Annotated in this window: 50 protein-coding genes and 8 tRNA genes (2 of these 58 only partly in view); 41 read left to right on the top strand and 17 right to left on the bottom strand. The window is 60.9% G+C overall.

Translation table 11 applies throughout. From position 1 onward, the window contains the following. Nucleotides 1–20 carry the end of a L,D-transpeptidase family protein gene (locus tag PPUTUW4_RS17710; RefSeq protein WP_015095923.1) on the top strand. Its footprint begins 1,735 nt before the window's first position, so only the last 20 of its 1,755 coding nucleotides appear in the window; the start codon falls outside the window, past its left edge; its stop codon occupies nt 18–20. Nucleotides 21–710: 690 nt separating this feature from the next. Here PPUTUW4_RS17710 and PPUTUW4_RS17700 read toward each other — a convergent pair. Beyond that, the gene (locus PPUTUW4_RS17700) at nt 711–1,178 is read right to left on the bottom strand and encodes a hypothetical protein (RefSeq protein ID WP_015095921.1); all 468 of its coding nucleotides are present in this window, start codon (nt 1,176–1,178) and stop codon (nt 711–713) included. A gap of 191 nt (nt 1,179–1,369) precedes the next feature. On the opposite strand from PPUTUW4_RS17700, the gene PPUTUW4_RS17695 reads away from it, so the two are divergent. Both PPUTUW4_RS17695 and PPUTUW4_RS17690 read left to right on the top strand, forming a co-directional pair. Beyond that, nucleotides 1,370–2,941 carry a GGDEF domain-containing protein gene (locus PPUTUW4_RS17695; protein WP_015095920.1) on the top strand — a complete coding sequence of 524 codons (1,572 nt, stop codon included), beginning with the start codon at nt 1,370–1,372 and terminating at the stop codon, nt 2,939–2,941. A 111-nt stretch (nt 2,942–3,052) separates the two neighbouring features. After that, nucleotides 3,053–4,459, top strand: coding sequence for a DUF1254 domain-containing protein (locus tag PPUTUW4_RS17690; protein WP_015095919.1), 1,407 nt, complete (start codon nt 3,053–3,055; stop codon nt 4,457–4,459). A 34-nt stretch (nt 4,460–4,493) separates the two neighbouring features. On the opposite strand, the gene PPUTUW4_RS30365 is transcribed toward PPUTUW4_RS17690, so the two are convergent. Beyond that, complete coding sequence (locus PPUTUW4_RS30365; protein WP_015095918.1) at nt 4,494–4,820, bottom strand: hypothetical protein; 327 nt, start codon at nt 4,818–4,820, stop codon at nt 4,494–4,496. Between the two features lie 274 nt (nt 4,821–5,094). On the opposite strand from PPUTUW4_RS30365, the gene PPUTUW4_RS17685 reads away from it, so the two are divergent. Continuing rightward, nucleotides 5,095–5,889 (top strand): exodeoxyribonuclease III, encoded by a 795-nt coding sequence (locus PPUTUW4_RS17685; protein ID WP_015095917.1) that lies wholly within the window; start codon nt 5,095–5,097, stop codon nt 5,887–5,889. Between the two features lie 113 nt (nt 5,890–6,002). Continuing rightward, complete coding sequence (locus PPUTUW4_RS17680; protein ID WP_015095916.1) at nt 6,003–6,833, top strand: arylamine N-acetyltransferase; 831 nt, start codon at nt 6,003–6,005, stop codon at nt 6,831–6,833. A gap of 55 nt (nt 6,834–6,888) precedes the next feature. Here PPUTUW4_RS17680 and PPUTUW4_RS17675 read toward each other — a convergent pair whose 3' ends face one another. Then, a complete protein-coding gene (locus tag PPUTUW4_RS17675; RefSeq protein WP_015095915.1) occupies nt 6,889–7,194 on the bottom strand; it encodes a BrnA antitoxin family protein in 306 nt (101 codons plus the stop codon). A gap of 3 nt (nt 7,195–7,197) precedes the next feature. Beyond that, nucleotides 7,198–7,479, bottom strand: coding sequence for a BrnT family toxin (locus tag PPUTUW4_RS17670; RefSeq protein ID WP_015095914.1), 282 nt, complete (start codon nt 7,477–7,479; stop codon nt 7,198–7,200). Between the two features lie 255 nt (nt 7,480–7,734). Between PPUTUW4_RS17670 and PPUTUW4_RS17665 the strand changes: the two genes are divergently transcribed. After that, nucleotides 7,735–9,252: a nucleobase:cation symporter-2 family protein gene (locus PPUTUW4_RS17665; protein WP_015095913.1), complete on the top strand. Its 1,518-nt coding sequence runs from the start codon at nt 7,735–7,737 to the stop codon at nt 9,250–9,252. Nucleotides 9,253–9,387: 135 nt separating this feature from the next. On the opposite strand, the gene PPUTUW4_RS17660 is transcribed toward PPUTUW4_RS17665, so the two are convergent. After that, nucleotides 9,388–9,463, bottom strand: a tRNA-Asn gene (locus PPUTUW4_RS17660). Nucleotides 9,464–9,690: 227 nt separating this feature from the next. Here PPUTUW4_RS17660 and PPUTUW4_RS17655 point away from each other — a divergent pair. Then, nucleotides 9,691–9,921: a hypothetical protein gene (locus PPUTUW4_RS17655; RefSeq protein ID WP_015095912.1), complete on the top strand. Its 231-nt coding sequence runs from the start codon at nt 9,691–9,693 to the stop codon at nt 9,919–9,921. Here PPUTUW4_RS17655 and PPUTUW4_RS17650 read toward each other — a convergent pair. Together PPUTUW4_RS17650 and PPUTUW4_RS17645 are read right to left on the bottom strand one after the other, a co-directional pair. Then, nucleotides 9,918–10,127, bottom strand: a complete 210-nt coding sequence (locus tag PPUTUW4_RS17650; RefSeq protein WP_007986927.1) for a hypothetical protein — start codon at nt 10,125–10,127, stop codon at nt 9,918–9,920. The genes PPUTUW4_RS17655 and PPUTUW4_RS17650 overlap by 4 nt on opposite strands. A gap of 212 nt (nt 10,128–10,339) precedes the next feature. Then, complete coding sequence (locus PPUTUW4_RS17645) at nt 10,340–11,536, bottom strand: amino acid aminotransferase (protein WP_015095910.1); 1,197 nt, start codon at nt 11,534–11,536, stop codon at nt 10,340–10,342. A gap of 335 nt (nt 11,537–11,871) precedes the next feature. Here PPUTUW4_RS17645 and uvrB point away from each other — a divergent pair, with 335 nt between their 5' ends. Further along, nucleotides 11,872–13,887 (top strand): excinuclease ABC subunit UvrB, encoded by a 2,016-nt coding sequence (gene uvrB / locus PPUTUW4_RS17640; protein ID WP_015095909.1) that lies wholly within the window; start codon nt 11,872–11,874, stop codon nt 13,885–13,887. A 117-nt stretch (nt 13,888–14,004) separates the two neighbouring features. Here uvrB and PPUTUW4_RS17635 read toward each other — a convergent pair whose 3' ends face one another. Together PPUTUW4_RS17635 and PPUTUW4_RS17630 are read right to left on the bottom strand one after the other, a co-directional pair. Then, complete coding sequence (locus PPUTUW4_RS17635) at nt 14,005–15,495, bottom strand: MDR family MFS transporter (RefSeq protein ID WP_177325117.1); 1,491 nt, start codon at nt 15,493–15,495, stop codon at nt 14,005–14,007. Nucleotides 15,496–15,544: 49 nt separating this feature from the next. Further along, nucleotides 15,545–16,633 carry an HlyD family secretion protein gene (locus tag PPUTUW4_RS17630; protein ID WP_015095907.1) on the bottom strand — a complete coding sequence of 363 codons (1,089 nt, stop codon included), beginning with the start codon at nt 16,631–16,633 and terminating at the stop codon, nt 15,545–15,547. Between the two features lie 231 nt (nt 16,634–16,864). Between PPUTUW4_RS17630 and gltX the strand changes: the two genes are divergently transcribed. The 10 genes from gltX (at nt 16,865) to PPUTUW4_RS17580 (ending at nt 22,841) form a co-directional block, all read left to right on the top strand. Beyond that, entirely contained in the window at nt 16,865–18,346 is a 1,482-nt protein-coding gene (gene gltX / locus PPUTUW4_RS17625) for a glutamate--tRNA ligase (protein WP_015095906.1), read from the top strand. A 202-nt stretch (nt 18,347–18,548) separates the two neighbouring features. Beyond that, a tRNA-Ala gene (locus tag PPUTUW4_RS17620) sits at nt 18,549–18,624 on the top strand. A gap of 79 nt (nt 18,625–18,703) precedes the next feature. Next, nucleotides 18,704–18,779, top strand: a tRNA-Glu gene (locus tag PPUTUW4_RS17615). A 53-nt stretch (nt 18,780–18,832) separates the two neighbouring features. Then, nucleotides 18,833–18,908 (top strand) — tRNA-Ala (locus tag PPUTUW4_RS17610). 80 nt (nt 18,909–18,988) lie between these two features. Then, a tRNA-Glu gene (locus PPUTUW4_RS17605) sits at nt 18,989–19,064 on the top strand. Between the two features lie 185 nt (nt 19,065–19,249). Further along, complete coding sequence (locus tag PPUTUW4_RS17600; RefSeq protein WP_015095905.1) at nt 19,250–19,789, top strand: TetR/AcrR family transcriptional regulator; 540 nt, start codon at nt 19,250–19,252, stop codon at nt 19,787–19,789. Between the two features lie 30 nt (nt 19,790–19,819). Further along, a complete protein-coding gene (locus PPUTUW4_RS17595; RefSeq protein WP_015095904.1) occupies nt 19,820–20,653 on the top strand; it encodes an alpha/beta fold hydrolase in 834 nt (277 codons plus the stop codon). A 48-nt stretch (nt 20,654–20,701) separates the two neighbouring features. Beyond that, nucleotides 20,702–21,151: a thioesterase family protein gene (locus PPUTUW4_RS17590; RefSeq protein ID WP_007978676.1), complete on the top strand. Its 450-nt coding sequence runs from the start codon at nt 20,702–20,704 to the stop codon at nt 21,149–21,151. A gap of 154 nt (nt 21,152–21,305) precedes the next feature. Then, on the top strand, nt 21,306–22,265 hold the full coding sequence (locus PPUTUW4_RS17585) for a tRNA-dihydrouridine synthase (protein ID WP_007997541.1): 960 nt from the start codon (nt 21,306–21,308) through the stop codon (nt 22,263–22,265). A gap of 129 nt (nt 22,266–22,394) precedes the next feature. Then, entirely contained in the window at nt 22,395–22,841 is a 447-nt protein-coding gene (locus PPUTUW4_RS17580; RefSeq protein WP_007978681.1) for an Hsp20 family protein, read from the top strand. 86 nt (nt 22,842–22,927) lie between these two features. Here PPUTUW4_RS17580 and PPUTUW4_RS17575 read toward each other — a convergent pair whose 3' ends face one another. From PPUTUW4_RS17575 to PPUTUW4_RS17540, 8 genes are all read right to left on the bottom strand, one after another. Next, complete coding sequence (locus tag PPUTUW4_RS17575; protein WP_015095903.1) at nt 22,928–23,860, bottom strand: phosphatidate cytidylyltransferase; 933 nt, start codon at nt 23,858–23,860, stop codon at nt 22,928–22,930. Nucleotide 23,861: 1 nt separating this feature from the next. Further along, nucleotides 23,862–24,482 (bottom strand): lysophospholipid acyltransferase family protein, encoded by a 621-nt coding sequence (locus tag PPUTUW4_RS17570; protein ID WP_015095902.1) that lies wholly within the window; start codon nt 24,480–24,482, stop codon nt 23,862–23,864. A gap of 9 nt (nt 24,483–24,491) precedes the next feature. Beyond that, entirely contained in the window at nt 24,492–24,947 is a 456-nt protein-coding gene (locus PPUTUW4_RS17565; RefSeq protein WP_041474919.1) for a hypothetical protein, read from the bottom strand. Then, nucleotides 24,937–26,280, bottom strand: a complete 1,344-nt coding sequence (locus tag PPUTUW4_RS17560; RefSeq protein WP_015095900.1) for a phosphatase PAP2/dual specificity phosphatase family protein — start codon at nt 26,278–26,280, stop codon at nt 24,937–24,939. Before PPUTUW4_RS17560 ends, PPUTUW4_RS17565 begins: the two co-directional genes overlap by 11 nt. Beyond that, nucleotides 26,280–28,034: a bifunctional alpha/beta hydrolase/class I SAM-dependent methyltransferase gene (locus PPUTUW4_RS17555; protein WP_015095899.1), complete on the bottom strand. Its 1,755-nt coding sequence runs from the start codon at nt 28,032–28,034 to the stop codon at nt 26,280–26,282. Before PPUTUW4_RS17555 ends, PPUTUW4_RS17560 begins: the two co-directional genes overlap by 1 nt. 10 nt (nt 28,035–28,044) lie before the next feature. Then, the gene (locus tag PPUTUW4_RS17550) at nt 28,045–28,668 is read right to left on the bottom strand and encodes a CDP-alcohol phosphatidyltransferase family protein (RefSeq protein ID WP_015095898.1); all 624 of its coding nucleotides are present in this window, start codon (nt 28,666–28,668) and stop codon (nt 28,045–28,047) included. 270 nt (nt 28,669–28,938) lie between these two features. After that, nucleotides 28,939–32,217 (bottom strand): PAS domain S-box protein, encoded by a 3,279-nt coding sequence (locus PPUTUW4_RS17545; protein ID WP_015095897.1) that lies wholly within the window; start codon nt 32,215–32,217, stop codon nt 28,939–28,941. A gap of 67 nt (nt 32,218–32,284) precedes the next feature. Continuing rightward, nucleotides 32,285–33,175, bottom strand: a complete 891-nt coding sequence (locus PPUTUW4_RS17540; protein WP_015095896.1) for a LysR family transcriptional regulator — start codon at nt 33,173–33,175, stop codon at nt 32,285–32,287. A 148-nt stretch (nt 33,176–33,323) separates the two neighbouring features. Between PPUTUW4_RS17540 and leuC the strand changes: the two genes are divergently transcribed. The 23 genes from leuC to PPUTUW4_RS17425 all read left to right on the top strand — a co-directional run. Next, nucleotides 33,324–34,742 carry a 3-isopropylmalate dehydratase large subunit gene (leuC, locus tag PPUTUW4_RS17535; RefSeq protein WP_008047334.1) on the top strand — a complete coding sequence of 473 codons (1,419 nt, stop codon included), beginning with the start codon at nt 33,324–33,326 and terminating at the stop codon, nt 34,740–34,742. A gap of 10 nt (nt 34,743–34,752) precedes the next feature. Continuing rightward, on the top strand, nt 34,753–35,397 hold the full coding sequence (gene leuD / locus PPUTUW4_RS17530; RefSeq protein WP_015095895.1) for a 3-isopropylmalate dehydratase small subunit: 645 nt from the start codon (nt 34,753–34,755) through the stop codon (nt 35,395–35,397). A gap of 144 nt (nt 35,398–35,541) precedes the next feature. Then, a complete protein-coding gene (locus PPUTUW4_RS17525; RefSeq protein WP_015095894.1) occupies nt 35,542–36,309 on the top strand; it encodes a class I SAM-dependent methyltransferase in 768 nt (255 codons plus the stop codon). Nucleotides 36,310–36,374: 65 nt separating this feature from the next. Further along, the gene (gene leuB, locus PPUTUW4_RS17520) at nt 36,375–37,457 is read left to right on the top strand and encodes a 3-isopropylmalate dehydrogenase (protein WP_007975659.1); all 1,083 of its coding nucleotides are present in this window, start codon (nt 36,375–36,377) and stop codon (nt 37,455–37,457) included. A 66-nt stretch (nt 37,458–37,523) separates the two neighbouring features. Then, a complete protein-coding gene (asd, locus tag PPUTUW4_RS17515; RefSeq protein ID WP_015095893.1) occupies nt 37,524–38,636 on the top strand; it encodes an aspartate-semialdehyde dehydrogenase in 1,113 nt (370 codons plus the stop codon). A 128-nt stretch (nt 38,637–38,764) separates the two neighbouring features. Then, nucleotides 38,765–39,787 carry an IS110 family transposase gene (locus PPUTUW4_RS17510; protein ID WP_015095892.1) on the top strand — a complete coding sequence of 341 codons (1,023 nt, stop codon included), beginning with the start codon at nt 38,765–38,767 and terminating at the stop codon, nt 39,785–39,787. A 438-nt stretch (nt 39,788–40,225) separates the two neighbouring features. Then, the gene (locus PPUTUW4_RS17505; RefSeq protein WP_015095891.1) at nt 40,226–41,236 is read left to right on the top strand and encodes an aspartate-semialdehyde dehydrogenase; all 1,011 of its coding nucleotides are present in this window, start codon (nt 40,226–40,228) and stop codon (nt 41,234–41,236) included. Nucleotides 41,237–41,441: 205 nt separating this feature from the next. Beyond that, nucleotides 41,442–44,051 carry a FimV/HubP family polar landmark protein gene (locus PPUTUW4_RS17500; RefSeq protein WP_015095890.1) on the top strand — a complete coding sequence of 870 codons (2,610 nt, stop codon included), beginning with the start codon at nt 41,442–41,444 and terminating at the stop codon, nt 44,049–44,051. 281 nt (nt 44,052–44,332) lie between these two features. Continuing rightward, nucleotides 44,333–45,157 (top strand): tRNA pseudouridine(38-40) synthase TruA, encoded by an 825-nt coding sequence (gene truA / locus PPUTUW4_RS17495; RefSeq protein WP_041474918.1) that lies wholly within the window; start codon nt 44,333–44,335, stop codon nt 45,155–45,157. Nucleotides 45,158–45,220: 63 nt separating this feature from the next. Further along, nucleotides 45,221–45,847 (top strand): phosphoribosylanthranilate isomerase, encoded by a 627-nt coding sequence (locus PPUTUW4_RS17490; protein ID WP_015095888.1) that lies wholly within the window; start codon nt 45,221–45,223, stop codon nt 45,845–45,847. Between the two features lie 191 nt (nt 45,848–46,038). Then, nucleotides 46,039–46,959 (top strand): acetyl-CoA carboxylase, carboxyltransferase subunit beta, encoded by a 921-nt coding sequence (gene accD, locus PPUTUW4_RS17485; RefSeq protein WP_015095887.1) that lies wholly within the window; start codon nt 46,039–46,041, stop codon nt 46,957–46,959. Continuing rightward, nucleotides 46,956–48,263, top strand: coding sequence for a bifunctional tetrahydrofolate synthase/dihydrofolate synthase (folC, locus tag PPUTUW4_RS17480; protein ID WP_015095886.1), 1,308 nt, complete (start codon nt 46,956–46,958; stop codon nt 48,261–48,263). The genes accD and folC overlap by 4 nt, the downstream gene beginning before the upstream one ends. Continuing rightward, the gene (locus PPUTUW4_RS17475) at nt 48,247–48,912 is read left to right on the top strand and encodes an SPOR domain-containing protein (protein WP_015095885.1); all 666 of its coding nucleotides are present in this window, start codon (nt 48,247–48,249) and stop codon (nt 48,910–48,912) included. The genes folC and PPUTUW4_RS17475 overlap by 17 nt, the downstream gene beginning before the upstream one ends. 98 nt (nt 48,913–49,010) lie before the next feature. Then, nucleotides 49,011–49,571 (top strand): CvpA family protein, encoded by a 561-nt coding sequence (locus PPUTUW4_RS17470; protein ID WP_015095884.1) that lies wholly within the window; start codon nt 49,011–49,013, stop codon nt 49,569–49,571. Nucleotides 49,572–49,612: 41 nt separating this feature from the next. Then, nucleotides 49,613–51,118, top strand: coding sequence for an amidophosphoribosyltransferase (gene purF / locus PPUTUW4_RS17465; protein WP_007975670.1), 1,506 nt, complete (start codon nt 49,613–49,615; stop codon nt 51,116–51,118). Between the two features lie 73 nt (nt 51,119–51,191). Further along, a complete protein-coding gene (locus PPUTUW4_RS17460) occupies nt 51,192–52,403 on the top strand; it encodes an O-succinylhomoserine sulfhydrylase (RefSeq protein WP_015095883.1) in 1,212 nt (403 codons plus the stop codon). Next, a complete protein-coding gene (locus PPUTUW4_RS17455; RefSeq protein WP_015095882.1) occupies nt 52,400–53,176 on the top strand; it encodes an SDR family oxidoreductase in 777 nt (258 codons plus the stop codon). The genes PPUTUW4_RS17460 and PPUTUW4_RS17455 overlap by 4 nt, the downstream gene beginning before the upstream one ends. A 206-nt stretch (nt 53,177–53,382) precedes the next feature. Further along, nucleotides 53,383–53,458 (top strand) — tRNA-Val (locus PPUTUW4_RS17450). A gap of 53 nt (nt 53,459–53,511) precedes the next feature. Continuing rightward, nucleotides 53,512–53,588, top strand: a tRNA-Asp gene (locus PPUTUW4_RS17445). Nucleotides 53,589–53,680: 92 nt separating this feature from the next. Next, nucleotides 53,681–53,757: transfer RNA gene (locus tag PPUTUW4_RS17440), tRNA-Asp, on the top strand. Nucleotides 53,758–54,125: 368 nt separating this feature from the next. Beyond that, complete coding sequence (locus PPUTUW4_RS17435) at nt 54,126–54,635, top strand: sigma-70 family RNA polymerase sigma factor (protein WP_041474917.1); 510 nt, start codon at nt 54,126–54,128, stop codon at nt 54,633–54,635. Beyond that, nucleotides 54,632–55,585, top strand: a complete 954-nt coding sequence (locus PPUTUW4_RS17430) for a FecR domain-containing protein (RefSeq protein WP_015095880.1) — start codon at nt 54,632–54,634, stop codon at nt 55,583–55,585. The genes PPUTUW4_RS17435 and PPUTUW4_RS17430 overlap by 4 nt, the downstream gene beginning before the upstream one ends. A 67-nt stretch (nt 55,586–55,652) precedes the next feature. Beyond that, on the top strand, nt 55,653–56,995 hold the 5' portion of the coding sequence (locus PPUTUW4_RS17425; RefSeq protein ID WP_015095879.1) for a TonB-dependent receptor. The gene runs 1,081 nt beyond the window's last position; 1,343 of the gene's 2,424 nt are visible here — the first part of the coding sequence; the start codon lies at nt 55,653–55,655; its stop codon lies beyond the right edge, outside the window.

Below are 56,995 nucleotides of genomic sequence, written 5' to 3'. Positions count from 1 at the left end.
CGGGGCAGGGCCAACAGTAACCAAAGACTGAAAAGACGCCTCGGGAGCGCCATTTTTGGGGGGGGGTACTGGTTTGGAGCGTGGGCACGGTCCCCTGTAGGAGCCGGCCAGCGATGGTCGTTAACGATAACGCGTGTGAGCCGGATGAACGCGGCGCATTCGAGTCCATCGCCAGCAGGCTGGCTCCTACAGGTTTCAGCGTGGGCATGGCCCCTTGGGGGAGCTGGCTTGCCAGCGATGGTCGTTAACGATAACGCGTGTGAACTGGATAAACGCGGCGCACTGAAGTCCATCGCCAGCAGGCTGGCTCCTACAGTTTCAGCGTGGGCACGGTCCTTTGTGGGAGCTGGCTTGCCAGCGATGGTCGTTAACGATAACGCGTGTGAACTGGATAAACGCGGCGTATTTGAGTCCATCGCCAGCAGGCTGGCTCCTACAGTTTCAGCGTGGGCATGGCCCCTTGTGGGAGCCGGCTTGCCAGCGATGGTCATTAACGATAACGCGTGTGAACTGGATAAACGCGGCGCATTCGAGTCCATCGCCAGCAAGCTGGCTCCTACAGTTTCAGCGTGGGCATGGCCCCTTGTGGGAGCCGGCTTGCCAGCGATGGTCGTTAACGATAACGCGTGTGAGCCGGATAAACGCGGCGCATTTGAGTCCATCGCCAGCAGGCTGGCTCCTACAGTTTCCCATGCCCTTTAGCAACCGTCCTAAAGCGCCAGCCCTTGTTGCACCACTACAAGCAGATCGTTTTCTGTCAGCGCCACCGCATCCTGTTGTGCTGTGGCTTGCTCGATCGTTTGTAGCCACCAGTGTGTTTCGCCGTGTTCGTCCACGGTGCGCAACAGGGCGAACTCGTTGCCCGGGGAGTGAATCTCGACGCGCCCCTCGCCATCGGCGGTGAAGCGTGCAACCGGGTCAAAGGTAATGCTGTGCCCGTTGCCGGAGATCACCAACTGGTCGATGGCGTAATCGTAGGAGTCACCCTCGGGATGACTTTCGAACACATGGGTGGCGTTGCGCCGCAGGACCAGGCCCGCTTCGGTCAAGGGCAGCAGCCAGTGCTCTATCCGTTGATACAGTTCGTAGACCTGGCCCGGCCAGCCATCGATCGCCTGATCTGCGCTGGTCAGCCCTGTCCGTTTCATTTTTGCAGCGAGCTCGTCTGCCTTGCTCATGTCGATTCCCTGTATGGAGGTCAGTCTAATCGTAGCTCGTTGACGCGCAGACAGTACTGCCCTGGGTCATGTTTGCAGCGCCACCGGGCAAGTGGTTGCCCCTTTGTCGTGGATAACCCCGTAAACTACGGCCCACAAAAACTGAGGGCTTTGGGCCGTTGCCCATGCCTTGTCCCTGACAGGATGAACTTTTGCCCACGCGCTTTAACAACCCGGACCACGCCCCTGGCGTTGCACTGAAACGCATACCGCTGCGCAAGGCCGCGGTGTTGTTCATTGCCACGGTGTGTCTGTGCCTGTGCGGTTTGCTCTACCTGCAACTGGAGCAATCCCGTCGCCATGATCTGAGTCTGGCGCAAGTGGCGTCTTCGAACCTGACGCGGGCAATGGCGCAGCAAGCCGAAGACACCTTCATGAAGGCTGACCTGGTGCTGACCAGCCTGGTGGACTGGATTCAGGTCGACGGTTTCGGCCAGGACATGCGACCTCGCTTGCAGCAGACCTTTGCCCGGCGAGTGCTGGCACTGGATCAATTGCACGGCATCCTGTTGTTCGACCAGAAGGGCCAGTGGGTGGTGACCTCGTTTGAAAACCTGCCCCGGGGTACCGGGGTCGCTGATCGCGAGTACTTCAAGTATCACCAGCAGAACGTATCGTCGGTGGCGCATATCGGCCCGGCCATCCGCAGTCGGGAAAACGGCGAGTGGATCATCCCTGTTTCCAAGCGGGTCAACGACAGGAACGGCCATTTCCAGGGCGTATTGCTGGCCGGCATCAAGATGTCGTACTTCGACCAGTTCTTCAAAAGCTTCAGCCTCGACGACAACGGCTCGATGTTTCTCGGCCTGACCGATGGCACTTTGTTGGCGCGTCGACCCTTTGTAGAGGCGCAGATCGGCGTGTCGCTGGCCCAGGGCGAGATCTTCCAGAAGTTCCTGCCACAGGCCAACTCTGGCAATGTGATGTTCACGTCCATCATCGATGGCGTGACACGCCTGTACGGTTACCGCCAGCTGGAGGCGTATCCGCTGGTGGTCGCCGCTGCGTCGTCCACACAGACCATTCTCGCGGACTGGTACGACACGGCGTACCGCTCCAGCCTCATCGTTGCCCTGGTGCTGCTGGGCGTGGGGTTGTTCGGTTGGGTGTTCATTCGTCAGGTGCGCGTGGGCGAGCGGGTCGAGTCGGATTTGCGCAGGGCCCAGCAAGCACTGGAGCTGATCGCCACGCATGACAGCCTGACCGGCCTGGCCAACCGCCGGTTGTTCGAGCGGGCGATGGACATCGAGTTCGGGCGCGGTGCCCGGCAGGCAAGCTCCTTGAGCCTGATCATGCTCGATATCGATTACTTCAAGCGCTACAACGACACTTACGGCCACGTGGTGGGGGATCACTGCCTGGCCGAAGTGGCACGTGCGCTGAAGAGTTGCTGCCACCGCAAGGCCGATCTGGCGGTGCGTTACGGCGGTGAAGAGTTTGCGGTGCTGCTGCCCGACACCGACATTCACGGCGCCATGACGATTGCCGAACAGATCCGTCGCAGTGTCATCGACAAGAACATCACTCACACCGGCTCACCCAATGGCTACGTGACGGTCAGCCTGGGCTGCTATTCGTTCGTGCCCTCGGGGCTTGACAGCATGGACGTGTTTGTCGAGCGGGCCGATGCGGCGTTGTATCAAGCCAAGCATTCGGGTCGCAACCGCGTGGCCACATTGTCGATGGCCGGTGGTGGCGAGGCATTGATGCGCTCCGATCGTTGAAGTGCTTTTGTGCCGGTGGACCGTCTTGCTGGCCAGTCAGAATTGATCGTCTAGAGTTCCGTTAGCGCTGTCGAACCCGGCAGGCTCTCCCACGTAAGGACGATCGCCAACATGTTGCTACCTCAAACGTTGACAGCCGTTGCTCTGACCGTCGCAGCCGCTGCCATTTTTCCGCTGGTCAGCCAAGCGCAACCGAAAATCACCGCTGAAGAAGCGCATGCCATCGGCGTGGATGCCTACATCTATTTTTACCCGCTGCTGAGCATGGACGTCACCCGCAAGCAATTCACCAACATCGAGCCGGGCAAGGAATTCGGCAAGGGCCCGATGAACATGTTTGTCAGTGTGCCGCAGTACCCACCAGCCGATTTCAAAGGGGTGGTGCGCTCCAACTTCGACACCTTGTATTCGATTGCCTGGCTGGACTTGAGCAAGGAGCCGCTGGTGATCGCCGCGCCGAATACCGATGGACGCTTCTACCTGCTGCCAATGCTCGATATGTGGACCGACGTCTTCGCGTCGCCGGGCTGGCGCACCACGGGCACCGAGGCCGGACAATTCCTCGTGACGCCACCGGGCTGGACGGGCGCGGTGCCTGCCGGGATGAGCCATCTGCCGGCGCCAACGCCCTTTGTCTGGGTCATCGGCAGGACCAAGACTGACGGCGCAGAGGATTACGCGGCGGTGCACAAGATCCAGGCCGGCTACACGGTGACGCCGTTGTCGCGCTTAGGCAAGGAGCCTGAAGCCGTCACCGTGAAAGTCGACCCAGCGGTGGACATGAAAACGCCACCGAAGATTCAGGTCGACTCCATGTCGGCTGCCGATTACTTCACTTACGCTGCCGAGTTGCTGAAGGTGAACCCGCCGCACAGCACCGACCAGCCAATGCTGGCGCAGATCAAGCGTCTTGGAATCGAAGTCGGCAAGTCGTTCAACATGGACGCGCTGGACCCACAAATCCAGGCCGCACTGCAAAAGGTGCCTCAGGATGCGCAGGCCTTGATGACCTGGAAAGTGCCGACCCTGGCGCGGGAGGTCAATGGCTGGTCGATGAACACCGACACCATGGGCGTCTACGGCAACTACTACCTCAAGCGTGCCATTGTTACGCAGGTGGGGCTCGGCGCCAACCTGCCCGAGGACGCGATTTATCCGTTGAACATCGGCGACAGCAACGGCAAGCCACTCGATGGCGCGAACAAATACGTGTTGCATTTCAGCAAGGGCGAGACACCGCCGGTTAACGCTTTCTGGTCGATCACCCTGTATGACCCGCAAGGTTTCCAGGTCGGCAACTCACTCAACCGTTTTGCAGTCAGTAGCTGGATGCCGTTCAAGCACAACGCCGATGGCTCGCTGGACCTCTATTTCCAGAACGAAAGCCCTGGCAAGGATCTGGAAGCCAATTGGCTGCCGGCGCCCAAAGGCTCATTCAATCTGACCATGCGTTTGTATGGCCCGAAAGCCGAGGCGCTGAATGGCAAGTGGAACCCGCCGGCGATCAAGCAGCTGTAAGCCCAGGACGAAAAAAGCAGCCAACGACGTCATGTCATTGGCTGCTTTTGTTTGTCCAACTGCCCGTCCCGCCGCCAGCGCCGCCTGTTCCACCTCCGGGGGCACCGGTGCCACCGCCCGCGCCACTGCCCGGACCATTGACGCCGGTGCTGCCCATTGACGAGCCGGATCCATGACTGCGGCCTGAGTCGCTGGAGGGGGAGCCGGTCCTGTTGCTGTCTGGCTGCATGGTTGAACTGCGGGTTGCGCCGGGTGCCGTACCGGACGCGCCAGGACCCTCGCCGGACGCCGCAAAGGTGGCCACGGACGTAGCCGCCAACCATGCGGCCATGAGCAGCGAAGTCATTTTTATGTTCATCATGGTCGTCTCCAGGATGAGTCGTTACCTGATGTTAGTGTGACAGGGCACACGGTGGGTGCCGATCCGGTTGACGAGTGGCGCGGGGTCCTGGCGGGCCACCGATTCATGGCCAAGCCCGCTCCCACAGTTGAGCTGTGTCGGGTGGGAAATTTGCGTACACCCTCGAATCGACCAGCTTGCGCTCAAGGTGCTGCCGCCCCCGGGACCACGGATGCAACCACCGAAATGGGCAGGTGTCACAGTTCAGGCACCTAGTCCTCAGGAGTGTCCGGTCATGAAGAAACTGCGGATTGCCACGTTCAACGTCAATGGCCTGCGCGCCCGGCTGCCCAACCTGCTGGCCTGGCTTGAACGGGAAAAACCGGACATCGCCTGCTTGCAGGAACTGAAGGCAGTGGACAGCGCATTCCCGGCTGCCGAGCTTGAAGCACTCGGCTACGGTGCCATCTGGCAGGGTCAGGCGTCATGGAACGGCGTGGCAATCCTGGCGCGGGATGCGCAGCCGCTGGAAAGCCGGCGCGGGTTGCCCGGCGATGACAGCGACAACCAAAGTCGTTATCTGGAAGCCGCAGTCCACGGGGTTCTGGTGGGTTGCCTGTATTTACCTAACGGCAACCCGCAGCCGGGGCCGAAATTCGAGTACAAGCTGGCATGGTTCGAGCGCCTGATCCGTCATGCGCAGGTGCTTCAAGGCAGTGAACATCCGGTGGTGCTGGCGGGTGACTACAACGTGGTGCCCACCGACCTGGACATCTATAACCCGCGCTCATGGCTCAAGGACGCCTTGCTGCAACCGCAGAGCCGCGAGTGCTACCAGCGGTTACTGGACCAGGGCTGGACCGATTCATTGCGGCACCTGCATCCGCAGGATCGGCTCTATACGTTCTGGGATTACTTCCGCCAGCACTGGCAGAAAAACTCCGGTCTGCGCATTGATCATCTGCTGCTCAACCCGGCCCTGAGTCCGTACCTGCAAGACGCCGGGGTGGATGCCTGGGTGCGCAATGAGCCCCACGCCAGCGACCATGCGCCGACCTGGATTCAATTGGGTTCGCGCAAGCGGCGTTGAGTTTTTCATGACGAATGATTGGCTAAATCAATTGTCGGTGGCCGTGCCTGATCCCGTATACATAGCGACCACTGGCGGAGCAATCCGCCGCTTGCGTGCAAAAGGATTGAACGATGAGCGAGCCACGCCTGACTGACCGTGCTTTGTATCTGCAACGCCTGGGCTTCGATGCACCCCCGGCACCGACCCTGGAAACCTTGCGCCAACTGCAACTGCGCCATACCGGGGTTTTTCCGTTTGAAAACCTCACCACGTTATCCGGCGAACCGGTGCTGATCGACCTGCCGTCCATCGAGCGGAAGGTCTTGCATGCGGGCCGTGGCGGTTATTGCTACGAACTCAACAAGCTGTTTCTGGCCTTGCTTCAGGAATTGGGTTTCGACGCCCGCGCCATCAGCGGTCGGGTAGTGATGGGGCAGCCGGAGGGCGCCTGGACGGCCCGGACCCATCGCCTGAGCCTGGTCATCATTGATGACGTACGCTACATCACCGACGTCGGCTTCGGCGGCATGGTGCCGACCGCGCCACTGCTGCTCGATTCCCGCGCCGAACAACTCACCCCGCACGAATCGTATCGCATCGACCTGCACGTCGACGGCTTTACCCTGCGCGCCAACGTAGCCGGTGAATGGCGATCGATGTACATCTTCGACCTGCAACGCCAGGAAGATATCGATTTTGCTGTAGGCAACTGGTACGTCTCGACCCACCCCGAATCGATTTTCGCCAGGCAGTTGATGGTGGCGCGCACCGGGGAGGGCTGGCGCCGTACGCTCAGCAACGGCAGTTTCGCCATTCACCGGATCGGCCATGACAGCGAGCGGCGGGAGGTGACGGATGTGCAGGAACTGATTGGCCTGTTGGGCAGTGAGTTCGGCATCCGCGTACCGGAACAGGCGCAATTGGCGCGGACGCTGGAGCAATTGATCGCAGCGCCGCAATAGCGGGCTGATCGCAGGCATCACAAAGGGCGGGTCAGATTGATCGGCCCTTTGCGTTTCAGGGCCGAACACCCGGCGCCATCACCCGTTGAATTTCGCGCAAGGCCTCTGCCAGTTTCTGCTCCAGGCCCTTGAGTTCGGCAGGCGTGAGGGTTTGTTTCAGTTTTGCGCTCTTGCCTTCGTTGAGCAGGGCCCGGCGCAACGTATTGTTGATTGCCGTCTGGTAGCCGTACCCCTCGTGTTCTGCCAGGGCCCGGGCGGCTTCGATGACGGCGTCATCGAGCATGATGGTAATGCGGGTCTTGCCTTTGGCGGGCGCCACGGCCCCGCGCCTGGCGTCACTGAAGTCGTATTCGTCTTTCATCGGTCATGTCTCCAGGTACTGACGGCGCTCGCTTTTGGTGGCGATGCGCGCGGAAATGATTCGAACGAAATTCGGATCGCGGTAGGTGTACACGACGACCAGCAAACGGCCTTTGGCATCCAGCCCCAGGGTGATCCAGCGTTGTTCGTCGTGGTGGTTGTCCTCGATGGTCAGCGCTCGTTCGTCATGGAATACCGGTTCAGTCTCTGCGAGGCTGATGCCTTGGTGCTTGAGTTTGTTGGCTGCGTTCTTTGCCCTGTGGAACTGAATGTCGAATGGCTTCATTATGCATACTTTATATGTATAAAAAAGAGGCGAGTCATACCGATGGTCGCCAGGAGTTCGAAAGACTAGTCAGCACTTGGGGGGGAGGCAGCGAGGGAAGTATTTCAAGGTTTTTGGCGGGATCAGAAGGGGGGCTATCAGGCGAAAATGGACAAGTATCCATTTTGTGACCGATAAGTTGTATACAACTCTATAGACATTTGTCCTGTGTCTTGCATACAGTGTGCGCATAACAAAAACCAGGGAACCCCCTCCATGAAAACGCCCCATGTTTCACACCAACGGCCCGAGGACGAAAACCTAGGGATCGGCGCGAATATGGCTTATGGCCTGCAACATGTTCTGACCATGTATGGCGGTATCGTTGCGGTGCCATTGATCATCGGCCAGGCGGCCGGGCTCTCGCCAGCGGACATCGGTTTGTTGATTGCTGCTTCATTGTTTGCGGGGGGGCTGGCAACGCTGCTGCAAACCCTGGGTCTACCGTTTTTTGGTTGTCAGTTGCCGCTGGTGCAGGGCGTATCCTTCTCTGGCGTCGCGACCATGGTGGCGATTGTCAGCAGTGGCGGGGAGGGCGGGTTCCAGTCGGTGTTGGGGGCGGTGATAGCGGCGTCCCTGATCGGATTGCTGATAACCCCGGTGTTCTCGCGTATCACCAAGTTCTTCCCGCCGCTGGTGACCGGCATCGTGATTACCACCATCGGCCTGACGCTGATGCCGGTAGCCGCGCGCTGGGCCATGGGCGGCAACAGCCACGCACCGGATTTCGGCAGCATGGCGAATATCGGTCTGGCGGCGGTGACGCTGGTGCTGGTGCTGCTGCTGAGCAAAGTCGGCAGTGCGACCATCTCCCGCCTGTCGATCCTGCTGGCCATGGTCGTCGGTACGGTGATCGCGGTGTTCCTTGGCATGGCGGATTTCTCGTCCGTGACCCAGGGGCCGATGTTCGGCTTCCCGACACCCTTCCACTTCGGCATGCCGACCTTCCACTTCGCGGCGATCCTGTCGATGTGCATCGTGGTGATGGTGACGCTGGTGGAAACCTCGGCCGACATTCTGGCGGTCGGTGAAATCATCGACACCAAGGTTGACTCCAAGCGCCTGGGCAACGGTCTGCGCGCCGACATGCTGTCGAGCATGTTCGCGCCGATCTTCGGATCCTTCACCCAGAGCGCCTTTGCCCAGAACGTCGGGCTGGTGGCGGTCACCGGCATCAAGAGCCGCTACGTGGTGGCCACTGGCGGTTTGTTCCTGGTGCTCCTCGGTCTGCTGCCCTTCATGGGGCGGGTCATCGCCGCCGTGCCGACCTCCGTACTGGGCGGCGCCGGCATCGTGCTGTTCGGCACCGTCGCGGCCAGCGGCATTCGGACCTTGTCCAAGGTCGACTACCGCAACAACGTCAATCTGATCATCGTCGCCACCTCCATCGGCTTCGGCATGATCCCGATCGCGGCACCGAGCTTCTACGATCAATTCCCGAGCTGGTTCGCGACCATTTTCCATTCGGGCATCAGCTCGTCGGCGATCATGGCCATCGTGCTGAACCTGACCTTCAACCACCTCACCGCCGGTAACTCCGATCAGCAATCGGTGTTTGCGGCCGGTACTGAGCGGGTGCTGCGTTATCAGGATCTGGCGGCGTTGCGCGAAGGGGACTACTTCAGCGACGGTAAGCTGCACGATTGCGACGGCAAGGAGATTCCGGTGCTGGAATCGGAACACGGCGGGGCAGAACCACGGGCGGTGCACGCGAAAAGCAGTGAACATGTCTGACGTTCACGGCGACTGAAAAGGGCCGATCTGTCGAATAGACAGATCGGCCCTTTTTTCTTTTCAAGAGATGGCTTTTCATCGGCCACAAAAAAGCCCCTGGATCTTTCGATTCAGGGGCTTTTCGGTGTTGCTGTCTGGCTCCACGACCTGGACTCGAACCAGGGACCCAGTGATTAACAGTCACTTGCTCTACCAACTGAGCTATCGCGGAATGGCGCGTATCTTACTGATTCAAAAAGAGAAGTCAAGCATCGAATAACAATTGGAGCGAATTATCGGGACGGGCGGTGGTTTGGCGGCGATTGGCGGTTACCAGGATCGCCACGGAGGTCTACCATGGTCGCCCGGAAGTGGTGACACGCGCTGCCGGCCATTCGCCGAAAAGGTACGCGCCATGAATCATTTGACCCTCACACCTCGACACCACGGGGTGCACCCATGAGCATCTCTCAGATCAGCCTGCCCAAGGGTGTCGGCCCCCATGCCGAAAAGTTGTTCGACGCCATCACTCAGGCCGGCACCGCTGAAGCATTGAACCGCGCGGGTGGCAAGGCCGAAGGTTTCGTTCTGGGGCTGGAAAGCACCAAGGCGATCAAGAGCCAGGTCGCCGAATCGCTGTATGTCGCCTACGACGACGCTGCCAGCCAGCGTGCGACCGAACTGTCTTAACCGCCGAAGGTAATGGTGGCAACCATCAGTTTGGCGTAGAGCGCTGTGGCACCCAATTGCACCAGCCACAGGGCCAGGCCGCCGAGGAATACACCCGCAGCGACTTGCATTACCAGGTTGTTGCCGCGTTTGGCCGGGGCGCGGGGGATGAAGTGATCCAGGTCATCCAGGTCATCGCGGTCGGCGCGCAGGTCATCGTTTTTCATGTGGGTTCTCATAGGTCATTCAGGTGTGCGCAAACCTGTGGGAGCGGGCTTGCTCGCGAATGCGATCTGACTGAGACATCGGTGTTGGAGCTGCTGGCCCTTTCGCGAGCAAGCCCGCTCCCACACCTTGATCTGACTCAGTCTAGGGGAATATCGATGGTCCATAAAAAACGGGAAGCCACAGGCTTCCCGTTTTTCATTTCAAGGCTGAATCAGATGACCTGGACAATCGCGTCCGTCACCACCTCGATGTTGCTCTGGTTCAGAGCAGCCACGCAGATGCGGCCGGTGTCCAGGGCGTAGATGCCGAACTCGTTGCGCAGGCGATGAACTTGCTCAACGCTCAAGCCGGAGTAGGAGAACATGCCGCACTGACGACCGACGAAACTGAAATCGCGCTGAGGCGCTTTTTTTGCCAGCAGGTCGACCATCTGGGTGCGCATGCCACGAATGCGCAGGCGCATTTCGGCCAGTTCGGCCTCCCACTGGGCGCGCAGTTCCGGGCTGTTCAGCACGGCAGCGACAACGCTGGCACCGTGGGTCGGCGGGTTGGAGTAGTTGGTACGGATCACGCGCTTGACCTGCGACAGCACGCGCGCGCTTTCTTCTTTCGATTCGCTGACGATCGACAGGGCACCTACGCGCTCGCCATACAGCGAGAACGACTTGGAGAACGAGCTGGAAGCGAAGAAAGTCAGGCCCGACTCGGCAAACAGGCGCACGGCAGCGGCGTCTTCGTCGATGCCATCGCCGAAACCTTGATACGCCATGTCGAGGAACGGCACGTGGCCTTTGGCTTTAACGACTTCCAGGACGTTTTTCCAGTCCGCCGGGCTCAGGTCGACGCCGGTCGGGTTGTGGCAGCAGGCGTGCAGCACAATGATCGAGCCGTTCGGCAGCGCGTTCAGGTCTTCCAGCATGCCGGTACGGTTCACGTCGTGGGTCGCGGCATCGTAGTAGCGGTAGTTCTGCACCGGGAAACCGGCGGTTTCGAACAGCGCGCGGTGGTTTTCCCAGCTCGGGTCGCTGATCGCCACGACAGCGTTCGGCAGCAGTTGCTTGAGGAAGTCGGCACCGATTTTCAGAGCGCCAGTACCGCCAACGGCCTGGGTGGTGATGACGCGGCCAGCGGCGAGCAGTGGCGAATCATTGCCGAACAGCAGCTTTTGCACGGCCTGGTCGTAGGCGGCAATGCCGTCGATTGGCAGGTAGCCACGGGAAACGTGTTGAGCGGCGCGAATCGTTTCGGCTTCGACAACGGCGCGCAGGAGTGGAATTCGCCCCTCCTCGTTGCAGTAAACACCGACCCCCAGGTTGACCTTGCTGGTGCGGGTATCGGCGTTGAATGCTTCGTTGAGGCCCAGGATTGGATCGCGTGGTGCCATTTCGACAGCGGAGAACAGGCTCATTATTGCGGCGGCTCTGAATGGAGAGTGGAGGGACGTGTCGCGCTCCAGCCGAATGCACTAGAGCGGTGCACAAACGGGGAGCTAGTATAGAGGCCATCGGCGATGGCTGGCGACAGGCGATTTACCTTTTAAGGCAAGTTTTTCCGATTATTTATCGACCGTCAGTCGAATGGTCTCGGCAAAGGTTTTGCGTGATGCAGGACGTTTGCCTTGAAAGCGCTGGCAATCGGCTCCACATTGAGCACAATCCAGTTTTTTCCTCGGGCGACATCGGTCGTTTGCGGTCTTTCTCGTTCGTGCCGGTTTGACCGGCAAGAGTGATCCAGAGGTATTTCATGTCTGAATTCCAGCTAGTCACCCGTTTCGAGCCCGCCGGCGATCAGCCGGAAGCCATCCGCCTGATGGTCGAGGGCATCGAGGCCGGGCTGGCGCACCAGACGCTGCTCGGTGTGACCGGCTCGGGCAAGACCTTCAGCATCGCCAATGTGATCGCCCAGGTGCAGCGCCCGACGCTGGTGCTGGCGCCGAACAAGACCCTGGCGGCGCAGTTGTACGGCGAGTTCAAGGCGTTCTTCCCGAACAACGCGGTGGAGTATTTCGTTTCCTACTACGACTACTACCAACCTGAAGCCTACGTGCCGTCCTCGGACACCTTCATCGAGAAAGATGCCTCGATCAACGACCACATCGAGCAGATGCGATTGTCGGCGACCAAGGCATTGCTCGAGCGCAAGGACGCGATCATCGTCACCACGGTGTCGTGCATCTACGGCCTGGGCAGCCCGGAAACCTATTTGAAGATGGTGTTGCACGTGGATCGCGGCGACAAGCTCGACCAGCGTGAGTTGCTGCGCCGCCTGGCCGACCTGCAATACACCCGCAATGACATGGAATTCGCCCGGGCGACCTTCCGCGTGCGCGGCGATGTGATCGATATCCATCCGGCGGAATCGGATTTCGAAGCAATCCGCATCGAACTCTTCGACGATGAAGTGGAAAGCCTGTCGGCCTTCGATCCATTGACCGGCGAAGTGATCCGCAAGCTGCCGCGCTTCACCTTCTACCCGAAGAGCCACTACGTCACGCCCCGGGAAACCCTGTTGGGCGCGGTCGAAGGCATCAAGGTCGAGTTGCAGGAGCGCCTGGAATACCTGCGCTCCAACAACAAACTGGTGGAAGCCCAGCGACTGGAGCAGCGCACCCGTTTCGATCTGGAGATGATCCTCGAACTGGGTTACTGCAACGGCATCGAAAACTACTCCCGTTACCTGTCCGGTCGCGAAGCCGGCGCGCCGCCACCAACCCTTTACGATTACCTGCCGGCCGACGCCTTGCTGGTGATCGACGAATCCCACGTCAGCGTTCCGCAGGTGGGCGCCATGTACAAGGGCGACCGCTCGCGCAAGGAAACCCTGGTCGAATACGGTTTCCGCCTGCCCTCGGCCCTGGACAACCGGCCGATGCGTTTCGATGAATGGGAAAGCATCAGCCCGCAGACGATTTTCGTTTCGGCGACGCCGGGCAACTATGAAGCCGAGCACGCCGGGCGCGTGATTGACATGGTAGTGCGCCCGACCGGGCTGGTGGACCCGCAAATCGAGATCCGCCCGGCACTGACCCAGGTCGACGACTTGCTGTCGGAAATCACCAAGCGTGTCGCTCTGGAAGAGCGGGTGCTGGTCACGACGCTGACCAAGCGCATGGCCGAAGACTTGACCGACTATCTGGCCGACCACGGCGTGCGCGTGCGCTACCTGCACTCGGACATCGACACCGTGGAGCGGGTCGAAATCATCCGCGACCTGCGCCTCGGCACCTTCGATGTGCTGGTGGGCATCAACCTGTTGCGCGAAGGCCTGGACATGCCGGAAGTGTCGCTGGTGGCGATCCTCGATGCCGACAAGGAAGGCTTCCTGCGTTCCGAGCGCTCGCTGATCCAGACCATCGGGCGGGCGGCGCGTAACCTCAATGGCCGGGCGATTCTGTATGCCGACCGCATCACGGGCTCCATGGAGCGGGCGATCGGCGAAACCGAGCGTCGTCGCGACAAGCAGATTGCCTTTAACATGGCCAATGGCATCACGCCCAAAGGCGTGTTCAAGGACGTCGCCGACATTATGGAAGGCGCCACAGTGCCGGGTTCGCGCAGCAAGAAGCGCAAGGGCATGGCCAAGGCCGCCGAAGAGAACGCCAGGTACGAAGCCGAATTGCGCTCGCCGGGCGAGATCGCCAAGCGTATCAAGGCCCTGGAAGAGAAGATGTATGCATTGGCGCGTGATCTGGAGTTTGAAGCAGCGGCGCAGATGCGCGACGAGATTGGCAAGTTGCGCGAGCGGTTGATCACTGTTTGATCTTTAGTGCCTGAACTGGCCTCATCGCGAGCAAGCTCGCTCCCACAAGGTTCAAGGTGATCCCTGTGGGAGCGAGCTTGCTCGCGATGAGGCCGGTCAGGGTACTGCAAGTATCAATTAGTGCGCCTCGCCAGCCTTCAACCCCGCCGGCAATTTCCGGGTAAGCAACACCGCCAGCATGCTGATCCCCAGCGCAATCCCGACAAAATGAAACGCATCGTTGTAGGCCATGATCGATGCCTGTTGATGCGCGATCTCGCTGAGTTTGCCCAATGCCGCCGTTTCACTGCCCAAGAGGTCGGTCAGCGAGGCAATGCGCTCGGCCACCTGCGGATTGCTCGGCACGATGGACTCACGCAGGTAATCGAAATAAACCTTGGTCCGCGCATCCAGCAGCGTGGCGAGCAGGGCGATGCCGATGGCCCCGCCGAGGTTGCGCAGGATGTTGAACAGGCTCGATGCCGACCCTGCATCCTGGGGCAGGATGTAGGACGTCGCGATCAGCGAGATGGTGACCATGATCAGCGGCTGGCCCAGGGCGCGGATGATCTGGATCTGATTGAACTGCGGCCCGGCAAAGTCCGGGTTGAGCACGCCTGAAGAGAAGCTCGCCAACCCGAATAGCCCGAAGCCCAATGTGCACAGCCATTTGGGCGAGACGAACTTCATCAGCTTGGGCACCAGCGGGATCAGAAACAGCTGCGGCACGCCCATCCACATGATCACTTCACCGATCTGCAGGGCGTTGTAGTTCTGGATTTGCGCCAGGTACAGCGGCAGCAGGTAGATCGAGCCGTACAACCCGACCCCCATGCCGACGCTGGAAATGCTGGACAAGCCGAAGTTGCGATTGCCGAGGATGCCGAGGTTGATCAACGGATTGGGTTTGGAAAACTGCACGATCACAAAGGTGATCAGGCTGACCAGCGCGATGCTGCCCAGGGTCACGATCAGGCTGGATTCCAGCCAGTCCTTGCGATGGCCTTCCTCCAGGAATACCTGCAGGCAACCGAGCCCGACGCCGAGGGTGAGAATGCCGGCGTAGTCGGTGCTTTTCAGCAATTCCCAGTGCGCCTCTTTCTTCTCCAGGCCGTACATCAGGCCGGCGATCATGATCAGGCCGGGCGGGATGTTGATGTAGAAGATGTACTCCCAGCCCCAGTTCTCCGTCAGCCAGCCGCCGAGGGTCGGGCCGATGGAGGGTGCGAACGTGGCGGTCATGGCGAACATGGCCATGCCTTTGGCGCGGTGGTGTTCCGGGAGCTTGATCAGGGTCAGGGTGAACGCCAGTGGAATCAGCGCACCGCCGGTAAACCCCTGCAGGGCGCGAAACACGATCATGCTCTCCAGGCTCCAGGCCATGGAGCAGAGCAGGGAGGCCGCGAGAAATCCGAGGGACACCCACACCGCCAGGCGTCGCGCCGACAGCAACTGCACGAGCCAGGCGGTGAGCGGAATCATGATGATCTCCGCCACCAGGTAGGAGGTGGAAATCCACGAGCCTTCCTCCAGGGTCGCCGACAGCGCGCCCTGGATATCCTTGAGCGAGGAGTTGGTGATCTGGATGTCCAGCACCGCCATGAAGGCGCCGAGCATCACGCTCATCACCGCGATCCAGTCCCGCCGGGTCGGTTCGCCGACCGGGCGGATCAGTTGATCACCGGCCATCGTCGGCGGCGTCTTTGCTGCTCACTTTGGGGGTGACGTCTGCAGGGGCATCCTTGATGTTCACCTTGGCGGTCACCGACATGCCCGGACGGATCTTGCCGCGCAGCGGATTGTCGGCTGCGAAGGTCAGTTTTACCGGAATCCGTTGCACGACTTTGGTGAAGTTGCCCGTGGCATTGTCCGGCGGCAGCAGGCTGAACTGCGCGCCCGAGGCGGCGAACAGGCTGTCGACACGGGCTTTGATCGGCGTGTCGCTGTAGGCGTCGAAGGTCAGTTCGGCTTCCTGGCCGGGCTGCATGTGGCCGATCTGGGTTTCCTTGAAGTTGGCCTGAATCCAGATGTCTTCGTCAGGCACGATCGACAGCAGGTAAGCGCCGGCCTGCACGTATTGGCCTTCGCGGGCGGCACGCTGGCCGATCAGCCCGCTGATGGGGGCACGGATTTCGCTGCGGGTCAGGTTCAGTTCAGCCTGGGCCAGGTCGGTTTTTGCGTTGGCGATCTGTGCGTCGAGGCGTTTGATCTCGGCAGTCAGCGCGTTGACTTGCTGGCGCTGACTTTGCGCATCGGCCTGGGCCTTGGCCACTTGCGAGCGGGCAATGTGGGATTCGGCAGAAAGGGTGGTCACCCGCTCTTCCGACACATAACCGGGTTTGCGCAAGGTCTCGGCGCGGGTCAGGTCGATCTGCGAGCGGCCCAGGCTGGCCTGGCTGGACGCGACTTGCGCTTCGCTGGCGGCAATCAGGCTGGCCTGCTGGGTCAGCTTGCTCTGGGCTTGCAGGCGCTCGGCCTGGCGGGTGGCCAGGGCGGCATTGGCGCGGTCGACAGCGAGGCGGAAGTCGTCGCCTTCGAGTTTGATCAGCAACTGGCCTTTCTCGACATGCTGGTTGTCCTGCACCAGCACCTGATCGATGCGTGCACCCAACTGACTCGACACACGGGTGATCTCGCCCTGGACATAGGCGTTGTCGGTGCTTTCATAAAAGCGCCCCTTGAAGAACCACTGGGCAAACAGGCCCCCGGCAATCAACAGGACCATCAGCAGGAATATAAAGAGGCGACGCTTGAGTTGGGCAGGCATGAGGCAAACTGTAGTTGAGAAATTGTAAGGGAAGTTATCAGCAGGCAAATCTGGCATACAGCCGATATGTGGTAAATGCCGTCGGTGGATATTCGGCCATTCACCGCGTCATAGGGGTGTTACAGACGCAACCTTGGCTTAAATGCCCTGTTCACTGGAGCCGGGCGGGTGTCGCCTGTTACCATTCGCGCCTAGTTTGAACTTCGCTTTTTTTTCTTTTCGAGACATGCCATGACCACCGTCCGCACTCGCATCGCGCCATCGCCTACCGGGGATCCCCACGTAGGTACCGCCTACATCGCCTTGTTCAACTACTGCTTTGCCAAGCAGCACGGCGGTGAGTTCATCCTGCGGATCGAAGACACCGACCAATTGCGTTCGACCCGTGAGTCCGAGCAGCAGATTTTCGACGCCTTGCGCTGGCTGGGGATCGACTGGAGCGAAGGCCCGGACGTCGGCGGCCCGCACGGTCCGTATCGGCAGAGCGAGCGTGGCGATATCTATCAGAAGTATTGCCAGCAACTGGTCGACATGGGGCATGCCTTCCCGTGCTTCTGCACCGCCGAAGAGCTGGACCAGATGCGCGCCGAGCAAATGGCTCGCGGTGAAACCCCGCGTTACGACGGCCGCGCGCTGCTGCTGTCCAAGGAAGAAGTCGCCCGCCGCCTGGCCGCTGGCGAACCCCATGTGATCCGCATGAAGGTGCCGAGCGAAGGCGTCTGCGTGGTGCCGGACATGCTGCGTGGCGACGTTGAAATCCCGTGGGACCGCATGGACATGCAAGTCCTGATGAAGACCGACGGCCTGCCGACGTACTTCCTGGCCAACGTGGTCGACGATCACCTGATGGGCATCACCCATGTATTGCGTGGCGAAGAGTGGCTGCCATCGGCACCGAAGCTGATCCTGCTTTACGAGTACTTCGGCTGGGAACAACCGGAGCTGTGCTACATGCCGCTGCTGCGTAACCCGGACAAGAGCAAGCTGTCCAAGCGCAAGAACCCGACCTCGGTGACGTTCTACGAGCGCATGGGCTTCATGCCGGAAGCGATGCTCAACTACCTGGGGCGCATGGGCTGGTCGATGCCGGACGAGCGCGAGAAGTTCTCGTTGCAGGAAATGGTCGACCACTTCGATCTCAAGCGCGTGTCCCTCGGCGGTCCGATCTTCGACATCGAGAAGCTGTCCTGGCTCAACGGCCAATGGCTGCGTGACCTGCCGGTGGAAGAGTTCGCCGCGCGCGTGCAGAAGTGGGCGTTCAACGCCGAATACATGATGAAGATCGCGCCGCACGTACAGGGCCGGGTCGAAACCTTCAGCCAGGTGGCACCACTGGCCGGGTTCTTCTTTGCCGGTGGCGTGAATCCGGATGCCAAGCTGTTCGAATCCAAGAAACTGTCGGGTGATCAGGTCCGTCAGTTGATGCAGTTGATCCTGTGGAAGCTCGAAAGCCTGCGTCAGTGGGAGAAGGACAGCATCACCGCGACCATTCAGGCCGTAGTCGAATCCCTGGAGCTGAAGCTGCGAGATGCCATGCCGCTGATGTTTGCCGCGATCACCGGCCAGGCCAGTTCGGTGTCGGTGCTCGATGCGATGGAAATCCTCGGGCCGGACCTGACCCGATTCCGTCTGCGCCAGGCCATCGACCTGCTGGGCGGTGTGTCGAAGAAAGAAAACAAAGAGTGGGAAAAGCTGTTGGGCGCTATCGCCTAAGCGCTCCTGATTCCCTGCAGGAGCAGCCGTCGGCAGCTCCTGCAGGTCTGCGTTGCGTGTAAACCTCCCGAATTTCCGGGGGGAGGGCGGTAAGTGGTTGTTATGCCGACAAAAAATTTTAAATTTTTTGAAAAATAAGTTTGACAGGCTTTCGATACGCCCTTAAGATTCGCCCCGTCCTCAGCGATGACATCAACGATGAGGGGCTATAGCTCAGCTGGGAGAGCGCTTGCATGGCATGCAAGAGGTCGACGGTTCGATCCCGTCTAGCTCCACCAATTTACACTTCAAGGTCTGGCCACACCGGCCTTGAAGCGATCAACACTCAGCGTTGATCAGTTGTACAGAAGGGTTTGCGTCCCCTTCGTCTAGTGGCCTAGGACACCGCCCTTTCACGGCGGTAACAGGGGTTCGAGTCCCCTAGGGGACGCCAGTTTTACAGAAGCGATGTTGCAAGATGTCGCTCCGCCGCGAGGCGAAAAATCCGGGGCTATAGCTCAGCTGGGAGAGCGCCTGCATGGCATGCAGGAGGTCAGCGGTTCGATCCCGCTTAGCTCCACCAATTTTACAGTTCAAGGTCTGGCCACACCGGCCTTGAATCGATCAGCTCTCAGCACTGATCAATTGTATAGAAGGGTTTGTGTCCCCTTCGTCTAGTGGCCTAGGACACCGCCCTTTCACGGCGGTAACAGGGGTTCGAGTCCCCTAGGGGACGCCACGATTACCCGCTCTGCGGGATTTTATAAGGGTCATTCAATTATTGAATGGCCCTTTTGTTTGTCTGGCGTTTGGCCAAATTCCTCCATTTCCAAAAAAACTGTTCTTCAGACCAGCGGTCACACCCATGACTTGCTAAAATTTATTATGAGAATAATATTTCAATCGTAATATTCGGAGGCAACGATGAACGATAAAAAAGCTCAGACCCGCGAACGCATCCTCAAGGCTGCCAGCGCAGCGCTGATTCAGCGTGGCCCGGCCGAGCCAAGCGTGGGCGAAGTGATGGGGGCGGCGGGCCTGACGGTCGGCGGCTTCTACGCCCACTTCGAAAGCAAGGACGCGATGATGCTCGAGGCGTTCAAGCAATTGCTCGGTCACCGCCGCGACCTGATTGCCGACATGGACGCCGAGTTGACCGGTGAAGAGCGTCGCGCGCTGGTGGCGGCGTTCTATCTGTCGCGCAAGCACCGTGACTCCTCCGAATCGGCCTGTCCGATCCCGGCATCGGTCGGCGAACTGGGGCGGCTGCCGGAAGCGTTTCGTGTCGCCCTGAATGAACATGTGGAATTGATGGTCGCGCAGTTGGCGGCCAGTCCTGAAGAAACCGAAAAAGCCCTGGCTGATTTGGCCTTGATGGTCGGTGGGTTGGCTCTGGCGCGGGCGCTGGGGCCGGGAGAGTTATCAGATCGATTACTGCGCGCCGCCAAATCGGCAGTGCGTTGACCCTGAAGGCTGCGGCCTGAGGAGAATGCGATGAGCGCGTTAAAGTGGGTTCGTGGCGTTAATGGCACCTTGGGCTGGTTTGCCCCGAAACTGGTCGCTAGCAAAATGCGATTGGCCTTCATGACACCGCGGGACCTGCCGCCCCGTGACTGGGAACTGCCGCTGTTGGCGCGTTCCGAGCGCATTACCCTGCGGTTTGGCCTTTCGGCGCTGCGTTGGGGGCAGGGGCCGGCCGTGCTGCTGATGCACGGTTGGGAAGGTCGGCCGACGCAGTTTGCCAGCCTCATCACCGCGCTGGTCGATGCCGGTTACTCGGTCGTCGCCCTGGATGGTCCGGCCCACGGTCGCTCACCGGGCAGAGAAGCGAATGTGGTGCTGTTCGCTCGCGCCATGCTTGAAGCCGCTTCCGAACTGCCTCCGTTGCAAGCGGTCATCGGCCACTCCATGGGCGGCGCCAGTGCCATGCTTGCGGTCCAGTTGGGCCTGCGTACCGAAACCCTGGTGAGTATTGCCGCCCCGGCGCGGATTCTCGGCGTGCTGCGTGGTTTCGCCCGTTATGTGGGGCTGCCGCCGAAGGCTCGCTCGGCGTTCATTCGCCAGGTGGAGAAAGATGTCGGCATGCGTGCCGCAATGCTGGATGTCGCGCACTATCAACTCGATATGCCCGGCCTGATCGTTCACGCCGAAGATGACAACTTCGTCCCGGTCAGCGAGTCGCAATTGATCCACGAAGCGTGGTTCGACAGTCGCTTGCTGCGTTTGAAGGAGGGTGGTCATCAGCGTGTATTGGCCGACCCCCGAGTGATTGATGGCGTGTTATCACTGCTGGCCGGTCGCAGTCTGCAATCACGCCAATCCGCTTGAGCTTCCGTTACACTGCGCCGGTCGAAATCATCTGACCGGGAGTGGGGCATGGGCTGGGATCGGGAAACGCCATTTATCATTGATCTGCAAGTGGACGCCGAGGACATCGACGGGTTGGGACACGCGAACAACGCGGTCTACGTGACCTGGCTCGAGCGCTGTGCCTGGCGCCACTCCCAACGCCTTGGCCTGGATCTGGTCGAATACCGGCGGCTGGACCGGGCGATGGCGGTGGTGCGCCACGAGATCGATTACCTGGCAGCGGCCTACGAAGGCGATGAGCTGCAATTGGCGACCTGGATCGTCGATTGGGATCAACGCCTGAAAATGACCCGACACTTCCAGCTGATCCGCCCCAGCGACAATGCAACGTTGCTGCGCGCGCAAACCACGTTCGTCTGCATCGAGCTGTCCACCGGCAAGCCAAAGCGCATGCCGACGGAGTTCATCGAAGGCTATGGCCCGGCGTTGCATGCTTTGGAATCAGCAAAAATCTAATGTGGGAGCGAGCCTGCTCGCGAAGGCGGCGGCAAATCCAGCATCAATGTATCTGACAGAGCGCTTTCGCGAGCAGGCTCGCTCCCACAAGGGATCTGCGGTTTCTCGCGCAATCCAGTAAACTGCCGCACGTTTTTCCTCGAGTGTGTTTTTCATGCAAATTGCTTTGGCGCCCATGGAGGGGTTGGTCGATGACATCCTGCGCGATGTACTGACCCGCGTGGGTGGTATTGACTGGTGCGTGACCGAGTTCATTCGGGTCAACGACCAGTTGCTGACGCCTGCCTATTTCCACAAGTTCGGCCCGGAGCTGCTCAACGGTGCCCGGACCGCCTCCGGCGTGCCGCTGCGTGTGCAACTGCTCGGTTCCGATCCGGTGTGCCTGGCGGAAAATGCCGCGCTGGCTTGCGAGCTGGGTTCGGAGGTGATCGACCTGAACTTCGGCTGCCCGGCCAAGACAGTCAACAAATCCCGTGGTGGCGCGGTCCTGCTCAAGGAGCCCGAGCTGCTCAACCAGATCGTCGAGCACGTCCGTCGTGCCGTCCCCGCGCACATTCCGGTCACCGCCAAGATGCGCCTGGGCTTCGACAGCCCGGACGGTTCGCTGGTGTGTGCCACGGCCCTGGCCGAAGGCGGTGCGGAACATATCGTGGTGCACGCGCGGACCAAGGTCGATGGCTACAAGCCGCCGGCGCATTGGGAGTGGATTCCACGGGTGCAGGATGTGGTCAAGGTGCCGGTGTTCGCCAATGGTGATATCTGGAGCGTCGAAGACTGGCGCCGTTGCCGCGAGATCAGTGGAGTGGAAGACATCATGCTCGGTCGCGGCCTGGTTTCGCGCCCCGATCTGGCCAGGCAGATCGCCGCTGCCCGGGCCGGTGAAGAGGTCGTGGAGATGACCTGGAACGAGCTGCTGCCGCTGATCCAGGACTTCTGGCTGCAAGCCAAGGCGCAGATGACGCCACGCCAATCGCCGGGTCGCCTGAAGCAATGGCTGGCGATGCTGACCCGCAATTATCCCGAGGCAGTAGAGCTGTTCACCGTCCTGCGTCGTGAGACCGAACTGGATAACGTCTCGCGTTTGTTGGGGCTGCCGGTGGCTGAAGCCGCCTGAGGCTCTAAAAAAAAGTAAAAAATAAGCTCTTGAAATGCAATCAGCGGTCCCTATCTAAGGGTTACGCGATGCCGAATTCGGGTCGCGGAGACAAAAAACCTTGCTGATTGTTTTCAGGAGATTTGAATCATGGCTACTACATTTTCCATGGCCCCACTGTTCCGTTCCTCGGTAGGTTTCGACCGTTTCAACGACCTGTTCGAAACCGCCCTGCGCAATGAGCCAGGCAGCAGCTATCCACCCTATAACGTGGAAAAACATGGCGACGACCAGTACCGTATTGTCATCGCAGCGGCTGGTTTCCAGGAAGAAGACCTGGAGCTCGAAGTCGAGAAGGGTGTGCTGACCATCAGTGGCGGTAAACGCGACGCAAACGAAGACGTCACTTATCTGTATCAGGGCATTGCGCAACGTGCGTTCAAGCTGTCCTTCCGTCTGGCGGATCACATCGAGATCAAGGCGGCCGGCCTGAGCAACGGTCTGTTGAGCATCGACCTGCTGCGGGTGATTCCGGAAGAGGCGAAAGCCAAGCGCATCCCGATCAACGGGGCGCAAAAACCGGCTCTGCAACACTGAGTCGAGCTTGATGCCGGGTGTCGTGATTGATCAAACAGCCGGCTGGAACAAAAAGACCCCGACTTGTTGGGGTCTTTTTTTTGCGTTCAAGTCCAGCCGTAGCGCACCAGATGAAAGAAGATCGGCGCCGCAAAACACACTGAGTCCAGTCGGTCGAGCATGCCTCCATGGCCTTCGATCATGTGCCCCCAGTCCTTTACCCCGCGGTCGCGCTTGATCGCCGACATCACGATGCCACCAGCGAACCCCAGCAAGTTGATCAGTAAGGCGATGAACAGTGACTGCCAGGCGGTGAACGGTGTGATCCACCACAAGGCGCAGCCGATCAGCGAGGCCAGCAAAATGCCGCCGACAAAGCCTTCCAGTGTTTTCGACGGCGACAGTTTCGGCGCGATCTTGCGTTTGCCGAACAACTTGCCGCACACGTATTGCAGCACATCCGACATCTGCACCACGATCACCAGATAGGCGATCAACAGCAGGTTTCGACCTTCATAGCCAGCGATGTCCAGAGTCAGCAGGGCGGGCACGTGGGACACGCAGAACACCGCGATCATCAGACCCCACTGGACCTTCGAGGCTCGCTCGAGAAAGTGCGTGCTGTCGCCGCCCAGGGACGCCAGGATCGGCAGCAGCAAAAACACGTAGACCGGGATGAAGATTGAAAACAACCCGTACCAGTCGTAGTAAATCAACAGGTACTGCAGCGGCAGCGCCAGGTAGAAGGCCGCCACCAGTGCCGGGTAGTCGCTGCGCCGGGTCGGCATGAGGGTCATGAATTCGCGTAGGGCGTAGAACGACACCGTGTAGAACAGCAGGATCACTGCAGTGGTACCGAGCCAGAAGGCCGCCCCGATCACCAGTACCATCACCCACCAGGCATTTATCCGGGCGTTGAGGTTGTCGATCACCGGGTTGGCGGTGCCTTGGGTGCGTCGTTTGAGTACGAAACCGATGAGCGAGGCCAGCAGCAGAAATGCACCGATGCCGGCAAATAACATCAATGTCTGTCTGTCCATGTCAGGCATGCTCCCCGGCCAGGTTCAGCAGCGCTTCGCGACTGCGCTCCAGAAACTGCGCCTTGCTTTCCTCTTCGTCCAGGGCCAGCGCGGCGCCAAAGCTGATGGTGCATAAAAGCGGTAGTGGCAGCACGCGCCCCTTGGGCATGACTCGGTTGAGGTTGGCGATCCACACCGGGATCAATTGCGCGTCGGGGTACTGTTTCGCCAGGTGATACAGCCCACTTTTGAACGGCAGCAGGCCGTCTTCGGGGTTGCGTGTGCCTTCGGGGAAGATGATCAGCGAATCGCCGTTTGCCAGGGCATCGAGCATCGGCTGCAACGGATTCTCGACATTGTCCTTGCGCTCCCGGTCAATCAGCACGCCATTGAACACCCGGTTGATGATGTACCGGCGTAGTGGGCTTTTGAGCCAGTAATCGGCGCCAGCGACCGGTCGGGTGATATCGCGCAAGGTCGGCGGCAACGACGCCCACAGCAGCACGAAATCGCCATGGCTGCTGTGGTTGGCGAAATAGATGCGCTGCACTGCTTGCGGTGCGCAACCGAGCCATAGGCTACGGGCGCCAGTGAGTAGACGCGCGGCAGAGGTGATGAGTGTGGCAACCACGGGTTCCAGCATGAGAACTCCTTATCCCGCTACGGCCAGCCAAGGGGCCGCCAAGATGAAAACCAGGGTCAACAGAACTTGTGCCGCCACCAGCAATGCCTGGCGACGCAACAGCTTCAGGGCGCCGGCAATGCGTTGGCCCCAGGTACGGCCGGCGCGTTCGGCGGGCTGTAGATTCAGCGCTGTCAGGGCTTGATCCAGGGCTTGGGTGCGCTCGCCGAGATCTGCGGCGCTCTCGGCAAGGCGCTGGAACAGATCGGCATCGAAAGCGACCCGCACTGCCCAGTATTTCTGCCACAGACCGAGCACCAGCAGCCCGCTGCTGCAGGTCACGCCCCAGAACCCCGGGCTGGTCAGGACGTACTGACTGAGGCCGAGCAAGGCGCCCAACAGGGTGAACCCGGTGGACAGCCGATCCAGCAAGTTGCCACGACGCAACAGACTGGCTGTCACCTGCAGTTGCATTTCAATGGACAATGCTGCTCTCCATGCGGGTCGCTACCTGCTCCAGGGCTTTTCGTTGAAGGGGACCCAAAACAATCCCTGGACGCGCGCGCTGGATCAGCCGGATAGCTTCATCGATGTTGGCAACCCGCCCGCTGTGTAGCAGCCACGCGGCCACCGCCGTGGCGCTGCGCGAATAGCCCAGGGCGCAGCAGACCAGCAGCGGACCTTGCTGACGCAGGCTTTCGATGACCAGCGCTGCCTCCTGACATTGCGCGGCGGTGGGGGCGGTCAGGTCCAATACAGGCAGCGATCGGTAAGCGACGGAGCCAGGGTTCAGCGACAGTTCGGCACACAGGTCGAACACGGCAGTAAAGGCACAGTCCTCGAGTTCCTGGCGAGTCGGTATGCGCCCGAGCCAGACGTTGTCGAGTACCCGATCGGGATCTGGATCCTTGCGGGTCCACAGGCGCGAATTGAGCCAGGCTGCGGCCAGATAGGGGGCCAGGAGCCAGCGGGCGGCGGCTGACAGGCGTCCATTGGCGCGTTTCTGAAAGCCGCCAGCCTCCAGCACGGCGTAATTGAGCGCCACCAGCAGCAGTGCCAGCGCCGGCCAGAGTAGCCACAGCCAGACTCCCCCCAAGGCAAAGGCCGGAACAGTGAACGCTGCCACCCCCAGCAGGTAATACAGCGCCAGTTTCCAGCGTTTCCCCCGGGGTGCCAGGCGCGCGGTTTGCAGGACGGAGGGGCCCTCCAGCGGCCATAGCCAGACACACAGCCAACCGAGCATCGCTCCGGTGGGTAGATCGATGAAGTGGTGCTGGTAAGTGGTCAGTACCGAGATCCCGATCAGGGCGAACCAGCCATGCATCACTGCGCGCCAGATGCCCTGCAAGTGCCGCTGATAGCAGGCCCAGAGGATCACCAGCAAGGCGATGTGCAGCGATGGTGCCTGGTTGAACGGCTTGTCAAAGCCGGCGAGGACGTCGAACAGCCAGCCAAATACGCCATCCAGTTCCGGTCGGTCAAACGTGAAGCGCAGCGGCCAGATCAGAAAGCAACTGACGGCAATCACCTGCGCGGTCAGCAGGCGCAAGGCATGGCGTTTCAGTTCCTCGCGGCTGCGCGGTAGCAGCAGGGACAAGCCGTACAGCAGGTCGATGGACCAGTAAGGGACAATGGTCCAGGCCCAGAAGGGCATGTGGTTTTCCCACTCGAACACCAGGCTGCCGACATCGCCGCGCTGGGTAGTGACCCAGGTGGCGAAACCGTAGGTGCCGAAAAACATCGGCGCCAGCAGCAATAGCCAGAGCACCGCCGATTTGAGCAAGCCAGGCTCGCGTACCGCCGTTGCCGTGAGCTGCATCACGGCACCCGTTGCGCGAGGGCCACGCTGAAAATGCCCCACTCGTCGACGCGCAGGTCGATTCTGCGAAAGCCGGCGGCCTCCACCAGTTGGTCCATTTCCGCCTGGGTGCGCCGGCGCATGACCCAGGCCTGACCTTCACGGTGGCTGGTCAGAGCGCGGGCGATCAGTTCCAGCTGCGGGTGCCAGGGTTGACCGGTATAGACCAGATAGCCACCGGGCTCGACGGCTTCGGCCAGCCCGGCGAGGGACGCGCTGACCATTTGATTGTCGGCGAACAGTTCGTACAAACCGGATACCACCGCCAGGGTCGGCTTGGGGGCCAGTGCGGCCAGATCGGCGCGGTCGAAGGCATCGCCCTTGACGAATCGAGCGATCCCTTCCAGGCCTTTTTCGCGGATTAGCGCACTGCCGTCGCGCACATTGATGTCGCTGTAGTCGCGCAACAGAATCGACTCGGGCAGCGGGCTGACGCCCTGCAAGGCTTCGAGAATGTAGCGCCCGTGTCCGGCGGCGATGTCGACGATGCGCACGTCGTGTCCTTGGTCGCGCAATTGCTGCATCGCCAGGCGCAGCAGTTCCTCGACGTGCAGTTTGCGTTGGCGAATGCCGCGCCAGCCGATGGAGTCCAGGTAATTGCGGTCGATCATGCGACCGAGACCGGATGTGCCAGTGGGTGTGTTGCGGTAGACGTAGTCAAGGGTGCTGCCGGAGTCGAACCCTGTGTCGAACCCCAGCTTGATGCCCGACGATAGCTGGCTGCCCAGGCGCATGCTGGCGCGGGTCGCGCGCCAATACAGATCGCGCAGGGAGTTGTGCGGCAGCGGTGCGGCCAGCGATTCGGACTCGGCGCAGGTCGGGCCCAGGCGATCGGCGGCCAACAGGGAAGGGCGGGCGCTCGGTTGGTCGAAGTTCTGCAGGATGAAGCGGCGTGCACTGGCGACGGCCAGGCTGCGATTCTTTTCGCCCAGGGTGTCGTGGAAGAACCCCGGCAGCACGTGTTTTTCCTTGTGCAGGCTGCCCAGGCGATCGAAGAACTGTTCCTGGGGTTGGCGATGCACGACGAAATCGGCACCGGAGATCAACAACTGGGTGGGGGTCTGAATGGCCTGGGCATCGGTTACGACCCGTTCGGCGGCTTCGTAGAGGCCGAGCAAGACGTTGACCGAAATGGCCTTGGTGATCAGCGGGTCGTTGTCGTAGCTGGCGACGCGTTGCGGATCATGACTGAGAAAGCGCGCCTTGACGTAGCTGTTGACGAAAAAGTTGCCGCGCCACTTGCGCAGCAGTGCCAGCCCTTGGCGGGCGAAGGGCACATAGAGCTTGACCTTGAACGCCGGCGACGCCAGCACCAGCGAGCTTAGGCGTGGCGCGTAATCGTGGGCCCAGGTGGCGACGATCACTGCGCCGACGCTCTGGGCGATCACCGCGAGATTTTCCTCGTCAATCCGGTAAGTCGCCTTCAGGTGCTCGCAGAAGGTCTGCACGTCGCGCGCGCTGGTGGCAAAGCCCGGGCTGTCGCCGCGGGCGCCTGGCGAGAGGCCATGACCCCGGGCATCCCAGGCAAAGAAGTCATAGTCGGGCAGGTCCAGTTCATCCACCAGGTGGGCAATGCGCCCCGAGTGCTCATGGCCGCGATGAAACAACAGCACGGCCTTGCGCGCCACGGCCGGGGCAGGGGGGCCAGGCCAGTATCGGTAAAACAGTTCCACGCCGTCATGGGTGGTGAATGTCTGCTCGCGAGCTTCGCGCATTGCCAATTCCTTAGGCTGAAGAGCCGTCTTGTTGTACTTCCCTGAGGCCCTGGCGGACCCGATTTATCAGTGTGCAGAGCAGCAGCACCGCGATGATCGTGAACACCCCATTGATCCACGGGGCGTTGATCCACCCCAAGGCGATACCGGCGGCCACGACCCCCAGCACGAAAGCCCGGTCACTCTTGCCCATGGGCCCGTCGTAACGCCGCGAGGCGCCGATCATCGGCCCCAGCACGCCGCTGTACTCGCTGAACAAGGCGAGCAGGGTCACCAGCAGCACCAGCCACAGGCTGACGTCCGGCAACAGGGCAAAAGGCAGGATCAGGGCACAGTCGGCGGCGATATCGCACAGCTCATTGAGGTAGGCGCCCAGGCGCGACTGTTGGCCGAATTCCCGAGCCAGCATGCCGTCGATGGCGTTGAGCGCCATGCGCACGATCATCCACATCGGCACCAGCGCGAAAATCCAGGGGTGATGCACGAAACCGGCGATCACCGCGCCCACCAGCACCGAGCCGATGCCGGCCATCAGGGTAATCCGGTTAGCTGTGGTGCCCTTGTTGAACAGACGTTGGACCAGCGGCCGCAGGAGGTTTTGAAACGCAGGTTTGATCTGGTAGATGCTGGGCACGTCGATAGGGTCTCAGCCGGAGGAATGTGTGGAGCGAGCGTCGATCGATACGATTTTTCAGTGTAGATGGGTTCTTGCGGCACGCGTCCAGTTGCCCGTCCGTGATGCGAGAGCGCCTCATGCCTGCCCCGCCTTTATGTTGTCTGCAGGGGGCGGGCACGTTAGGCAAGTAGAAGGCAGGTATAAATCAGGCGTTTCTTTATCCGGTGTAGGAGTGTTCTTTATCAAGGTTGTCTGATGATCGGTGCGTGAGAATGATCCCCCCAACGTCTATTTGAGCAACAACTGAAACTCTTCCACCGGCAACGGCGGGCTGTGCAAATACCCTTGGTAGAAGTGACACTCCAGCCCCTGCAGGAACTCAAGCTGCTCCGCTGTTTCCACCCCTTCGGCAATCACTTTCAAATCCAGGCTGCGGGCCATGGCGACGATGGCGCGGATGATCTCGGCGTCGTTCGGGTCGCTGGTGGCGTCACGGATGAATGACTTGTCGATTTTCAGGGTGTCGACCGGCAGGCGCTTGAGGTAGGTCAGCGAGGAATAGCCGGTGCCGAAGTCGTCCATGGCGAAGCTCACTCCGAGTTTTTTCAGGCGGCGCATTTTGCCGATGGTGTCTTCCAGGTTCTGGATCACGATGCCTTCGGTGATTTCCAGCTTCAGCAACGTGCAGGGCAGCCCATAGGTGGCGAGGCTGTTTTCAACGCGTTCGACGAAATCGTTCTGGCGGAACTGGCGCGGGCTGATGTTCACGCACAGGCTGAATTTGTACGGGTTCACCAAGCCTCGGTCGATCAGTTTCTTGAAGGCCTGGCAGGCTTCGTCGAGGATCCAGGTGCCGACCTCCAGGATCAGTCCGCTGTCTTCCAGCACCTTGATGAACTCGGTGGGTGACTGCGCGCCGAGTTCCGGGTGATTCCAGCGTACCAGAGCCTCGGCGCCGACGATGCGGTCGCCCCGGGCGTCGACCTGGGGTTGGTAATGCACGCGAAACTCGCCCCGGGACAGAGCCAGGCGCAGGTCGGTTTCCATGCGCAGGCGTTCGCTCGCGGCCTTCTGCATGGTGTTGTGGTACATCTGCGCAGTATTGCGCCCCGAGTCCTTGGCGCGATAGAGCGCGATGTCGGCGCGCTTGAGCAGGTCGGTCGGGGTCGAGCCGTGATCGGGGATCAGCGCAATGCCGATACTGGGCGTCACTTGCAGGCGCTGGCCGTCGAGGAACATCGGTTCGGACAGCAGTTCGCGGATGGTGTCGGCCAGTTCCCGAACCTGATCGCTGACTTCGCTGCGCGAGCCTTCGAGACCGCTGAGCAGCACCACGAATTCGTCGCCACCCAGGCGTGCAACGGTGTCCTCCATGCGCACGCTGGCCTCCAGGCGCGCGGTGATGATTTTCAGCACGGTATCGCCCACCGGGTGCCCGAGGGAGTCGTTGATGTGCTTGAAATGGTCGAGGTCGAGGAACATCAGCGCGCCGCGCAGGTTATGCCGTTTGAGCAGGGCGATCTGCTGGCTCAGGCGGTCCATCAGCAAGGCACGGTTGGGCAGGTTGGTCAGTGGGTCATGGTAGGCCAGGTGGCGAATCTGCGCTTCGGCGTTTTTCAGCAGGCTCACGTCCCGCGCGGTCAACAGCAGGCAGGCGGTTTCGTTGAGGGTGATCGGCTCCACCGAGACTTCGACGGTGAGCAGTTCGCCGCGCTTGTTGCGCCCGAGCATTTCCTGGTGATGAACCCGGCCCTTGATCTGCAATTCGGCCAGCAGCGCCGAGCGTTGTTTTTCTTCCGCCCATATCCCGACCTGGTACACCGTGCGCCCCACCACTTCTTCGGCGCGGTAGCCGGTCAGGCGGCAGAAACCGTCGTTGACCTCCAGATAGCGGCCGGTGTCGCGCTCGGTGATGGTGATGGCATCGGGGCTGGAGTGGAAGGCCTTGGCAAATTTCTCTTCACTGGCCTTGAGCGCCGCTTCCGAGCGTTGTTGCTGGGTGATGTCGCGCAGCGTGGTGACGATGCAGGCCTGGTCGCCGACGCTGATCTGGCGGCTGGAAATCACGCAGGTCAGGGCCTGTCCGTCCTTGTGCTGGACGAGAATGGCGACGTTGTTCAGGCCTTGTTCGCGGATCACTTGTTCGATCCGTCGCAGGCTTTTCGCTGACGCGTCCCACAGGCCGATTTCGTCGGCACTGCGGCCGATCACATCGGCGGCGCTCCAGCCGAAGGTCTGGGTGAAGCTGGAGTTGATTTCTATGAACTGGCCGCTGTCCTGGTGGGTGACGCAGATCGGATCGGGGCTGACCTGGAACAGCGTGGCGAATTTTTCTTCGGAGGCCACCAGCCGTTGTTCGCGCTCCACCTGGTCAGTGATGTCGAGCAAGGTGCCGGCCATGCGCACCGGCACGCCGTTGTCATCGCGGTAGAGGCGGGCGCGGCTTTCCAGGTAGCGTGAGCTGCCGTCGGGCAATTGCACGCGGTAGGTCAATTGATAGTTGCCGGCCGGGCCTTCGCGCAGGCTTTGGTAGGCGTCGCGCATGGTGTCGCGCTCTTCGCCGGGTACGCCTTCGAAGAACTCGTCGAAGGACTCGTGAAAGGGTTTGGCTTCCAGGCCGTGCAGTTGGGCGGCCCGTGCCGATCCGTAGAGCATGCCGCTGGGAATATGCCAGTCCCAGGTACCGAGTTGCGCCGAATCCAGGGCCAGGTCGAGGCGTTCCTGGCTGTCTTTGAGGGCATGTTCGGCGACTTTGCGTTCGGTGGTGTCCAGGAAGGTGCTCAGTAGATAGGGCTGGCCTTCGAGCTCGACTTTTTGCGCACTGAGGATGCCGTCATGGATCTGGCCGTTGCTGGCGCGAAACTGCACTTCCATGCTCACCACGTCGCCCTTGGCTTTAGTGGCCTTGACCAGTTCGGCCCGTTGCTCGGGGTGCACCCACAGCCCCAGTTCCAGGGTGGTGCGGCCAATCGCGTTTTGCACCGGCCAACCGAACAGGCTTTCGAAATACTGGTTGGCTTCGGTAATCAGGCCGTCTTCCTGGCGGGTCAGCAGAACCATGTTCGGGCACAGGTGAAACAGGGTGGCGAAGCGTTTTTCCGAGCTGCTCAAGGCCTGCTCACGCTGGCGCTGGTGAGTGATCTCGCGGATCACGCCAATCATCCGCGGCCGGCCATGCTTGTCCGGCAACAGGCTGCCGCTGATTTCCAGCCAGTGCAGGCTGCCGTCGGGCCAGCGGATGCGGTGGTGCATGGCCTGCTCCAGTGGCGCGCCGCCAATGACCGCATGGAAGGCACGAACGGTTTTGGCGCGATCCTCTGGGGGTAGAAGGTCGAGGTATTCCAGGTCATGGGGCAGCGGTTGCCGTGGATCGAAGCCGAACAGCGCCTGCGTACCCCGGGACCAACTGATCTTCCCGCGTTCGATGTCCCAATACCAGGCACCCAGGCGCGCACCGTTGAGCGCGGCCAGCAATTGCGAGGCGCTTTCCCAGCTCTGTTCGGAGCTTTTCGGATCAATTGCCTGGATACGCGGCATCGGCGGAATACGGTCTACAGATTTCGGCATTGGCAAGCCTTGGGCTGGTGTTGGGCATTTGTTGCAGGTATTCGCGGCTCTATAGGAGTAGCACAACTTAGCCTTGAGTCCCTGGCAGATCGAGTTGAGCGTCCAGTAAGGCCATGAAGGCCCGCGCAGCATTCGACAGCGTCCTTTCCGTGTGCAGGATATAGCCTAGCTGGCGAGTGAGCTGTATGCCCGGCAAAGGTATGCGCGCCACCTGATCATCGAGCATGGTACGCGGCAAGACACTCCAGGCCAGGCCGATCGAGACCATCATCTTGATGGTTTCCAGGTAGTTGGTACTCATGGCGATATTTGGCGTCAAGCCCTGGGCTTCAAACAGCCGTTGCACGATGTGGTGGGTAAAGGTGTTGCCGCCGGGGAATACCGCCGGGTGTCGGGCGATGTCCGCCAGGCTGACCTTGCCGTTGTTGAGCAGTGAATGCTCCGGGGCGACCACGAAATCCAGCGGGTCGTCCCACACAGGCGTGGCCTTGACCAGTGTGTGGGGCTCCGGTGCGAGGGTGATGACCGCCAGTTCGGCGCGGCCATGGAGAATTTCCTCGTAGGCCACTTCCGAATCGAGGAACTGAATATCCAGCGCCACTTGCGGGTAGCGCCGGGTGAATTCCCTCAATAAAGGTGGCAAACGGTGCAGGCCGATGTGGTGACTGGTGGCCAGGGTCAGGCGGCCGGTCACTTCGCCGGTGAGGTTGGTCAGGGCGCGGCGCGTATCATCCAGCACATTGAGAATCTGATAGGCCCGCGGCAACAGGGCGCGCCCGGCTTCGGTCAAACCCACTTCACGGCCCAGGCGATCGAACAGCCGCACCTTCAATTGCTGCTCCAGTCCGGCGATGCGCTTGCTGACGGCCGGCTGGGTCAGGTGCAGCCGTTCACCTGCACCGGAGAAACTTCCGGTCTCGGCAATGGCAATAAAAGCATTGAGGTTGGCCAGGTCCATGTTCGTATTCCAGTTGGTTATCCAAAGCATAAAAAATATGAATTTGAGTTATTTAATGTAACCCCATAGGATCGACCTCACAAGCCAAGGGGTTATTGAATCGCTCAAGACCCAGGGCATAGAAACAAGCTGATGAGGAAACCGTCTGATGGCCGGCAAAACGCTCTACGACAAGCTCTGGGATTCGCATTTGGTCAAGCAGCGCGACGATGGCTCTGCGCTGATCTACATCGACCGTCACATCATCCACGAAGTGACTTCGCCGCAAGCCTTTGAAGGCCTGCGTCTGGCCGGGCGCAAGCCATGGCGCATCGATGCCAACATCGCGACCCCGGACCACAACGTACCGACCACCCCGGAGCGCAAGGGTGGCATCGACGCCATCGTTGACCAGGTCTCGCGCCTGCAAGTCCAGACCCTCGATGACAACTGCGATGAATACGGCATTGTCGAATTCAAGATGAACGACGTTCGCCAGGGCATCGTCCACGTCATCGGCCCGGAGCAGGGCGCCACCTTGCCGGGCATGACCGTGGTCTGCGGCGACTCCCACACCTCGACCCACGGCGCATTCGGCGCATTGGCGCACGGTATCGGCACTTCCGAGGTCGAGCATGTGCTCGCCACCCAGTGCCTGGTCGCCAAGAAAATGAAGAACATGCTGGTGCGCGTCGAAGGCCAATTGCCGTTCGGCGTGACCGCCAAGGACATCGTGCTCGCCGTGATCGGCAAGATCGGCACCGCCGGCGGTAACGGCCACGCCATCGAATTCGCCGGCAGCGCGATTCGCGACCTGTCCGTGGAAGGCCGCATGACCATCTGCAACATGTCCATCGAAGCCGGCGCTCGCGTGGGCCTGGTGGCTGCAGACGAAAAGACTGTGGAATACGTCAAGGGTCGTCCGTTCGCTCCGAAAGGCGCGGAGTGGGACCTGGCCGTCGAAGCCTGGAAAGACCTGGTTTCTGACGCCGACGCCAGATTCGACACCGTGGTCGAGCTCGACGCAACGCAAATCAAGCCGCAGGTCAGCTGGGGCACCTCGCCGGAAATGGTATTGGCGGTCGACCAGAACGTGCCGGATCCTGCGAAGGAAATGGACCTGGTCAAGCGTGATTCCATCGTCCGTGCCTTGAAGTACATGGGTTTGACCGCCAATCAGGCGATCACCGACATCCAGCTCGACCGCGTGTTCATCGGTTCCTGCACCAACTCGCGGATCGAAGACCTGCGCGCCGCAGCGGTGATCGCCAAGGGCCGCAAAGTGGCCTCGACCATCAAGCAGGCCATCGTCGTTCCAGGTTCGGGCCTGGTGAAGGCTCAGGCTGAATCGGAAGGCCTGGACAAGATTTTCCTCGAAGCCGGTTTCGAATGGCGTGAGCCGGGTTGCTCGATGTGCCTGGCGATGAACCCGGACCGTTTGGAAAGTGGCGAGCATTGCGCCTCGACCTCCAACCGTAACTTCGAAGGCCGTCAGGGCGCCGGTGGCCGTACCCACCTCGTCAGCCCGGCCATGGCCGCGGCCGCTGCCGTAAACGGTCGTTTCGTCGACGTCCGTGAATTGATTTAAGGAGCGCAGCATGAAAGCTTTTACCCAGCACACTGGACTTGTCGCGCCTTTGGATCGTGCCAACGTCGACACCGACCAGATCATTCCGAAGCAGTTCTTGAAGTCGATCAAACGCACCGGTTTTGGCCCGAACCTGTTCGATGAATGGCGCTACCTGGATGTGGGGCAGCCGTACCAGGACAATTCCAAGCGTCCGCTGAACAAGGACTTCGTCCTCAATGCCGAGCGTTACCAGGGCGCCAGCGTGTTGCTGGCCCGTGAGAACTTCGGTTGCGGCTCCAGTCGTGAACACGCGCCGTGGGCGCTGGAAGAGTACGGTTTTCGCAGCATCATCGCGCCGAGCTATGCCGACATCTTCTTCAACAACAGCTTCAAGAATGGCTTGCTGCCGATCATCCTGAGCGATGCGGAAGTCGACGAACTGTTCCAGCAGGTCGAGGCCAATCCGGGGTATCAGTTGCAGGTCGATCTGCAAGCCCAGACCGTGACCCGCCCTGACGGCAAGGTGTTGAGCTTTGAAATCGATGCGTTCCGCAAGCATTGCCTGCTCAACGGCCTGGACGATATCGGCCTGACCTTGCAGGACGGTGATGCGATTGCAGCGTTTGAGGCCAAGCACCGTGCGAGCCAGCCCTGGTTGTTTCGCGACGCGTGATTTTGCGTAAGGCGTAATGACGCCATCGCGAGCAAGCTCGCTCCCACATTGGATTTGCGGCGTTCACAAAACCTGTGGGAGCGAGCTTGCTCGCGATGAGGCCAGAACAGACACCCCAAGACTCACCCCAAAAAGGAAGTCCCCATGACCAGCACCGCCCAGCACAGCCAGGTAGTCCAAAAGCAATTCGGTGAACAGGCAGCCGCCTACCTGAGCAGCGCCGTCCACGCTCAAGGCACCGAATTCGCGCTGCTACAGGCTGAACTGGCGGGGCAGGGCGATGCCCGGGTCCTGGACCTGGGGTGCGGCGCCGGTCACGTGAGTTTCCACGTAGCGCCGCTGGTCAGGGAGGTCGTGGCCTACGACCTGTCGCAACAGATGCTCGATGTGGTGACGGCTGCCGCTGCCGAGCGGGGTTTGAGCAATGTGTCCACGGTCAACGGTGCCGTCGAGCGCCTGCCGTTCGCCGATGGCGAATTCGATTTCGTCTTCAGCCGCTATTCGGCGCACCATTGGAGCGACCTGGGCGTGGCGCTGCGGGAAGTGCGCCGGGTGTTGAAACCGGGTGGCGTGGCGGCATTTGTCGACGTGTTGTCACCGGGCAGTCCGTTGTTCGACACTTACCTGCAAAGCGTCGAAGTGCTGCGTGACACCAGCCATGTGCGCGATTATTCCGCCGGAGAGTGGCTGCGTCAGGTCAGTGAGGCGGGGTTGCACACCCGCAGTACCACCCGTCAGCGCTTGCGCCTGGAGTACAACAGCTGGGTTGAGCGCATGCGCACCCCTGAAGTGATGCGCGCGGCGATCCGCCAGTTGCAGCAGTCGATGGGTCATGAAGTACGCGAATATTTTGAGATTGAGACCGATGGTTCGTTCAGTACCGATGTGCTGGTACTGTTTGTAGAAAGATAGGTACCGATCGATAGAGTTTTTCCGGGAGCGCCCGTGGGTGCACCGACTGATGACATGAGGAAAGCATGAGCAAGCAGATTCTGATTCTCCCAGGTGACGGTATTGGCCCGGAAATCATGGCCGAAGCGGTCAAGGTGCTGGAACTGGCCAGTGACAAGTTCTCTCTGGGCTTCGAGCTGAGCCACGACGTGATCGGTGGCGCGGCCATCGACAAACACGGCGTGCCTTTGGCCGATGAAACCCTGGAGCGTGCCCGCGCGGCCGATGCCGTGTTGCTGGGTGCGGTCGGCGGCCCGAAATGGGACACCATCGAGCGTGACATCCGCCCTGAGCGCGGCCTGTTGAAAATCCGCGCACAACTGGGCCTGTTCGGCAACCTGCGTCCGGCGATCCTGTACCCGCAACTGGCCGAGGCTTCCAGCCTGAAGCCGGAAATCGTCTCCGGGCTGGACATCCTGATCGTTCGCGAACTGACCGGCGGCATCTACTTCGGTGCGCCACGTGGCACTCGTACCCTGGAAAACGGCGAGCGTCAGTCCTACGACACCCTGCCGTACAGCGAAAGCGAAATCCGCCGCATTGCCCGTGTCGGCTTCGACATGGCCATGGTCCGCGGCAAGAAGCTGTGCTCGGTGGACAAGGCCAACGTACTGGCGTCCAGCCAGTTGTGGCGTGAAGTGGTCGAGCAAGTGGCCAAGGATTACCCTGAAGTCGAACTGAGCCACATGTACGTCGACAACGCCGCCATGCAGCTGGTGCGTGCACCGAAGCAGTTCGACGTGATCGTTACCGACAACATGTTCGGCGACATCCTGTCCGACCAGGCTTCGATGCTCACCGGTTCCATCGGCATGCTGCCGTCGGCGTCCCTGGACACCAACAACAAGGGCATGTATGAGCCGTGCCACGGTTCGGCGCCGGACATCGCGGGCAAGGGCATCGCCAACCCGCTGGCGACCATTCTGTCGGTGTCGATGATGCTGCGTTACAGCTTCAATCAGCAGGCTGCCGCCGACGCCATCGAGAAAGCCGTGAGCCTGGTGCTCGATCAGGGCTTGCGCACGGGCGACATCTGGTCGGCCGGTTGCACTAAAGTCGGTACGCAGGAAATGGGTGACGCAGTAGTCGCCGCGCTGCGGAATCTGTAATCTCTCGGGCCCGCTGCCAAATTCAAGCAAAGGCAGCGGCCCACATTTCAAGAAGGTGTAGTTGCGATGAAACGTGTAGGTCTGATCGGTTGGCGCGGTATGGTCGGTTCCGTGCTCATGCAGCGGATGCTGGAAGAGCAGGATTTCGATCTTATCGAGCCGGTGTTTTTCACCACTTCCAATGTCGGTGGCCAAGGCCCGTCCGTGGGCAAGGACATTGCTCCGCTCAAGGACGCTTACAGCATTGAAGAGCTGAAAACCCTCGACGTGATTCTGACCTGCCAGGGTGGCGACTACACCAGCGAAGTCTTCCCCAAGCTGCGCGAAGCCGGCTGGCAGGGTTACTGGATCGACGCCGCTTCCAGTCTGCGCATGCAGGATGACGCGGTGATCGTTCTGGATCCGGTGAACCGCAAGGTCATCGACCAGCAGCTCGATGCTGGCACCAAGAACTACATCGGCGGCAACTGCACCGTCAGCCTGATGCTGATGGGACTCGGTGGCCTGTTCGAAGCGGGTTTGGTGGAGTGGATGAGCGCCATGACCTATCAGGCGGCCTCCGGTGCCGGCGCGCAGAACATGCGTGAACTGATCAGGCAGATGGGCGCGACCCACGCCGCTGTCGCCGATCAACTGGCCGATCCGGCCAGCGCGATCCTCGACATCGACCGTCGCGTGGCCGAAGCCATGCGCAGCGACGCGTACCCGACCGAAAACTTCGGCGTACCGCTGGCCGGCAGCCTGATCCCGTGGATCGACAAGGAACTGCCGAACGGCCAGAGCCGCGAAGAGTGGAAGGCCCAGGCCGAGACCAACAAGATCCTCGGTCGCTTCAAGAGCCCGATCCCGGTCGATGGCATCTGCGTGCGCATCGGCGCCATGCGCTGCCACAGCCAGGCGCTGACCATCAAGCTGAACAAAGACGTGCCGATCGCCGATATCGAAGGGTTGATCAGCCAGCACAACCCTTGGGTCAAGCTGGTGCCGAACAGCCGCGAGACCAGCATTCAGGAGCTGAGCCCGAACAAGGTCACCGGCACCCTGAACATCCCGGTTGGCCGTTTGCGCAAGCTGAACATGGGCTCGCAGTTCGTCGGCGCGTTCACCGTCGGCGACCAGTTGCTGTGGGGTGCGGCCGAACCGCTGCGCCGCATGCTGCGGATCCTGCTGGAGCGTTGATCGACTGATGCAATGAAAGAACCCGCGCCTTGAAAGAGGTGCGGGTTTAATGAGATGGTCAGCCTGACCGAGAAGCCCTGCAGGTTTACGCTTGCAGGGCTTTTCTCGTTTTCGGCGGAGGATCTCTCATGAATACGATGACGCTTCTCGGTATCGACATTGGCAAACACAGTTTCCACCTGCATGGCCAGGATGCCAAAGGTCATCAGGTATTGCGCAAGAAAACCAACCGCGGCCAATTGCTCAGCACATTGGCGCAGGTACCGTCCTGTACGGTGGTAATGGAGTCCTGCGGCGGCGCCCATTGGCTGGCTCGACAGATTGGTGCATTGGGCCACGAGGTGAAGCTGATCGCCCCGCAGTACGTCAAACCATTCGTCAAAGGCAACAAAAACGACTTCATTGATGCCGAAGCGATTTGCGAGGCGGCGAGCCGCCCCGCGATGCGCTTCTGCTCGATCAAAACCGCAGAGCAACAAACGCTTTCAGCCCTGCATCGTGTCCGTAAATCTTTGATTGGCCAGCGAACCGTCGCAACCAACCAGATTCATGGCTTTCTGCTGGAGTTCGGGATCAGCCTGCCTATAGGTGCCGCTGCGTTGCACCGCGTGCCGGCGCTGTTGGACGACCCGCAGCACCCGGTTCCGTTGCGCCTAAAGGGCGTAGTGATGCGTCTCCATCATCAAATTCAACAGCTGAATGATGAAATCAAGGACATCGAGTCCGATCTGAAGCAGCAGCTGAAAGAAGACGATGCCGGGAGTCGTTTGCAGAGTATTCCTGGCATCGGCCCGATCACCGCCAGCGCGGTATTGGCGGATGTGGGCGATGCGTCGAACTATCGAAGTGGACGCGATTTTGCCGCTTCGCTAGGGCTGGTGCCGAGGCAGTATTCGACGGGCGGAAAAACAGTACTACTGGGGATCAGCAAGCGCGGCGACAAGCACATCCGCCAACTGCTGGTGCAGGGCGCGCGATCCATCATGCAGCATATCGATAAGCGGGAAGACGCCTTGGGGCCCTGGGTTCGAGAGCTCGTGACGCGTCGCCACTCCAATGTTGTCGCGTGCGCGCTGGCGAACAAACTGGCGCGCATCGTGTGGGCGGTACTGGCCAAAGGCGGCCAGTACGACCCACATCCGAACGCTTGAACAGCTTTACCACCGGCTTTTGCGACGTCACTGACTGATGACAGTAAACGGCAAACGGCCCGACTGAGAACCTGCCATAAAAATCAGCTTTAGAGGCTGAGGGTTTTTTCAGGACAGTCGGGAGCGGCTACTCATCGAGGGTCGAGCGTTGTTGCAGCAACGCTCACAATGAGCCCGGATACATTAGCGCAAGCCAGCTTTACCGAAAACAGCCCATGAGGTTGCAGGAGATGGGCTGACCATACATTTTATGGAGGAAATGTTGTCAGGCCCGTCGCCTTCGCGAGCAGGCTCGCTCCCACAGGGAAATGCGATCAACTGTGGGAGCGAGCCTGCTCGCGAAGGGGCCATCACAGGCACCACAAGGCCCGGCAGAATTGCCTGTATCCTACCCACCCGGTAAAGTGCCGCTCCCCCCGTTTCGCCAGAGGTAAAACCATGAGCCAGACCATTGATATTGCCGTGATCGGCGCCACCGGTACTGTCGGCGAAACACTCGTGCAGATTCTCGAGGAGCGCGATTTCCCGATCGGCACCCTGCACCTGTTGGCCAGCAGCGAGTCGGCCGGCAGTTCCGTACCCTTTCGCGGCAAGAACGTGCGGGTGCGGGAAGTCGATGAGTTCGACTTCAGCAAGGTGCAGTTGGCATTTTTTGCCGCCGGCCCGGCGGTTTCCTTGAGTTTTTCTTCCCGTGCGAACGATGCCGGTTGCTCGGTGATCGATCTGTCCGGTGCCTTGCCGGCGGACAAGGCGCCGCAGGTCGTGCCTGAGGCCAACGCTCAGGTGCTGGCGGGCTTGAAAAAGCCGTTTCTGGTCAGCAGTCCAAGTCCTTCGGCTACCACGCTGGCGGTGGTGCTCGCGCCGCTGATGGATGTGCTCGATTTGCAGCGCGTCAGCCTGACCGCCAGCCTGGCGGTATCGGCCCAGGGCCGTGAAGCCGTGAGTGAGCTCGCCCGGCAAACCGCCGAACTGCTGAATGTGCGGCCGCTCGAGCCGAAATTCTTTGACCGGCAAATGGCCTTCAACCTGTTGGCTCAGGTCGGCAAGCCGGATGAACAAGGTCATACGCTGCTGGAAAAACGCCTGGTGCGTGAGCTGCGTCAGGTCATGGCGCTGCCTTCATTGAAGATTTCCGTCACTTGCATTCAAGCCCCGGTGTTTTTTGGCGATAGCTATAGCGTGACCCTGCAGTGCGCAAACGACATTGATTTGGCCAAAGTCAATGCTGCGTTGGAAGACGCGCCCGGTATCGAGCTGGTCGAGGCAGGCGATTACCCGACGCCGGTAGGTGACGCGGTAGGCCAGGATGTGGTCTACGTGGGGCGGGTTCGCCAGGGTATCGACGACCTGTCGGAACTTAATTTGTGGCTGACGTCAGATAACGTACGCAAAGGCGCCGCGCTCAACGCTGTGCAGCTGGCTGAGTTGTTGATTAAAGACCTGCTGTAAAAGATACTTTGCAACAATTTGTCGATTGATTCCGCACGAGCCTATGCTTGCCGGAGTGCTGAAGGCGAGCCACTCTGCGGGGCTTTGCGGGGCATCAATCAAATGATCGCGCGCGACGACCTTCGTCGTTGCACGCAATGCCTTGCGGCTGCGGCTATCAATATCTTCTCGCTGGCCGAGGAATGTTCAAACTAAGGATGAGCTAATGGTTCAAGTTCGCAAACTGGTGTTAGCAATAGCGGCCGCCTCGGCGCTGTCCTCCGGTATGGCGCATGCCCTCGGGCTCGGGGAACTGACCCTGAAATCGACGCTCAACCAGCCGCTGGTGGCGGAAATCGAGCTGCTCGATGTCAAGGACCTCACCGCTGCCGAATTGGTGCCGAGCCTGGCTTCGCCGGAAGATTTCGCCAAGGCCGGTGTCGACCGCCAGGCGTTTCTGAATGACTTGACCTTCACCCCGGTGCTTAACGCCAGCGGCAAAAGCATCCTGCGCGTGACCTCCAGCAAGCCTCTCTCCGAGCCGATGGTGAAGTTCCTGGTTCAGGTGATGTGGCCGAATGGCCGTTTGCTGCGCGACTACAGTGTGCTGCTCGATCCATCGAAATTCTCGCCGCAAGCCGCCGAGGCGGCTGCGCAGCCCGCACCGACTTCAACCGTCGCTGCACCGGTCACCGGTGCGACCAAACCGTCGCAATACACCACCACGCCGCGCGATACCCTGTGGGAAATCGCCGCGAAGGCGCGTAATGGCGGTTCGATCCAGCAAACCATGCTGGCCATTCAGGCGCTGAACCCGGACGCCTTCATTGACGGCAACATCAACCGCCTGAAAACCGGCCAGGTGCTGCGTATGCCGGATCAGGCGCAGAGCACGAACCTGCCGCAACCCAAGGCCATCGCCGAAGTGGCCGCGCAGAACAAGGCCTGGCGTCAGGGGCGCCGTTATGTCGCCAAGCCCGGGGCAGGGCAGCAGCAACTGGACGCTACCAATCGCGCTCGCACCGATGCTGCTCCGACTCAAGCGGCCGGCGACAAACTGAGCCTGGTGTCTGCCGAGTCCGGCAAGAATCGTGGCAAAGGACCTGCCGGCGATGCTGCGGCCCTTAGCAACAAGCTGGCGGTGACTCAGGAGAGCCTCGACAGCAGTCGTCGTGATAACGCCGAACTGAAAAGCCGCATGGCCGACCTGCAAAGCCAGGTGGACAAGCTGCAGCGCCTGATCGAGCTGAAGAACAATCAACTGGCCAAGTTGCAGGCCGAGGGCGCGACTGGCGCACCAGGCACCGCAACGGCTCCGGCAATGTCGGCCGAGCTGGCGCCCAATCCGGCTGCACCTGCTCCGGCAGACACTGCGCCGGTTGCACCTGCGCCAGTGGCCACGGCACCCGAGGCAGCTCCGACGCCGGCCGCATCCGACGATCAGAAATTCAATGAGTTGCTGAGCAATCCGGTGCTGCTGGGCCTGGTGGGTGGCGGTGCTGTCGTTCTGCTGCTCTTGCTGCTGTTGCTGGCGCGCCGTCGCAAAGCCCAGCAAGCAGCCGAGAAGCATCAGCGCATGGCGCGTGCCCTGGCCGAAGAACAGCCGTTCTCGGCCGATCTCGACCTGCCGGAAAGCAGCTTCGAAGGCCTGGAGGTTCCGTCGCCAAGCGTGAAGCTGGCGACTGCACCGACGCCAACTCCCGCGCCTGCGCCGGTCATTGCCCCGGTCGTGATGACCACGCCGATCGCCGCGCCATTGGTGTCGCCGGCTGCCGAGCGTTCCGACGATGTACTGGGCCAGGCTCAGTCGCACATCAGTGCCGGTCGCCTGAACCAGGCTGCCGCGTTGCTGGAGGACGGCGTCAAGCGAGAGCCTCAGCGCAGCGATTTGCGCTTGAAGCTGATGGAAGTCTATGGCCAGCAAGGCGACCGCGATGCGTTCGTCAGCCAGGAGCGCAAGCTGGTGGCCAATGGCGACAACTTCGCCCAGGTTGAAAAGCTCAAAAGCCGCTTCCCGGCCATGGCGCTGGTGGCTGCCGGTGGCATCGCCGCAGCCGCCGTTGCTGCCGAGCTGGACGCGCAGTACGTCAAGGACCTGTTGCTCGATGAGCCGCAAGCACCCGCGCCGGAACCGACGCCGCTCGAGGATGACCTCGACAGCGCCTTCGACCTGAGCCTGGATGATCTGGACACGATCCAGCCTGTGGCGCCTGCACCTGCACCGGCACCTGTACCGGAGCCTGAAGTGGCGGCTTTGGCGGATCTGGACGAATTCCCGCTGGATGACGATCTGAGTTTTGAGTCGGTGTTGCAGCAACAGACCGAAATCAAGGAAAACCTCGACGACCTGTCGGACTTCGACCTTGACCTGGATCTCGGTGCGCAACCGTCGCCGGCGATGCTGGCTGAAGATGACTTCCTGCTGGATCTGGATGAAGGCGTGAAGGATTTTCCAGCCGCCGAAACCCCGGCTGTTCCTGAAATTGCGCTGGATGATCTGGACTTGCCTGCCGATTTCGACCTGTCGCTGGCCGACGAAATGAGCACACCGGATGCGTTCGCCGCCGAGCTGGATGATGTCAATGCCGAGCTGGAAAGCCTGTCCAACAGCATCGGTGAGCCGACCTTTACCGAAGCCGATGCCGCACTGGATGGCGATGACGAGTTCGACTTCCTCTCGGGTACCGATGAAGCCGCTACCAAGCTCGATCTGGCCCAGGCCTATATCGACATGGGCGACAGCGACGGTGCCCGCGACATCCTCAATGAGGTCGTGAGCGAAGGCAGTGACGAGCAGAAGAGCGAAGCCAGGGAGATGCTTTCGCGTCTGGCTTGAGTGATCGGTACGTTGTAAACAAAGCGGCAGCCCGGTGAGGCTGCCGTTTTTGTTTGGGCGATGAATTGATGTCGTCTGCTGTGGCCTCTTCGCGGGCAAGCCCGCTCCCACAAGGTTCTGTGGCGTTCACAATACCTGTGGGAGCGGGCTTGCCCGCGAAGAGGCCGGAACAGTCGATGGAGATCTCGCTGGCATCCCCTCCAGTCGGCCTTATAATGCCCGCCTTTGGTACATCAGCAGGCTGTCCCTCCTTGGCAAATATAGATAACCCGGCCGCCGAAATGGCAGCCGACGGCTTTTTCCGGATCGCGCTGGGCGTCGAATACAAAGGCTCGCGCTACCGTGGCTGGCAGCGCCAGGCTTCCGGGGTGCTCACCGTGCAGGAAACCCTCGAAAACGCCTTGTCCAAAGTCGCCGATTCACCCGTCTCGCTGATGTGCGCCGGGCGTACCGACGCCGGGGTGCATGCCTGCGGACAGGTGGTGCATTTCGATACCCAGGTCGAGCGTTCGATGAAGGCCTGGACCATGGGCGCCAACATCAACCTGCCCCACGACGTCAGTGTAAGTTGGGCCAAGGTCATGCCGGCGCATTTCCATGCGCGGTTCAAGGCCATTGCCCGGCGTTATCGCTACGTGATCTACAACGATCAGATCCGCCCCGCGCACCTGAACGAAGAAGTGACCTGGAACCACCGCCCGCTGGACGTCGAGCGCATGGCCGAGGCCGCTCAATACCTGCTCGGCACCCATGATTTCAGTGCTTTTCGCGCCGGCCAGTGCCAGGCCAAGTCGCCGATCAAGGAACTGCATCACCTGCGCGTCACCCGTCACGGCAAGATGATCGTGCTGGACATTCGCGCCAGCGCCTTCCTGCACCACATGGTGCGCAACATCGCCGGCGTGCTGATGACCATTGGCGCCGGTGAGCGTCCGGTGGAGTGGATGAAAGAGGTGCTGGAGAGCCGGATTCGGCGGTCCGGGGGCGTGACGGCGCATCCATTCGGGTTGTATCTGGTGCAGGTCGAGTACCGTGACGAGTTCCAATTGCCAGAACGTTACATCGGTCCACACTTCCTGACCGGCTTCTCCGAACTTGGCGGCTGACGCCCTCGAACGCTTTTGTTACCATCCGGGACTTTCCCGGATTTGTCTTGGAGTTGTGTTGACATGTCAGCCGTTCGCAGCAAGATCTGTGGGATTACCCGCATAGAGGATGCGTTGGCAGCCGTCGAGGCCGGGGCGGATGCCATCGGCTTCGTGTTCTATGCCAAAAGCCCCCGTGCGGTGACGTTCCAGCAGGCGCGCTCGATCATCCAGGCGCTGCCGCCGTTCGTGACCACCGTGGGCCTGTTCGTCAATGCGAGCCGTTGCGAACTGGGTGAACTCCTCGACGCAGTGCCTCTGGACCTGCTGCAATTTCACGGCGATGAAAGCGCGGCGGATTGCGAAGGCTGGCACCGTCCGTACATCAAGGCGTTGCGGGTCAAGGCGGGGGATGACATCGCCGCGGCCTGTGATGCGTATGCCAGTGCCAGCGGTATCCTGCTCGATACCTATGTCGAAGGCGTTCCCGGAGGAACCGGTGAGGCGTTTGACTGGTCACTGATACCGCAAGGCTTGAGCAAACCGATCATTCTGGCCGGCGGCCTGACGCCGGATAACGTCGCCGAAGCCATTGCCCGCGTCCGGCCTTATGCCGTGGATGTCAGCGGCGGGGTAGAGGCGAGCAGGGGCATAAAGGATCACGCAAAGGTTCAGGCATTTATCAAGGCGGTACGCGGTAGCACCTGTTGATGTGACGGCTGGCAGACTGCCGCCGTCCACTGCACTGTACAAAACGGCTGAGGGTCATGGGGTGGTACGCAGGTCACGTTTCGCTGATCCGGCCATTCACTGATCATCGCCGCACACATGAATTTAGCGCTAGGGCATACACGGGGCTGCGAACCAGAGCGTTCGGGCCGCCGGTACTGGAGAAAGAAAGCATGAGCAACTGGTTAGTAGACAAACTGATCCCTTCGATCATGCGTTCCGAGGTCAAGAAGAGCTCGGTGCCTGAAGGTCTTTGGCACAAATGCCCGTCTTGCGAGGCTGTGCTGTATCGTCCGGAGTTGGAAAAGACCCTGGACGTTTGCCCCAAGTGCAACCATCACATGCGTATCGGCGCCCGCGCCCGTATCGACATCTTCCTCGACGTTGAAGGCCGTACCGAACTGGGTGCAGACCTGGAGCCGGTTGACCGTCTGAAGTTCCGCGACGGCAAGAAGTACAAGGACCGCCTGACCGCTGCACAAAAGCAGACCGGCGAAAAAGACGCGCTGGTTTCGATGAGCGGCACGTTGCTGGGCATGCCGATCGTGGTTTCCGCGTTCGAGTTTTCCTTCATGGGTGGTTCGATGGGCGCCATCGTCGGTGAGCGTTTCGTTCGCGCCGCCAACTACGCCCTGGAAAAACGTTGCCCGATGGTCTGTTTCTCGGCCTCCGGCGGTGCGCGGATGCAGGAAGCGCTGATTTCCCTGATGCAGATGGCCAAGACCTCTGCGGTGCTGGCGCGTCTGCGTGAAGAAGGCATCCCGTTCATCTCCGTGCTGACCGATCCGGTCTACGGCGGCGTTTCCGCCAGCCTGGCGATGCTGGGCGACGTGATTGTCGGCGAGCCGAAGGCGCTGATCGGTTTTGCCGGTCCGCGTGTGATCGAGCAGACCGTGCGTGAAAAACTGCCGGAAGGCTTCCAGCGCAGCGAGTTCCTGCTGGAGCACGGTGCCATCGACATGATCATCGACCGTCAGGAGCTGCGTCCGCGCCTGGGTAACCTGCTGGCGCAAATGATGGGCCTGCCGACGCCGAAGTTCGTGGCTGCACCCATCGTTCCAATCGTGGTTCCACCGGTACCTGCCAGCCTATGACCCAACGTACCCTTGGCGAATGGCTCGCCTACCTCGAACAGTTGCACCCTTCGGCCATCGACATGGGGCTGGAGCGATCGCAGCAGGTAGCGTCCCGCATGGGACTGGGCAAGCCGGCGCCACGGGTGATTACGGTCACCGGGACCAACGGCAAGGGTTCCACCTGCGCGTTCGTGGCGTCCTTGCTGCGGGCCCAGGGCTTGAAAGTGGGGGTTTACAACTCCCCGCACCTGCTGCGCTACAACGAGCGGGTAACGGTCAACGGCGTCGAAGCCACTGACGCCGAGCTGTGCGAGGCCTTTGCTGCGGTAGAGGCCGGGCGTGGCGACACTTCGCTGACCTACTTCGAAATGGGCACCCTGGCGGCGTTCTGGCTGTTCCAGCACTCCGGGCTTGATGCGGTGGTGCTGGAAGTCGGTCTGGGCGGTCGTCTGGACACGGTCAACGTGGTGGATGCCGACATGGCGCTGGTCACCAGTATTGGCGTCGATCATGCCGATTACCTGGGTGATACCCGAGAGTCCGTGGCCTTCGAGAAGGCCGGAATATTCCGCCAGGGCGCGCCTGCGCTCTGCGGCGATCTGAATCCTCCACAACCCCTGCTGGACAAGGCGCGCGAGCTCAATTGCCCGTTTTTCCTGCGTGGGCGCGACTTTGATCTCGGCGTGACTGATCACAACTGGCAATGGCGCGGTGTCGATGCGCAAGGGCGTGCGGTTGAGCTGCGCGACCTGCCGTTGCTCGATCTGCCGATGGAAAACGCCGCGCTGGCGTTGCAGGCTTACCTGCTGCTTGGCTTGCCTTGGGTGAATGCGCAGATTATCGACGCGCTGCGGGCTACGAAGGTGGTTGGTCGTCTGGATCGCCGCGCGTTCGAGTGGCAGGGCAAGCGTTTGAATTTATTGCTGGATGTGGGGCATAACCCGCATGCGGCGGAGTATCTGGCCCGTCGTCTGGCCAGCCGTCCACCGGTCGGCAAGCGTCTGGCGGTGTTCGGGCTGCTGGCGGACAAGGATCTGGGTGGTGTTGTCGGCGAATTGAATGCTAGTGTCCAGCACTGGGCTGTCGCACCGCTGGATTCGCCTCGGGCGCGTCCGGTTGCGGATTTGCACGATGCGTTGCAAGGTCTTGGTGCCTCGGTCACGTCGTACGACAGCGTAGCGGCCGCCCTGGAAGGGCAGTGCGCGCAGGCCACGAGCGACGACGAAATCCTGTTGTTCGGATCATTTTATTGTGTCGCCGAGGCCCTTGAATGGCTGGCCCGGCGGTCCACGGAGGAAGCGGCAAATGGCATTGCTGGATAAGGCATACAAACAGCGCATGGTTGGCGCCCTGGTGTTGGTCGCGCTGGCGGTTATTTTTCTGCCGATGCTGTTTTCCCGCCAGGACGAACAGCGCCAGGTGACGGTCGAAGCGCCGGCGGCTCCGCAGGCGCCTGCATTGCCCCAGGTGCAGGTCGAGCCCGTGGTGGTGCCTGAGCCGCAAGCCTTGCCTCAGGAACCCGTGCCGAGCGATGACGAAATCGCCCAGCAGGAATCGGCGGTGCCGGCTGTGCCGGTGGCTCCGGGACCTGCTGCCAAACCGGTTACACCACCTCCTGCACCCGCGCCGGTTCCGGCGCTGGCCGCCAAACCTGCGGCCGCGCCTGCCCAGCCCATCACGGCAGCACCCGGCAAGCCGGACACCACGCAAAGCCGTGTCGATGCCAATGGTTTGTCGGTCAGCTGGTCGGTGCAACTGGCCAGCCTGGCGAACCGTGAAAGCGCGGAAAAGCTGCAGAAAACCCTGCGCAGCCAGGGTTACAATGCCTACATCCGGACCGCCGACGGCAAAAACCGGGTGTTTGTCGGGCCGCTGATCGAGCGCGCAGAAGCCGACCGGCTGCGGGATTTGCTGAACCGCCAGCAGAACCTGAAGGGGTTTGTCGTGCGCTTTCAGCCCGAACGTGGCTAAAACTATCGCCCCGATATGAAATGCACTGACAATCGCAGCTTACCGATAAGCATGGGCTCTGCTAAAATGCGCCGCCTTATCCGTCTGTAGGCTGCACTGTGCCATTTACCTGGGTTGACTGGGCGATCGTAGCAATCGTCGCCATCTCCGCATTGATCAGTCTGAGCCGCGGCTTCGTCAAAGAAGCACTGTCGCTGCTGACCTGGATCATCGCAGGAGTCGTTGCCTGGATGTTCGGTGGCTCATTGTCCGAGTACCTCGGCGGGTACATTCAAACGCCATCGGCCCGTATAATCACGGGCTGTGCCATCATGTTTGTCGCCACTTTAATCGTAGGCGCAATGATCAATTATCTTATCGGCGAACTGGTTCGCGTCACCGGGCTCTCCGGGACCGACCGATTCCTCGGCATGGCCTTCGGCGCCGCGCGTGGCGGGTTGCTGGTGGTCATCGCCGTCGGGCTGTTGAGCCTGGGGCCGGTACAGCAGGACGGGTGGTGGAAAGAGTCACAGCTCGTGCCAAGATTTCTATTGGTCGCCGACTGGTCCAAAAACCTGATTCTCGGGTGGAGCAGTCAGTGGCTTGCCAGCGGAATCAGCGTACCCGCTGATATTCCGTTCAAGGAGCAGCTCTTGCCGACGGCCAAAACGCCTCAGTAAGTGTTGTTCAGTTCAGATCCATTAAGTAGGGGTTGCGTCGCATGTGTGGCATCGTCGGTATCGTCGGTAAGTCGAACGTCAATCAGGCGCTGTATGACGCGCTAACCGTCCTCCAGCACCGCGGCCAGGACGCTGCCGGTATCGTGACCAGCCATGATGGCCGGTTGTTCCTGCGCAAGGATAACGGCCTGGTGCGTGACGTGTTCCAGCAGCGTCACATGCAGCGCCTGGTCGGTCACATGGGCATTGGCCATGTGCGTTATCCGACCGCGGGCAGCTCGACGTCGGCTGAAGCTCAACCGTTTTACGTCAACTCGCCTTACGGCATCACCCTGGCGCATAACGGTAACCTGACCAACGTTGAACAACTGGCCAAGGAGATTTACGAATCTGACCTGCGCCACGTCAACACCAGCTCCGATTCGGAAGTGCTGCTCAACGTGTTCGCGCACGAGCTGGCCCAGCGCGGCAAGTTGCAGCCGACCGAAGAAGACGTGTTTGCCGCCGTCACCGACGTGCACAACCGTTGCGTCGGTGGTTATGCCGTTGTAGCCATGATCACCGGCTACGGCATCGTGGGCTTTCGCGACCCGCACGGCATCCGTCCGATCGTTTTCGGCCAGCGTCACACCGACGAAGGCGTCGAGTACATGATCGCCTCGGAAAGCGTTTCCCTGGACGTGCTGGGCTTCACCCTGATTCGCGACCTGGCGCCAGGCGAAGCGGTCTACATCACTGAAGAGGGCAAGCTGTACACCCGTCAGTGCGCGACCAACCCGTCCCTGACCCCGTGCATCTTCGAACACGTCTACCTGGCGCGTCCGGATTCGATCATCGACGGCGTGTCGGTCTACAAGGCCCGTCTGCGCATGGGTGAGAAACTGGCCGAGAAGATCCTGCGCGAGCGTCCGGATCACGACATCGACGTGGTCATCCCGATTCCGGACACCAGCCGCACCGCCGCGCTGGAACTGGCGAACCACCTGGGCGTGAAGTTCCGCGAAGGCTTCGTGAAGAACCGCTACATCGGCCGGACCTTCATCATGCCGGGCCAGGCCGCGCGGAAAAAATCCGTACGCCAGAAGCTCAACGCCATCGAGCTGGAATTCCGCGGCAAGAACGTGATGCTGGTGGATGACTCCATCGTGCGCGGCACCACGTGCAAGCAGATCATCCAGATGGCCCGCGAAGCCGGCGCCAAGAACGTCTACTTCTGCTCCGCGGCGCCAGCGGTTCGCTACCCGAACGTCTACGGCATCGACATGCCGAGCGCTCACGAGCTGATCGCGCACAACCGTTCGACCCAGGACGTGGCTGATCTGATCGGCGCCGACTGGCTGATCTATCAGGATCTGCCTGACTTGATCGAAGCGGTCGGTGGCGGCAAGATCAAGATCGACAAGTTCGATTGCGCGGTGTTCGATGGCCAGTACGTCACTGGCGACGTCGACGAGGCTTACCTGAACAAGATCGAACAGGCACGCAACGATGCCTCCAAGGTCAAGACGCAGGCAGTCAGCGCAATCATCGATCTGTACAACAACTGAGTTTCTACCGGCCCTGAGGGGCCGGTTTTGTATCCGGCTTTTAATTGACGAGAATAGGGAAAGGAGTGACAGCATGAGTCAGGATTGGGATGCCGGTCGGCTGGACAGCGACCTCGAAGGCGTAGCGTTCGATACCCTGGCCGTACGTGCCGGTCAGCACCGTACGCCGGAAGGCGAACACGGTGATCCGATGTTCTTCACTTCCAGCTATGTATTCCGCACCGCTGCCGACGCAGCCGCGCGTTTTGCCGGGGAAGTACCGGGCAACGTTTACTCGCGCTACACCAACCCGACCGTACGCGCCTTCGAAGAGCGCATCGCCGCTCTGGAAAGCGCCGAGCAAGCCGTGGCCACCGCCACCGGCATGGCTGCGATCATGGCCGTGGTGATGAGCCTGTGCAGCGCCGGCGATCACGTATTGGTGTCGCGCAGCGTGTTCGGCTCGACCATCAGCCTGTTCGAAAAGTACTTCAAGCGTTTCGGCATCGAAGTCGATTACGTGGCCCTGGCGGACCTGTCCGGTTGGGACGCGGCGATCAAGTCCAACACCAAACTGCTGTTCGTCGAATCGCCGTCCAACCCGCTGGCCGAGTTGGTCGACATTGCCGAACTGGCGAAAATCGCTCACGCCAAAGGCGCGATGCTGGTGGTCGACAACTGCTTCTGCACCCCGGCCTTGCAGCAGCCGCTGAAAATGGGCGCGGACATCGTCGTGCACTCGGCCACCAAGTTCATCGACGGCCAGGGCCGTTGCATGGGTGGTGTGGTCGCCGGGCGCAGCGAGCAGATGAAAGAAGTGGTTGGCTTTCTGCGTACCGCCGGGCCGACCCTCAGCCCGTTCAACGCCTGGATCTTCCTCAAGGGCCTGGAAACCCTGAACCTGCGGATGAAGGCCCATTGTGCCAACGCCCAGCAACTGGCCGAGTGGCTGGAGCAGCAGGAAGGCATCGAGAAAGTCCATTACGCCGGCCTCAAGAGCCATCCGCAGCATGAGCTGGCGCTGCGCCAGCAGAAGGGTTTCGGTGCTGTGGTCAGTTTTGAGGTGAAGGGTGGCAAAGAGGGCGCCTGGCGCTTTATCGACGCCACGCGCCTGATTTCGATCACCGCCAACCTGGGCGACAGCAAAACCACCATCACGCATCCGAGCACCACGTCCCATGGTCGTCTGGCGCCGCAGGAGCGTGAAGCGGCGGGCATTCGTGACAGCCTGATCCGCATTGCGGTCGGCCTTGAAGACGTGGCGGACCTGCAAGCCGATCTGGCGCGCGGCCTGGCTGCGTTGTGATCGAGTTGTCTGCGCCAAACACCGGCTCCAATGGCCGCGTAGCGCTGGTGACCGGTGCTGCGCGGGGCATAGGCCTGGGGATTTCGGCCTGGTTGATCAGCGAAGGCTGGCAAGTCGTGCTGACGGATCTGGACCGGGAGCGCGGTTCGAAAGTGGCGAAAGTGCTGGGCGACAACGCCTGGTTCATCGCCATGGATGTCGCCAACGAGGGGCAGGTCGCGCTGGGTGTGGCCGAGGTGCTCGGCCAGTTCGGGCGCCTGGACGCGCTGGTCTGCAATGCGGCGGTGGCCGATCCGCATAACATCACCCTGGAAAGCCTCGACCTGGCCCACTGGAATCGGGTGTTGGCGGTGAACCTCGGCGGGCCGATGCTGCTGGCCAAGCACTGTGCGCCGTACCTGCGCGCTCACAGCGGCGCCATCGTCAATCTGGCCTCGACCCGCGCCGCGCAGTCGGAACCCGACACCGAGGCTTATGCGGCGAGCAAGGGCGGCTTGTTGGCCCTGACTCATGCGTTGGCCATCAGCCTTGGCCCGGAGATCCGGGTCAATGCCGTCAGCCCAGGCTGGATCGATACGCGCGACCCCTCGGTGCGGCGTGCCGAACCCTTGACCGAGGCCGATCATGCCCAGCATCCGGCGGGCAGGGTAGGGACGGTCGAGGATGTGGCGGCGATGGTGGCCTGGCTGCTGTCGAGGAATGCCGGTTTTGTCACCGGCCAGGAATTCGTGGTCGATGGCGGCATGACCAAGAAGATGATTTATAGCGAGTAAGCTTCTGGATAGATGTTGAATGTGCTGACGCTTTCGCGAGCAAGCCCGCTCCCACATTTGGAATGCATTCCCCTGTGGGAGCGGGCTTGCTCGCGAAAGCGGTCTTGCTGCATATACATAAATTTGTCTTTTTCAGAAAAACTTCAATCCTGCTATTGACTTAGGTTCGCTACCTGCGTAAATTTCGCGGCCTCGGAGATGCAAACGGGTGATTAGCTCAGCTGGGAGAGCGTCTGCCTTACAAGCAGAATGTCGGCGGTTCGATCCCGTCATCACCCACCATTCCCGAGATACTTGCGAAAGCAAGAGGTAGGCTGAAATGCCTCCACCGACGCGCAGCGGTAGTTCAGTCGGTTAGAATACCGGCCTGTCACGCCGGGGGTCGCGGGTTCGAGTCCCGTCCGCTGCGCCATATTTTCCGAGTCAGATTCATCTGATTCGAGATTGAAAAGCTACTGAGTTTTCAATCAGACGAGTTACTTGAGCATCTGCTCAAAGCGATACGCAGCGGTAGTTCAGTCGGTTAGAATACCGGCCTGTCACGCCGGGGGTCGCGGGTTCGAGTCCCGTCCGCTGCGCCATATCTGCCCCGAGGCCCACTGAACGCCTTGGAGCTACGAAGAAACCACTGGTTGCTTCGAGTCGATAGCAAAGACCCTGGTCGAAAGACCGGGGTTTTTTGTGTCTGCGATTTGGCTTTTTCTCCTGCCTCGCGCCCCTCAGGGTTCGCATCTGCCAGCCTGGCGCAGATGCCCAATGACTCTCGAAAATCCCCCTCAATAACCCGCAGCCTTGTTAAACCGGCACCTGCGCGGCCGAAATGCCTGCCTGTCATTAAATAATTCAAGCATTTACCGGGTGCAGTTCGTACAAAGGGCTTGGATTGTCTGCGCAACACTAATTAGAATGAGTCGCATTTAAAATATTTCCTCACCCAGGGTTCCTTCAGATGAGTGATGCCGCGATGCCGCCGGAGCAAGCCTTCCACGACCTGTACCGCGACCATCGGGGCTGGCTCGAAGGCTGGTTGAGACGACGCATGAGCAATGGCAGCGATGCGGCGGACCTGAGCCAGGATACCTTCGTTCGTGTCCTTGCCAGCTCTCAGCGCATCGCCGACTTGCAAGAGCCGCGTGCCTACCTGGCGACCGTCGGCAAACGACTGCTGAGCAACTTCTACAAGCGCCGCAGCCTGGAGCAAGCCTATCTCGATGCATTGGCGTTGCTGCCCGAAGACTGTGTGCCGTCCCCGGAGCAACGCTGGATCCTGCTGGAAACCCTGCAGGCCCTGGACGAATTGCTCGATGGATTGCCCAGGCCGGTACGGCGCGCGTTTCTCTTGAGTCAGCTCGAAGGCCTGGGCTACCAGGAAATTGCCGAGCGCCTGCAAGTCTCGGAACGCACGATCAAGCGCTACATGGCTCAAGCCTACGAACATTGCCTGCTGGTGGACATGTGAACGGTTCGGCACCTTCGGCCCAGGCCCGACAAGTCGTGCGGGCCGCCGCGCAGTGGCTGGCCCTCATGGAATCCGGCTGTGCCAATGAGCGGGACCGGGAGCAGTTGCAGAGCTGGCGCGACAGCCATTCCAGCCATGAGCAGGCCTGGCAGAAAGCGCAGTGCTTGCGTCAACGTTTTGCCGACCTGCCATCGGGCCTGGCCATGGCCAGTCTGGACCGGCCGCAAGCCAGTCGACGCACGGTGCTCAAGCGCGCCGTCGGTGCGGTGGCGTTGCTGCCGACCGCCTGGTTGATCAGTCGGCAGTTGCCTCTGGATGCCTGGGGGGCCGCCCTGCGCACCGCCACCGGGGAAAGCAAAAAAAAAGTCCGGTTGGCCGATGGCAGTGCTGTGCAACTGAACACGGCCAGTGCCGTCGATATCGATCTGAAGAGCCGGCGCCTGACACTGGTGGAAGGCGAAATGGCACTGAACGTGCCCGGGACTTCGCCGCTGACGATCCTCACGCGCTTCGGGCAAGTGACCGTCAGTCAGAGTGAAGTGTGTGTGCGGCAGGGGCAGACGGGCTGCAAGGTGTCAGTGCTTCGAGGCGCAGTGCAGTTGCAGCCTCTGCACGGGCCGGTCTTTTCGTTGCGCGGCGGCCAGCAAGTCAGTCTTCAAGCGGCGGGTGCCGGCGCTGTGGAGCCATTCGATGTGCTGGCCCCTGGCTGGCGTGACGGCGTGCTGATGGCGCAGAACCAACCCTTGGGGGACTTCCTGCGTGAACTCAGCAGCTATCGTCCTGGTGTGTTGCGTTGGGAGCCAGAGCTGGAATCACTGCGCATCACCGGCAGTTTTCGCCTGGAAGACACCGATCGCATCCTCGCGCTTCTGGCGGTCAGCCTGCCGCTGGAGGTGCATTCGCGTACGCGTTATTGGGTAACGCTGGTGCCGCGCAAAAATAATGCTTAACGCGTGTCCCCTTTTTTCGCGGTGCTTGTCATTCAAGGCAAGTGAAACGAAATCAGAGAGATTCTCAATGCCTGTAGTGATGCCTTGCAGTACGCGTCTGGCTCCATCCCGGTTGCGCCCGTTGATGCACTTGAGTCTGTTGTTGAGCCTGAGTGCCTGTCCGTTGTTCATCACTGCCGGTTGGGCCGAAGATGCGCCACGGCGCAGCTATCAGGTGCCAGCCGGTAGCCTCGGCGCGGCGCTGACCCGTTTCGCCGGCTTGGCCGGGGTCAATCTGTCCGTGGACCCGGCACTGGTGAGTGGGCGCACCAGCCCTGGCCTTTCCGGCGACTTCGCGGTGGAGGAGGGCTTTGCCCAACTGCTACAGGGTTCCGGTCTGCAACTGCAACCGGTGGGCGAACAGGCGTACATGCTGACCCCGGCGCCAACGGGCAGCACCCTGCAACTGGGCGCTACCTCAATTTACGCGACGGCGGACACGGCGCACGGTGATCCGTACGTCGGCGGGCAGGTCGCACGCCGTGGGTCGCAAGGCTTGCTGGGCTCGAAAGACTTCATGGAGACGCCGTTCAGCGAGACCACCTACACCAGTGAGTTGGTGAAAAACCTGCAGGCTCGTACCTTGGGCGACCTGGTTGCCAGCGATCCCTCGGTTCGCGCCACCAACCCGGCGGGTGGGCGGTATGAGCAGTTCACCATTCGCGGAATGAGCCTGTTCAACAGTGATGTCTCCTACAACGGTCTATACGGCATTCTGCCGACGTACACCATCGACATGGAAATGGCCGATCGCGTCGACGTCCTCAAAGGCCCGAGTCAGCTCATCAATGGCATCTCGCCGCGGGGCAGCGTGGGCGGGGGGATCAACGTGGTGCCCAAGCGCGCCACCGACGTGCCCATTACTTCGTTTACCGGCAACTACGCTTCCGACAGCCAGGTCGGCGGTGCGGTAGATATCGGTCGGCGTTTTGGTGAGGGGGACATGTTCGGTGTTCGTTTCAACGGCGTGAAGCAGTCCGGCGACACCGAATGGGATCACCAGAGTGTTGACCGCGAGATGGCAGTGCTGGGCCTGGATTTTCGCGGTGAGCGCCTGCGGCTCTCGACGGACGTCGGGCATAACGAGCGTGACACCGACGCCCCGCAGGAGCGCGTACAGGTGGGCGCCAAGGCGCAGGTTCCGCACGCCAGCGATGTTCGCCACAACTATGCACAGCCGTGGAGCAAGGCGCGGACCAAGGACACCTTCGGTACGGTGACTGGCGAGTACGATGTCAGCGATTCCGTCATGGTGTACGCCGGTGCGGGGGCGCGTAAAAGTAATCACGACTTCCTTCGGCACGCCGTAGCGGTCACCAACAACGCGGGCGATTTCAGCGTTCAGCCACGTGACTTCACCCGCGACGAAAA

It is taken from the genome of Pseudomonas sp. UW4, from assembly GCF_000316175.1.
GTDB classification, from domain to species: Bacteria; Pseudomonadota; Gammaproteobacteria; order Pseudomonadales; family Pseudomonadaceae; genus Aquipseudomonas; species Aquipseudomonas laurylsulfatiphila.
The sequence above is the reverse complement of the archived record's forward strand: the minus strand, read 5'-3'. Positions and strand labels throughout refer to the sequence as shown.

Coding starts and splice junctions, on each gene's coding strand:
- PPUTUW4_RS17700 (WP_015095921.1), bottom strand. CDS start 1,178: ATGAGCAAGGCAGACGAGCTCGCTGCAAAAATGAAACGGACAGGGCTG.
- PPUTUW4_RS17690 (WP_015095919.1), top strand. CDS start 3,053: ATGTTGCTACCTCAAACGTTGACAGCCGTTGCTCTGACCGTCGCAGCC.
- PPUTUW4_RS30365 (WP_015095918.1), bottom strand. CDS start 4,820: ATGATGAACATAAAAATGACTTCGCTGCTCATGGCCGCATGGTTGGCG.
- PPUTUW4_RS17685 (WP_015095917.1), top strand. CDS start 5,095: ATGAAGAAACTGCGGATTGCCACGTTCAACGTCAATGGCCTGCGCGCC.
- PPUTUW4_RS17680 (WP_015095916.1), top strand. CDS start 6,003: ATGAGCGAGCCACGCCTGACTGACCGTGCTTTGTATCTGCAACGCCTG.
- PPUTUW4_RS17675 (WP_015095915.1), bottom strand. CDS start 7,194: ATGAAAGACGAATACGACTTCAGTGACGCCAGGCGCGGGGCCGTGGCG.
- PPUTUW4_RS17670 (WP_015095914.1), bottom strand. CDS start 7,479: ATGAAGCCATTCGACATTCAGTTCCACAGGGCAAAGAACGCAGCCAAC.
- PPUTUW4_RS17665 (WP_015095913.1), top strand. CDS start 7,735: ATGAAAACGCCCCATGTTTCACACCAACGGCCCGAGGACGAAAACCTA.
- PPUTUW4_RS17655 (WP_015095912.1), top strand. CDS start 9,691: ATGAGCATCTCTCAGATCAGCCTGCCCAAGGGTGTCGGCCCCCATGCC.
- PPUTUW4_RS17650 (WP_007986927.1), bottom strand. CDS start 10,127: ATGAAAAACGATGACCTGCGCGCCGACCGCGATGACCTGGATGACCTG.
- PPUTUW4_RS17645 (WP_015095910.1), bottom strand. CDS start 11,536: ATGAGCCTGTTCTCCGCTGTCGAAATGGCACCACGCGATCCAATCCTG.
- uvrB (WP_015095909.1), top strand. CDS start 11,872: ATGTCTGAATTCCAGCTAGTCACCCGTTTCGAGCCCGCCGGCGATCAG.
- PPUTUW4_RS17630 (WP_015095907.1), bottom strand. CDS start 16,633: ATGCCTGCCCAACTCAAGCGTCGCCTCTTTATATTCCTGCTGATGGTC.
- gltX (WP_015095906.1), top strand. CDS start 16,865: ATGACCACCGTCCGCACTCGCATCGCGCCATCGCCTACCGGGGATCCC.
- PPUTUW4_RS17600 (WP_015095905.1), top strand. CDS start 19,250: ATGAACGATAAAAAAGCTCAGACCCGCGAACGCATCCTCAAGGCTGCC.
- PPUTUW4_RS17595 (WP_015095904.1), top strand. CDS start 19,820: ATGAGCGCGTTAAAGTGGGTTCGTGGCGTTAATGGCACCTTGGGCTGG.
- PPUTUW4_RS17590 (WP_007978676.1), top strand. CDS start 20,702: ATGGGCTGGGATCGGGAAACGCCATTTATCATTGATCTGCAAGTGGAC.
- PPUTUW4_RS17585 (WP_007997541.1), top strand. CDS start 21,306: ATGCAAATTGCTTTGGCGCCCATGGAGGGGTTGGTCGATGACATCCTG.
- PPUTUW4_RS17580 (WP_007978681.1), top strand. CDS start 22,395: ATGGCTACTACATTTTCCATGGCCCCACTGTTCCGTTCCTCGGTAGGT.
- PPUTUW4_RS17575 (WP_015095903.1), bottom strand. CDS start 23,860: ATGGACAGACAGACATTGATGTTATTTGCCGGCATCGGTGCATTTCTG.
- PPUTUW4_RS17570 (WP_015095902.1), bottom strand. CDS start 24,482: ATGCTGGAACCCGTGGTTGCCACACTCATCACCTCTGCCGCGCGTCTA.
- PPUTUW4_RS17560 (WP_015095900.1), bottom strand. CDS start 26,280: ATGCAGCTCACGGCAACGGCGGTACGCGAGCCTGGCTTGCTCAAATCG.
- PPUTUW4_RS17555 (WP_015095899.1), bottom strand. CDS start 28,034: ATGCGCGAAGCTCGCGAGCAGACATTCACCACCCATGACGGCGTGGAA.
- PPUTUW4_RS17545 (WP_015095897.1), bottom strand. CDS start 32,217: ATGCCGAAATCTGTAGACCGTATTCCGCCGATGCCGCGTATCCAGGCA.
- PPUTUW4_RS17540 (WP_015095896.1), bottom strand. CDS start 33,175: ATGGACCTGGCCAACCTCAATGCTTTTATTGCCATTGCCGAGACCGGA.
- leuC (WP_008047334.1), top strand. CDS start 33,324: ATGGCCGGCAAAACGCTCTACGACAAGCTCTGGGATTCGCATTTGGTC.
- leuD (WP_015095895.1), top strand. CDS start 34,753: ATGAAAGCTTTTACCCAGCACACTGGACTTGTCGCGCCTTTGGATCGT.
- PPUTUW4_RS17525 (WP_015095894.1), top strand. CDS start 35,542: ATGACCAGCACCGCCCAGCACAGCCAGGTAGTCCAAAAGCAATTCGGT.
- leuB (WP_007975659.1), top strand. CDS start 36,375: ATGAGCAAGCAGATTCTGATTCTCCCAGGTGACGGTATTGGCCCGGAA.
- asd (WP_015095893.1), top strand. CDS start 37,524: ATGAAACGTGTAGGTCTGATCGGTTGGCGCGGTATGGTCGGTTCCGTG.
- PPUTUW4_RS17510 (WP_015095892.1), top strand. CDS start 38,765: ATGAATACGATGACGCTTCTCGGTATCGACATTGGCAAACACAGTTTC.
- PPUTUW4_RS17505 (WP_015095891.1), top strand. CDS start 40,226: ATGAGCCAGACCATTGATATTGCCGTGATCGGCGCCACCGGTACTGTC.
- PPUTUW4_RS17500 (WP_015095890.1), top strand. CDS start 41,442: ATGGTTCAAGTTCGCAAACTGGTGTTAGCAATAGCGGCCGCCTCGGCG.
- truA (WP_041474918.1), top strand. CDS start 44,333: ATGGCAGCCGACGGCTTTTTCCGGATCGCGCTGGGCGTCGAATACAAA.
- PPUTUW4_RS17490 (WP_015095888.1), top strand. CDS start 45,221: ATGTCAGCCGTTCGCAGCAAGATCTGTGGGATTACCCGCATAGAGGAT.
- accD (WP_015095887.1), top strand. CDS start 46,039: ATGAGCAACTGGTTAGTAGACAAACTGATCCCTTCGATCATGCGTTCC.
- folC (WP_015095886.1), top strand. CDS start 46,956: ATGACCCAACGTACCCTTGGCGAATGGCTCGCCTACCTCGAACAGTTG.
- PPUTUW4_RS17475 (WP_015095885.1), top strand. CDS start 48,247: ATGGCATTGCTGGATAAGGCATACAAACAGCGCATGGTTGGCGCCCTG.
- purF (WP_007975670.1), top strand. CDS start 49,613: ATGTGTGGCATCGTCGGTATCGTCGGTAAGTCGAACGTCAATCAGGCG.
- PPUTUW4_RS17460 (WP_015095883.1), top strand. CDS start 51,192: ATGAGTCAGGATTGGGATGCCGGTCGGCTGGACAGCGACCTCGAAGGC.
- PPUTUW4_RS17435 (WP_041474917.1), top strand. CDS start 54,126: ATGAGTGATGCCGCGATGCCGCCGGAGCAAGCCTTCCACGACCTGTAC.